General features: G+C 62.2%; 52 protein-coding genes, 1 tRNA gene and 1 pseudogene (2 of these 54 running past the window's edge). 24 read left to right on the forward strand and 30 right to left on the reverse strand.

The features are described from left to right. On the reverse strand, positions 1–448 hold the 5' portion of the coding sequence (locus tag AC5P9N_RS05260) for a hypothetical protein (RefSeq protein WP_062605565.1). The gene continues 194 nt to the left of window position 1, outside the view; the window shows 448 of its 642 coding nt (coding positions 1–448); the start codon lies at positions 446–448; its stop codon lies beyond the left edge, outside the window. Positions 449–1,167: 719 nt separating this feature from the next. On the opposite strand from AC5P9N_RS05260, the gene AC5P9N_RS05265 reads away from it, so the two are divergent. Then, positions 1,168–1,971 (forward strand): type I restriction enzyme HsdR N-terminal domain-containing protein, encoded by an 804-nt coding sequence (locus AC5P9N_RS05265; protein ID WP_208180440.1) that lies wholly within the window; start codon positions 1,168–1,170, stop codon positions 1,969–1,971. Positions 1,972–2,107: 136 nt separating this feature from the next. Here the strand turns inward: AC5P9N_RS05265 and AC5P9N_RS05270 are convergent, their stop codons facing one another. The 5 genes from AC5P9N_RS05270 to AC5P9N_RS05290 form a co-directional block, all read right to left on the reverse strand. Further along, complete coding sequence (locus tag AC5P9N_RS05270) at positions 2,108–2,365, reverse strand: hypothetical protein (RefSeq protein ID WP_208180475.1); 258 nt, start codon at positions 2,363–2,365, stop codon at positions 2,108–2,110. Continuing rightward, complete coding sequence (locus AC5P9N_RS05275) at positions 2,362–2,490, reverse strand: hypothetical protein (protein ID WP_279591994.1); 129 nt, start codon at positions 2,488–2,490, stop codon at positions 2,362–2,364. Before AC5P9N_RS05275 ends, AC5P9N_RS05270 begins: the two co-directional genes overlap by 4 nt. 310 nt (positions 2,491–2,800) lie before the next feature. After that, complete coding sequence (locus AC5P9N_RS05280; protein ID WP_208180441.1) at positions 2,801–3,547, reverse strand: abortive infection family protein; 747 nt, start codon at positions 3,545–3,547, stop codon at positions 2,801–2,803. Positions 3,548–4,035: 488 nt separating this feature from the next. Further along, the gene (locus tag AC5P9N_RS05285) at positions 4,036–5,523 is read right to left on the reverse strand and encodes a hypothetical protein (protein ID WP_208180442.1); all 1,488 of its coding nucleotides are present in this window, start codon (positions 5,521–5,523) and stop codon (positions 4,036–4,038) included. Then, positions 5,520–5,807 carry a hypothetical protein gene (locus tag AC5P9N_RS05290; RefSeq protein WP_369479369.1) on the reverse strand — a complete coding sequence of 96 codons (288 nt, stop codon included), beginning with the start codon at positions 5,805–5,807 and terminating at the stop codon, positions 5,520–5,522. The genes AC5P9N_RS05285 and AC5P9N_RS05290 overlap by 4 nt, the downstream gene beginning before the upstream one ends. A gap of 1,538 nt (positions 5,808–7,345) precedes the next feature. Between AC5P9N_RS05290 and AC5P9N_RS05295 the strand changes: the two genes are divergently transcribed. Beyond that, positions 7,346–8,116, forward strand: coding sequence for a hypothetical protein (locus AC5P9N_RS05295; RefSeq protein ID WP_487247776.1), 771 nt, complete (start codon positions 7,346–7,348; stop codon positions 8,114–8,116). A gap of 231 nt (positions 8,117–8,347) precedes the next feature. On the opposite strand, the gene AC5P9N_RS05300 is transcribed toward AC5P9N_RS05295, so the two are convergent. From AC5P9N_RS05300 to AC5P9N_RS05330, 7 genes are all read right to left on the reverse strand, one after another. After that, positions 8,348–8,860: a hypothetical protein gene (locus AC5P9N_RS05300; protein ID WP_208180445.1), complete on the reverse strand. Its 513-nt coding sequence runs from the start codon at positions 8,858–8,860 to the stop codon at positions 8,348–8,350. Positions 8,861–8,956: 96 nt separating this feature from the next. Next, the gene (locus tag AC5P9N_RS05305) at positions 8,957–9,496 is read right to left on the reverse strand and encodes an SH3 domain-containing protein (protein ID WP_369479370.1); all 540 of its coding nucleotides are present in this window, start codon (positions 9,494–9,496) and stop codon (positions 8,957–8,959) included. A 149-nt stretch (positions 9,497–9,645) separates the two neighbouring features. Next, a complete protein-coding gene (locus tag AC5P9N_RS05310; RefSeq protein ID WP_208180447.1) occupies positions 9,646–10,974 on the reverse strand; it encodes a Fic family protein in 1,329 nt (442 codons plus the stop codon). A gap of 793 nt (positions 10,975–11,767) precedes the next feature. Then, complete coding sequence (locus AC5P9N_RS05315; RefSeq protein WP_208180448.1) at positions 11,768–12,649, reverse strand: AbiTii domain-containing protein; 882 nt, start codon at positions 12,647–12,649, stop codon at positions 11,768–11,770. 106 nt (positions 12,650–12,755) lie between these two features. Continuing rightward, a complete protein-coding gene (locus AC5P9N_RS05320) occupies positions 12,756–14,399 on the reverse strand; it encodes a protein kinase family protein (RefSeq protein WP_243897955.1) in 1,644 nt (547 codons plus the stop codon). A 13-nt stretch (positions 14,400–14,412) separates the two neighbouring features. Then, positions 14,413–15,135, reverse strand: coding sequence for a hypothetical protein (locus AC5P9N_RS05325; protein ID WP_208180449.1), 723 nt, complete (start codon positions 15,133–15,135; stop codon positions 14,413–14,415). A gap of 2 nt (positions 15,136–15,137) precedes the next feature. Next, positions 15,138–15,971, reverse strand: a complete 834-nt coding sequence (locus AC5P9N_RS05330; RefSeq protein WP_208180450.1) for a vWA domain-containing protein — start codon at positions 15,969–15,971, stop codon at positions 15,138–15,140. A gap of 384 nt (positions 15,972–16,355) precedes the next feature. Between AC5P9N_RS05330 and AC5P9N_RS05335 the strand changes: the two genes are divergently transcribed. Beyond that, positions 16,356–16,745, forward strand: a complete 390-nt coding sequence (locus tag AC5P9N_RS05335; protein WP_208180451.1) for a GNAT family N-acetyltransferase — start codon at positions 16,356–16,358, stop codon at positions 16,743–16,745. A 160-nt stretch (positions 16,746–16,905) separates the two neighbouring features. Here AC5P9N_RS05335 and AC5P9N_RS05340 read toward each other — a convergent pair whose 3' ends face one another. Then, positions 16,906–17,436 (reverse strand): H-NS family nucleoid-associated regulatory protein, encoded by a 531-nt coding sequence (locus tag AC5P9N_RS05340; RefSeq protein WP_208180452.1) that lies wholly within the window; start codon positions 17,434–17,436, stop codon positions 16,906–16,908. 2,108 nt (positions 17,437–19,544) lie between these two features. Next, positions 19,545–19,892, reverse strand: coding sequence for a hypothetical protein (locus tag AC5P9N_RS05345; RefSeq protein WP_208180453.1), 348 nt, complete (start codon positions 19,890–19,892; stop codon positions 19,545–19,547). 244 nt (positions 19,893–20,136) lie between these two features. On the opposite strand from AC5P9N_RS05345, the gene AC5P9N_RS05350 reads away from it, so the two are divergent. Next, complete coding sequence (locus AC5P9N_RS05350) at positions 20,137–20,529, forward strand: helix-turn-helix domain-containing protein (RefSeq protein ID WP_208180454.1); 393 nt, start codon at positions 20,137–20,139, stop codon at positions 20,527–20,529. 89 nt (positions 20,530–20,618) lie between these two features. Here AC5P9N_RS05350 and AC5P9N_RS05355 read toward each other — a convergent pair whose 3' ends face one another. Continuing rightward, positions 20,619–21,128, reverse strand: coding sequence for a JAB domain-containing protein (locus AC5P9N_RS05355; RefSeq protein ID WP_208180455.1), 510 nt, complete (start codon positions 21,126–21,128; stop codon positions 20,619–20,621). A gap of 808 nt (positions 21,129–21,936) precedes the next feature. Between AC5P9N_RS05355 and AC5P9N_RS05360 the strand changes: the two genes are divergently transcribed. Continuing rightward, positions 21,937–22,572, forward strand: coding sequence for a DUF1353 domain-containing protein (locus AC5P9N_RS05360; RefSeq protein ID WP_208180456.1), 636 nt, complete (start codon positions 21,937–21,939; stop codon positions 22,570–22,572). A 302-nt stretch (positions 22,573–22,874) separates the two neighbouring features. On the opposite strand, the gene AC5P9N_RS05365 is transcribed toward AC5P9N_RS05360, so the two are convergent. Next, positions 22,875–23,339, reverse strand: coding sequence for a DUF805 domain-containing protein (locus AC5P9N_RS05365; protein WP_243897956.1), 465 nt, complete (start codon positions 23,337–23,339; stop codon positions 22,875–22,877). A gap of 368 nt (positions 23,340–23,707) precedes the next feature. Between AC5P9N_RS05365 and AC5P9N_RS05370 the strand changes: the two genes are divergently transcribed. The 5 genes and pseudogenes from AC5P9N_RS05370 to AC5P9N_RS05390 all read left to right on the forward strand — a co-directional run bounded on the left by AC5P9N_RS05370 (position 23,708) and on the right by AC5P9N_RS05390 (position 29,910). Continuing rightward, positions 23,708–24,523, forward strand: a complete 816-nt coding sequence (locus tag AC5P9N_RS05370; RefSeq protein WP_208180457.1) for a hypothetical protein — start codon at positions 23,708–23,710, stop codon at positions 24,521–24,523. A gap of 311 nt (positions 24,524–24,834) precedes the next feature. Beyond that, a pseudogene (locus AC5P9N_RS05375) lies at positions 24,835–26,613 on the forward strand (autotransporter outer membrane beta-barrel domain-containing protein). Between the two features lie 115 nt (positions 26,614–26,728). Further along, complete coding sequence (locus tag AC5P9N_RS05380; protein WP_049450331.1) at positions 26,729–27,133, forward strand: hypothetical protein; 405 nt, start codon at positions 26,729–26,731, stop codon at positions 27,131–27,133. 201 nt (positions 27,134–27,334) lie between these two features. Further along, complete coding sequence (locus AC5P9N_RS05385) at positions 27,335–29,074, forward strand: ATP-binding protein (RefSeq protein WP_208180458.1); 1,740 nt, start codon at positions 27,335–27,337, stop codon at positions 29,072–29,074. Continuing rightward, positions 29,068–29,910: a hypothetical protein gene (locus AC5P9N_RS05390; RefSeq protein ID WP_208180459.1), complete on the forward strand. Its 843-nt coding sequence runs from the start codon at positions 29,068–29,070 to the stop codon at positions 29,908–29,910. Before AC5P9N_RS05385 ends, AC5P9N_RS05390 begins: the two co-directional genes overlap by 7 nt. A 208-nt stretch (positions 29,911–30,118) precedes the next feature. Here AC5P9N_RS05390 and AC5P9N_RS05395 read toward each other — a convergent pair whose 3' ends face one another. Then, complete coding sequence (locus AC5P9N_RS05395) at positions 30,119–31,192, reverse strand: YagK/YfjJ domain-containing protein (protein WP_208180460.1); 1,074 nt, start codon at positions 31,190–31,192, stop codon at positions 30,119–30,121. A gap of 225 nt (positions 31,193–31,417) precedes the next feature. Further along, the gene (locus tag AC5P9N_RS05400) at positions 31,418–31,648 is read right to left on the reverse strand and encodes a helix-turn-helix transcriptional regulator (RefSeq protein WP_049450325.1); all 231 of its coding nucleotides are present in this window, start codon (positions 31,646–31,648) and stop codon (positions 31,418–31,420) included. 370 nt (positions 31,649–32,018) lie between these two features. Between AC5P9N_RS05400 and AC5P9N_RS05405 the strand changes: the two genes are divergently transcribed. Together AC5P9N_RS05405 and AC5P9N_RS05410 are read left to right on the forward strand one after the other, a co-directional pair. Then, positions 32,019–32,306, forward strand: coding sequence for a hypothetical protein (locus AC5P9N_RS05405; protein WP_208180461.1), 288 nt, complete (start codon positions 32,019–32,021; stop codon positions 32,304–32,306). Between the two features lie 74 nt (positions 32,307–32,380). Further along, positions 32,381–32,785, forward strand: a complete 405-nt coding sequence (locus tag AC5P9N_RS05410) for a hypothetical protein (protein WP_208180462.1) — start codon at positions 32,381–32,383, stop codon at positions 32,783–32,785. A 68-nt stretch (positions 32,786–32,853) separates the two neighbouring features. On the opposite strand, the gene AC5P9N_RS05415 is transcribed toward AC5P9N_RS05410, so the two are convergent. From AC5P9N_RS05415 to dtd, 5 genes are all read right to left on the reverse strand, one after another. After that, the gene (locus tag AC5P9N_RS05415; RefSeq protein WP_208180474.1) at positions 32,854–33,432 is read right to left on the reverse strand and encodes an autotransporter outer membrane beta-barrel domain-containing protein; all 579 of its coding nucleotides are present in this window, start codon (positions 33,430–33,432) and stop codon (positions 32,854–32,856) included. Between the two features lie 100 nt (positions 33,433–33,532). Next, positions 33,533–34,756, reverse strand: coding sequence for a tyrosine-type recombinase/integrase (locus AC5P9N_RS05420; protein ID WP_208180463.1), 1,224 nt, complete (start codon positions 34,754–34,756; stop codon positions 33,533–33,535). A gap of 175 nt (positions 34,757–34,931) precedes the next feature. Then, a tRNA-Ile gene (locus tag AC5P9N_RS05425) sits at positions 34,932–35,007 on the reverse strand. 448 nt (positions 35,008–35,455) lie between these two features. After that, entirely contained in the window at positions 35,456–37,309 is a 1,854-nt protein-coding gene (gene rpoD, locus AC5P9N_RS05430) for an RNA polymerase sigma factor RpoD (protein WP_005411179.1), read from the reverse strand. 89 nt (positions 37,310–37,398) lie between these two features. Next, positions 37,399–37,839 carry a D-aminoacyl-tRNA deacylase gene (gene dtd / locus AC5P9N_RS05435; protein ID WP_208180465.1) on the reverse strand — a complete coding sequence of 147 codons (441 nt, stop codon included), beginning with the start codon at positions 37,837–37,839 and terminating at the stop codon, positions 37,399–37,401. A gap of 61 nt (positions 37,840–37,900) precedes the next feature. Here dtd and AC5P9N_RS05440 point away from each other — a divergent pair, with 61 nt between their 5' ends. The 4 genes from AC5P9N_RS05440 to AC5P9N_RS05455 all read left to right on the forward strand — a co-directional run bounded on the left by AC5P9N_RS05440 (position 37,901) and on the right by AC5P9N_RS05455 (position 42,134). Further along, positions 37,901–38,821, forward strand: a complete 921-nt coding sequence (locus AC5P9N_RS05440) for a lauroyl acyltransferase (protein ID WP_059035534.1) — start codon at positions 37,901–37,903, stop codon at positions 38,819–38,821. Between the two features lie 65 nt (positions 38,822–38,886). Beyond that, positions 38,887–40,023 (forward strand): GTP cyclohydrolase II RibA, encoded by a 1,137-nt coding sequence (gene ribA / locus AC5P9N_RS05445; RefSeq protein WP_099484463.1) that lies wholly within the window; start codon positions 38,887–38,889, stop codon positions 40,021–40,023. A gap of 75 nt (positions 40,024–40,098) precedes the next feature. Then, the gene (locus AC5P9N_RS05450; RefSeq protein ID WP_005411183.1) at positions 40,099–40,599 is read left to right on the forward strand and encodes a PH domain-containing protein; all 501 of its coding nucleotides are present in this window, start codon (positions 40,099–40,101) and stop codon (positions 40,597–40,599) included. Continuing rightward, on the forward strand, positions 40,596–42,134 hold the full coding sequence (locus AC5P9N_RS05455; RefSeq protein WP_495223817.1) for a PH domain-containing protein: 1,539 nt from the start codon (positions 40,596–40,598) through the stop codon (positions 42,132–42,134). Before AC5P9N_RS05450 ends, AC5P9N_RS05455 begins: the two co-directional genes overlap by 4 nt. A 114-nt stretch (positions 42,135–42,248) precedes the next feature. Here AC5P9N_RS05455 and AC5P9N_RS05460 read toward each other — a convergent pair whose 3' ends face one another. Then, positions 42,249–43,307, reverse strand: coding sequence for a CDP-glycerol glycerophosphotransferase family protein (locus AC5P9N_RS05460; protein ID WP_012481363.1), 1,059 nt, complete (start codon positions 43,305–43,307; stop codon positions 42,249–42,251). On the opposite strand from AC5P9N_RS05460, the gene AC5P9N_RS05465 reads away from it, so the two are divergent. Next, complete coding sequence (locus AC5P9N_RS05465; RefSeq protein WP_099484465.1) at positions 43,306–44,124, forward strand: glycosyltransferase family 2 protein; 819 nt, start codon at positions 43,306–43,308, stop codon at positions 44,122–44,124. The two genes, AC5P9N_RS05460 and AC5P9N_RS05465, sit on opposite strands and share 2 nt — an antisense overlap. A 43-nt stretch (positions 44,125–44,167) precedes the next feature. After that, positions 44,168–45,289: a glycosyltransferase family 4 protein gene (locus tag AC5P9N_RS05470; RefSeq protein WP_099484466.1), complete on the forward strand. Its 1,122-nt coding sequence runs from the start codon at positions 44,168–44,170 to the stop codon at positions 45,287–45,289. On the opposite strand, the gene AC5P9N_RS05475 is transcribed toward AC5P9N_RS05470, so the two are convergent. The 5 genes from AC5P9N_RS05475 to def all read right to left on the reverse strand — a co-directional run bounded on the left by AC5P9N_RS05475 (position 45,262) and on the right by def (position 51,305). Next, complete coding sequence (locus AC5P9N_RS05475; protein ID WP_099484467.1) at positions 45,262–46,551, reverse strand: O-antigen ligase family protein; 1,290 nt, start codon at positions 46,549–46,551, stop codon at positions 45,262–45,264. The genes AC5P9N_RS05470 and AC5P9N_RS05475 overlap by 28 nt on opposite strands. A gap of 117 nt (positions 46,552–46,668) precedes the next feature. Continuing rightward, complete coding sequence (locus tag AC5P9N_RS05480) at positions 46,669–48,390, reverse strand: ArnT family glycosyltransferase (protein ID WP_049419099.1); 1,722 nt, start codon at positions 48,388–48,390, stop codon at positions 46,669–46,671. Positions 48,391–48,413: 23 nt separating this feature from the next. After that, on the reverse strand, positions 48,414–49,745 hold the full coding sequence (rsmB, locus tag AC5P9N_RS05485; protein ID WP_495223818.1) for a 16S rRNA (cytosine(967)-C(5))-methyltransferase RsmB: 1,332 nt from the start codon (positions 49,743–49,745) through the stop codon (positions 48,414–48,416). A 3-nt stretch (positions 49,746–49,748) separates the two neighbouring features. Next, on the reverse strand, positions 49,749–50,672 hold the full coding sequence (fmt, locus tag AC5P9N_RS05490; protein ID WP_012481367.1) for a methionyl-tRNA formyltransferase: 924 nt from the start codon (positions 50,670–50,672) through the stop codon (positions 49,749–49,751). A gap of 120 nt (positions 50,673–50,792) precedes the next feature. Next, positions 50,793–51,305, reverse strand: a complete 513-nt coding sequence (gene def, locus AC5P9N_RS05495) for a peptide deformylase (protein WP_005411192.1) — start codon at positions 51,303–51,305, stop codon at positions 50,793–50,795. A 126-nt stretch (positions 51,306–51,431) separates the two neighbouring features. On the opposite strand from def, the gene AC5P9N_RS05500 reads away from it, so the two are divergent. From AC5P9N_RS05500 to AC5P9N_RS05525, 6 genes are all read left to right on the forward strand, one after another. Continuing rightward, positions 51,432–52,565 carry a LysM peptidoglycan-binding domain-containing protein gene (locus AC5P9N_RS05500; protein WP_005414604.1) on the forward strand — a complete coding sequence of 378 codons (1,134 nt, stop codon included), beginning with the start codon at positions 51,432–51,434 and terminating at the stop codon, positions 52,563–52,565. A gap of 166 nt (positions 52,566–52,731) precedes the next feature. Then, entirely contained in the window at positions 52,732–53,859 is a 1,128-nt protein-coding gene (gene dprA / locus AC5P9N_RS05505; RefSeq protein ID WP_012481368.1) for a DNA-processing protein DprA, read from the forward strand. A gap of 43 nt (positions 53,860–53,902) precedes the next feature. Further along, on the forward strand, positions 53,903–54,376 hold the full coding sequence (locus AC5P9N_RS05510; RefSeq protein ID WP_005411195.1) for a DUF494 family protein: 474 nt from the start codon (positions 53,903–53,905) through the stop codon (positions 54,374–54,376). A 39-nt stretch (positions 54,377–54,415) separates the two neighbouring features. Further along, positions 54,416–55,174 (forward strand): pilin, encoded by a 759-nt coding sequence (locus AC5P9N_RS05515; RefSeq protein WP_005414606.1) that lies wholly within the window; start codon positions 54,416–54,418, stop codon positions 55,172–55,174. Between the two features lie 49 nt (positions 55,175–55,223). Then, on the forward strand, positions 55,224–56,156 hold the full coding sequence (locus tag AC5P9N_RS05520) for an RDD family protein (RefSeq protein ID WP_005411197.1): 933 nt from the start codon (positions 55,224–55,226) through the stop codon (positions 56,154–56,156). A 193-nt stretch (positions 56,157–56,349) separates the two neighbouring features. Next, on the forward strand, positions 56,350–57,122 hold the 5' portion of the coding sequence (locus AC5P9N_RS05525; RefSeq protein ID WP_005411198.1) for a DNA topoisomerase I. It continues 1,720 nt past the right edge of the window; 773 of the gene's 2,493 nt are visible here — the first part of the coding sequence; it begins with the start codon at positions 56,350–56,352; its stop codon lies beyond the right edge, outside the window.

Here is a 57,122-nt window from a genome sequence, read left to right on the forward strand (position 1 = left end):
ACGCGTAGTGGCCGAGCGCCTCCTGGCGCGCTTCATCCGGCGAACGACCCGTCTGATGGACCAGCGTCCATGCACGCATGTGGCGCGCATGCGCGAGCGCGCCAAGGTACTCGTCCTCATCCAGCAGTGGGACCCGCTCACTGCGGGCCAGGCACAGTGCGTCCGATTCGGCTTCGTAGTCCAGCGATGGCTGCGCCAGTTCCGGGCGCCGGTGCCAATAACCTTCCCCCGCCACCTGCAGCATCGCCCAATGCCAGGGCTCGTCGTGGAAGATCAGCGCGTGTTCGTAATCGCGGCCGGGGCTCTGGTCGGGATAGCGTTGGCGTGCCTGTTCAAGTGCCAGCGCCTCGGGCACCTGTCCATAGTGGACCAGGCACCAGGCAAACAGGTGCCGGCTGTCTTCGATTTCGTTGGTGAAGTCTTCCACCGGGGTATCGGTGCTGGCCATGGTCGATCCCTGTGTGCGGATCAGATGGTACCGACGCTGCAGGTCGCGTTGGGGAGCGATGAGACCTGCGACCGGTCAGGCGAGGTCGGTTGGGGCCCACCAGCACTCACATTGACAGTGTACACAATTGATTTATAAAGACATCAAGGATCATTCCCTTGAGATTTGACTCACATTTTGACTCACTTTAGTTGGGCCTGTGAGTTGCCTTCGAACCCAGAAACCAACGGACTAATTGACTGCTTTTCTACACGTCCGTCCAGGGCCCCAGCGGTCCCGCAATGGCCACAGCCGTATCGTCCGTCATCAGCCAGGTGCATGCCATATGCGTTAGCATCCTGATGCGCCACTGGGGAGCATCACGCTTGCGGACGAGGAGATCGAGTTCAACCCGAACTGGCTCATGCACATGTGGCCCTCTCAATGATCGGTTCCCATTGCGGGCGCACCTTTAACGCGAATGTCCGGCCCGAAAACCGGATCTACCCTCCCCGCCCAGACAAGCCTCAAGTGGGCGGGCGTGAGATCTCGTCCACTTTTGGCGCGCCCTTGAGGCAGTGGCCAGCACTTCTCCCAGATCCCGCTCTTCAGGACACTACCGAATCAACGCAGGATCAGCCTGGACGGTAACAGACGGCGGGGATGCCCCTTCCCCCTTGCACTCCATTGCGCAGGACTGGTCAAAGCATCAGTATTCGCAGACGACAACGGGAAGGAGCATGGATGTGCTGAAGATTCCAAAGAAGGTCTCGGACAGATGGCCGACAACGGTAAGGTCGCTGGTATCGGTCGCCGTTTCCCATAAGACCAAAGATGTGTCTGAAGCCGATACCGTGACCCTGGTCAAGGACATGCTTGCCGACATCTTCGGTTACGACAAGTACAACGAACTGACTAGCGAGCAGCAGATCAGGGGAACGTTCTGCGACCTAGCGGTAAAGATCGATGGCAAGATCAGAGTTCTGATCGAAGTGAAAGCAGCAGCAATCTCGCTAAACGAGACACATCTGCGCCAGGCCATCAACTATGGCGCCCACGAGGGCATCGAGTGGATCGTGCTCACCAATGCGCTGGAGTGGCGCCTCTATAGAATCAAGTTCGGCCAACCCATTGAGTACGAGCTCGTCTCATCGTTCTGCATAGCGGATGTCAACCTAAAGAACGAAGAAGACCAGCGTAAATTGTTCCTGCTCTGCAGAGAAGGGATCACCTCTGACGCGATGGGCCTGTATCACCAGCACATCTCGGTGCTCAATAAGTTCACGGTAGCGCAGGTTGTTCTCGGAGAGCCGGTCGTTTCTGTCATCCGCCGAGAGCTTCGCCGTCTGTTCCCGGAACTGAAGATCGAGTCGGAGGCAGTTGTTGAGCTTCTCAACAATGAGATTCTGAAGCGTGAGGTCCTGGACGGAGAGAAGGTGAAGGATGCCCAGCAGCGCATACGCCGGGCAGTCTCCAAGAATGCTAAAGCGCAGGCGAAGAAGGCTCCCTCACTCGACGCTGCGCAGGAGCCCGCAGTGAGCTAGATCCCGGAGTCGCGATCGGGCACCCACCCTCGCGCCGAAGAGCTGACAAGGAGGGGCGACCGCTCACGGGAGGCCGCCCACCTAGCCGACGCTCGGGAGCTGAGTGCCTGCAACGGCCTCTCTCGACCGGCCCCACTCAGATCGGCCCCAGATCCTTCACGACCGCTTGGCCGTGCTGCAGAAATCCGATCAGCATGTGACCACCCGCTACCGTGCGGCCCATTTTCCCATTGAGGTAGGCTGCCTGAGGCCGGCCGGCAGCCATCAGTTCTGCCTTCGCCATGCTTCCCGGCACTCCGTGCAACGGCTCGCCGGGAGATGCCAGTTGTCCACTGATCGGTTGCACCACAGTAGGGCGCTGACTGTCGCTCTTGGCATAGGCGGTAGCCATCATGCGGCTATTTTTGCCCCCCCCAAGATGAGTTCTGTACCAAGATGCTCGATCGGCAAGCCCGCCTCGGCCGCTGCCCTCTCGTAATTTGGCCAGAGTTGATCAATGACCAGGCCCAGCTCAGCCATGAGCTGCTCCATAGTGAAGTCAGCTCGAAAACTGGCCTGCAAGAGCGAGCTCGTAGATCCGAAGGAAGAACTGCGTGGATCCACGCGCGGTGAGCACCAGGTTGTGCTGGGGGATCAGCAGCAGCTTCGCACCTCTATTCAAACAGCTGTCCATCAAGGTCCGCTAAGACCCGGACCGACTTGGACTTTTTTGCTGCGCATCGAGATATGCGAGAAGGGAATATTAGCAGCACGCTGCTGGTTTGATCCGGCACCAGTGGCTATGCCGCAATGCGCAGTGGCATTTCGACGTGAAATGCGCGATCCCAGCCTATTTGATGGAATCCTGGCAGCGGGCCTCCCAAGTAGCGAGAAGGAAGGTAGCCAGCGCTCCCGATAGGTTCACGGCAAGCTCTGCGTGACGCGGCGCTGGTCTGGAACCTATCTTGCCTTTCCCGTGCGCATCGCTAAGGCGATTACGAAGCGCCCCCAGCCCCTCGACAACCGATGTGCAACCTCCAAGCACCTGCTTGAAAACCGGCTCAGTGTGTTGGGATGGGGCCAGGTTTAGCACTTCGGCAGTGGCCCTATACAACTTCGGAAGATCTGCGCCATCGTCGTAATCAGTGCCAGACTTATCTAGGATGTGTTTGCATACCGACTCGATCAATGTCCGAGCAGATGTAATTGCACCTTCTGGATCGGTCGCGCGGCGTTCCAACGCTTTTGTCCATGCCGATTGAACATGCAAAGCGTCCACGGCACTCAGCCTGTCTGCAAAGATGTGGTCGGCCGGTGAGATGGAAGCGCGCTCAAGCGTCTCCAGAATAGGACGGAACGTGTCCCATATGAGCTGCCTGCGTTCCGCGTAGGTTGGAAGCTCGAACTTGATGAACTGCCAGAACTGATCGAGGTTGCGACAGGTCCGCACAAAGCGCGGGGTCAGTGCCTCCACCAACGCATTATTCATCAACGAGTTGCGTAGGCTTGCATACTCTTGATTGCTCTCGCTGCCTCCGGTGGCATGCGAGATCAAAAGGTTCTGTAACGCTTCGGCCTGGTCAAACGATTCGTTCATGCTACTCACCGGTATTTACATCGGACAAACACAGCCACCTGTGCCAATTTCGCGCCTTGGCGCTCGCTGCGAACACATCTAGAGAGGCAGATACTGAGGCCACCACGACACATTGACAAGTTGGAATAACGAAGTGGCTAGATGGAAACCTAGCCATCGCTAGGCGCTTGCTCAGTCCTGTTTCCGCTTTCGGCCAGAAGCGGACATTGGCCTGCTAGTTCTCGGATGGCGGTTTAGCCGCCCCGTCAGGCTCTCGGAGCCCGGCTCGGATTTCCTTCGCGACCCGCTTGGCCGATTCTGGCCAACCAAGCTCCATGGCCCCCACGCAGCCCCAGCAATCTCCGCCGCAGTCGGCAGAGAGCAGATCGGCAGAGACGTCAAGCTTTCGACCGCAAATGTTGCACCGGTTGCTGATCATCGACGTGTTCCTCATCAGAGAACCGAGCTGCTAGGGAGACTGACGTCAGCTTCCGGCCAAAAGCGGTCTTTCAACAACTTGGTGGCAGGTACAGAGGCAGGGGCACGGCGGCTAGCTCTTGCCGATTTACCGTGTCCTTGGTGGTAAGCCCGAGCCACTGTGCCGGAAGAGCGCTACGATCCGGCCCGAATCGCACGATCACGATCTCGGCATGCAATGTCATGCCATTCGAAAAAGTCAGCGTCTGCATGGCACTGCTATTCTTCGCGGAAGTGAGCGTCACGTTCCGGGTTACCTCCAGAAAAGGGGATACGCCCGCACCGGCTTCCTTCTTCGTGCATTGCTCGAGCAGGTGCACCAGGAAGCGGTTGAGCGCATAAGCCTTGGAAAAGCACGCATCCTTGATGCAGAGGTGCACGCTGCTCACGTCCTCGCGCAAGCTGGAAAGCACAGCCAGCTTGACGTACTGATCTCCCGCGAGCGATGTGGCCAGTTTTTGATAGGCGGCGTCGAGGATGGGTAGCTCCTGGTTACGGAAAGGATCCGTCGCCGTCCAGATGGCGTTGAGCCCATGCTGCGCCTCCATGGCTTGGATATCAGCCAGCGCCTCGGGCAATACCTTGTTCGTGTCCTTGGCCAAGAGCCGATCCCAAGTGGCGAGAGGATGGTCGTCAATCGTCGCCGCTCGAAGCGCATCTTGCAGGCCACCATCGCCACCGCCGATCACTACCACTCGCGGCGGTGAGGACAGGCCACAATAACGTTTGCGAATGTCGTCATTCGCCCAGAAGGCGTTTCCCTGCAGCAAGACGCTACCGCTGCTGTCAGTGACGATGTTGTTCTCCTCCCCCATGCCCGCAGCCAGTAGCACGAAACGTGGTATCAGCGGGGTGTATGGCTTCTGGCTTCCACCCCAAGGAGTGCCGCCATAAATGGTGACCGCACGCGTTCGCTTGCGTGGATGTCGCTTTTCCGCGATATACCGTTCGGCATGGAGCCAACGCTTGACGTCTCGATTGGTTGCGAGGCTGTTGATCCCTACCTGTAGCCTAAGTCGGCCGCCCGAATTGGCGATGGCCTGCTTGAGGATCGGCTCCCAATCCTTGACGAGATCATCTGGCTTGGCCGGAAAGCTGGTGCTGAATGGCAACGCCGTCGGTTTTCCAGCAGCCCAAGGAAACAGCGCCTCATTCACTGGCGGAGGCATTTCTTGGCAGCCATGTACCGCCAGTGGCCATTCGTACATGTACGGACCCACGTATCGCGTGGCGACACCGCGCTGCAACCGGAAAGGCGCATCTACCGAAGCGTCGACGATTTGGACCTCCACACGGTGGCGCGCAAGCACCATGCCCGCCACGACGCCAGCAACCCCGGCACCGACGATCAGCGCCTGTTGGCCGGGCTGCAATTGGTTGCCCGCCACAAGTGATTCCGCAAGCGCCACGGCGCGATGGATCTGATCGCGCATGCTGACGTGATGCAAATTGCTCGACAGGTCAAAGAGGTTCGGTCCGACCTTGTAGGCCAACAGCGGTAGCGCTGAGACACTGATCATCCGTGAGCTCCTTCTTCCGGAAGTCCGGCGCTGAATGCAGCGTCAAGTAAGGTATCCTGCGCGTCATCGGATAGGCAGAACAGTACGCCGTGCCCAAGAATCTCGGACAATCCCGCCCCGCCGCCGTCACCGGACTGCGGTCCGGTGGGTCCTCCAGGTGTACCACCTTCATCACCACCACCGTCAAAGCTTGGCGAAAGAAAATCGTTGTCAGGCAAGATGCGACCGTCGCTCCCAATTGACAGCACGCCGATTTCCGCGAGGCCGGCGAGCACTTCTTCCATTTGCTCAAGTCTCTCTGGGCCTGCTAAGTTCTTCCCTTCCTTCGACCGCATGTTCTCGCGCTCCACCGCGAGCAGTCGGAGTAGGTCGCGAGCCGTTCGGGCCTGTCCGTTCCTGAGGAATTTCAGGACGTGGTAGACGTAGCTGTGTCGAAGAGCCAATGCGTTCCCCTGGGTCGTAGGATGCCCCCCCTGACGGGGGCCGTAAATCAAATACTAGTCGGAAAGCCGCCATAGCGCTTTCAATGGCCGATGCATGCTTCGTCCCGCCCAATTCTAATTTGGCACCTATGAGCTAGCCATGATCCGTGGGGGGTGCATGGCAAATATGCAAGCGGGGTAACATAAGCGAAGCCCATCGAGCGTGTCTCATCTCGAATGGCTGTTACGGGTCGGGAGCTGCCATGCCCTACCCCCGATAAACAATCCTAATCCCCCGCCCCGCCAATGTCTGCTACCGGCCGGGAGCGGGCATTCACCCTATCCGCGATACATTTTCCTGGTCCATGGGAGGTCTTGTCCCAGGTCGGCTCAGTCTTTTTAGGATCAGATGCTGAATTTTGAGTTCTGCCTCGACGCACTCGGATCCTGCGAATCAATGCCCGTCGATCCTTAAATACAGCTTAATTCTTCTGCGGCAGTCAAAGAGCGACCGAGCTCACGTCAGCTTCCGTCCCACTCTCCCGTCACGGTGCCAGCCTGCAGCAGCGCACATGCGATGAGAACCGTCTGATCGATTTTGTTCTCCACTGCATGAAGTCGTCTGCCTGGTGACGCATGTTGCCCCAGTCCGTAAGACCAGCTCGGAGGTGGCTGTCACCAATGGCTGCGGGTGGCAACTATTCGTCTGTTCTCGGGCGACGAGTCAAACACCAGTTCGGTCCCGCGGTCATCGTTGGGCAATCTCGCCTTCTGTTGGTTCGGTCATATGGGCAGTGCACTACCAACGCTGGACAAGACCTCCGCGCATGTCAGGCCCTGCAAACCCTCACTTGGCAGGCGAGTACAGTGACGTACTGCGCATCAGCAGAGACGATATCGGGACTCCAGGCCGTGATAGGACGACGGCGCATAGAACTTGGGAGAGCTATCCCTTAGCCAGTCAGACCGAAGGGCGAACTCTTCAGCGCTACTTCGACCTATTTCCGGTGAATTGGGGAGGTCCGGGAGGAAGAACCCTATATCACCCATTTGGAGACGCCTGCTAGCTGATAAGCGGCGGCGATTATTTTGGTGTACTACTTCCGAGCAGGGCGCCTCGAACGCAATGCCCGACTCCATCAGGGATCCACCCATTTCCCACGCAACTGCTACTCTGAATGTGTTCAATCACTGGCTATAAGCAGGCTATGGCAACATCGATTCTGACGTCCCCGAATACCATCTGTGGCGCCATCAAGCGAGCAATTGCCCTGTCACCAGCTCGCATCGCCGTTCCCTTCTGGGGCTGGGGGGCGCTTAAGGCACTTGGGCTGGAGAGAAGCCAAACGGCTGGAGTGCGAATCCTCTGCAACCTGTCTGTAGGCGGCTGCAATCCTGACGTGATCCGTGATCTGATCAAACGTGGCTTTCAGGTGCGTGCACTTGCGTCCCTGCATGCCAAGGTCTACCTGGGTCCCACCTCGGCCGTACTTGGCTCGGCCAACGCGTCAGCCGATGGACTGGGTCTCAACAAGGACGGATCTGGCTGGAACGAGGCCTGTACGTTGATCGACGGCCCTGATGAGATCAGTCAGCTGACTGCCTGGTTTGACTCGCTCTGGAAGATAGCAGCAGACCTCTCTATCCCAGAGATTGCTCAGATCCTGCTCGAGCAAGCTGACCGGGCACCGCCTACGCTTCGTGTGGACCCACTCGACCTGCTCAGCGCGGTGAAGGAGAACCCCAAAGCATTCGCGATGAAGAGCCTGTTCATCAGTCTCGACTATGAACCCTACAGCAGAAAGGTTGAAAGGAAGGTAGCGCAGCTCCAAGAAGAACTAGGGAGCGGCATCGATGCCTGGGAGAACTGGACGAAGATGCCCCCGGCCGCAGAGATACTCTCGTTCTACTATGACCTTCCCTCAGACAAGATCTCTTTCGAAGGGATCTATCAGAGCCCGAAGGATCCGGCGGGATCGATGGACCCCAAGACGAACGGCATCTTCGTAACTCAGGCTAGACGGGCCCTCGGGACATACGGAATTGGTGACGAAAGGGCTTGGTGCAGGGCCGTCAAGCGTTGGCAGAGAGCCGTTTTCGTCAATGGGAAAGCAAAGGACGATGACCTCCTTCTGTCTCTCTCTGAGTTCACCACGAAGTATCTGCCATGAAGAAGAAGCGATAGTGGGCATCCAGTGCCTTCCACGCAGTAGTGGCCAGCATCAACGCACGGGAACTCCAGCCAGTCGCCTCATCCGCCTGGTGCCAACGCAGTGCGCATCAACTACCTCCCACGAAAGATGGATGCAGGGAAGCCTTACACGAGCAGCCCTGTGGGCCGTTATAGCGAAGAATGACGAGATGTCTAGCTTGTGAACCACACTCTTGATCAAGTGACTGAGCTAACTCACCCTCCCAACTCTTATCAGCTCATCGAAGGCATGCTCCAGTGCAGCATCCGCGGCAACAACCTTCTCACCGACTGTGCGAATGTGAGCATAGACATCTTCCTCTGTTGCCGAAGCAGCTAACTCGGAGGTCATCTTAACGATGGACCGCAGCTCGTTTACCGCCGAGAGCGCTACGGCCAGAGTCCGGGTGGTTGAGGTATCAAAGATGTCTGCTTTGTCGTAGAACTGAGGTGGCAGATCAACGTTCAAAGACTTAACCTGATCCCAGAAATCGACGCGCGCATCGCGAGAGCTCGCCAAATCCTGAAGCTGTTCGGCACCATTCTCGGCAAGCCGGAAACGTATCTTTACAACATCGAGGCGCGCGTTTCCTATTGGAGACGTCATAATCTGCGCCAATAGTCTTCTGGTAGCGGACCTCTCACGTGATCGCTGGAATTTATCGGCAACCCAGATGAAAAGAGCTATTCCTGCAGCGATCGCTGTCCAGTCAATCTCCACCAATCTACTCTCCCTGTGCGTGCAAACGGCCGTTCGCCCCCGGGTGCCACCTGTGATCGGCGGGCACCCTGCCTTTTTCAGCGGCAGCAGCTGACTTCATCAAACGCCGTATCGCTTGTTCCCACCAGATGTGATGCAGTAGCGTCCACCGCGCGGGCCAATACACACTCGAGACCCCGAACATGGGCACCCTCCATCCAGATAGTTGCTGCGAGCTCGACGAGAGCTTTCAGGTGATCGCGAAGAGGGCTTGCTAGCAGACCTGTAGCACCCGCTTCCGCTGCAAAGAAGGTTGGAGCTGACCCATCTGGCGGAAGAACCCTCGGGCGACACCCGTGCCCAGCTCCCTTGACGTTCGTACACCACAACGGAGTCGCCACCGGCCAGCTTTCCGACGACCTTGCCGTTGGGCGAGGAACGCTGGTTGAGAGCGGTCGCTGAGACAAACTGTGCCTCTGCATTCTCTACGGGACGGGGTTCCGGCTCAATTGGCGTGGGGAGCAGCTCCCTATCTGACGACAAGGACTGAGGGCCTTGCCGCCCGCCTCCGTTGCACATGGCAATGACCACTACCAGGAGTCCGACGATGACCATTCCAGCTGTCCCAGACGATCTTCCTGCCACGTCGCTCATCTCCATGTGCCTGTGCGTCCCATTCCCTGGACTCTATCAGATGGTCGAATCAGCGCAGCTTAGATCCCAACGAGCTTTGCTATCGCAGCTGCGGGCGCACTTCTGATCAAGATCCAAGGCTGTGATGGGGTCCGCCAGCTGCCGAGCACGGACCATCAGAGGGCCAACTTCTTTCCAAGACCCGGAACAACCAGGAACTCGTTGGCCTTCCCGATCCTCTGCTTGAGCAAGAGGCCCGCGCCGACCAAGACGTTGAGGTCGTTCAATGCTGTTGGATAGGTGATCGTATGCGCAGCCTGATGGCTCGCAACTGTGTACACGCGATCGGGGTCTTTGAGCGCATTGACCAACAACGCCCGTTGGCGATGGTTAAGGACCACCTCTCCCACTTTCGCGCTACGCAGTACGCGCCGTGCCGCTCTGTCTTCCTGATTTTTCTTGGCAATGTAGGCGTGAAGCGCCTGGATGGATTCTTCCAGTGCTTCAAGCTGCTGAGCGACAAAGTAACTGACATCCTGCCCATCACTCTCGGTGTAGAGATAGGCGCGCATGTACTTGGCCGGAGACTTCTTCAGGACACTGGAGATGGACAGGTACTCTGTCAGCCAGTACCCAGCATTCATCATCGCCCAGTAGAAGAGTGCTCTGGCGGTTCTTCCATTGCCATCAACGAACGGATGGTCATACCCGATCTGGAAGTGCAGCACGATCGCTCGAACAACCGGGTGGATGAAAGGTTCGCCGGCTCCGTCATTCACGAAGGCGCACAGCTTGGCCAGACGGTCTGGGACTTGGGATGCGGGGGGCGGTATGTGGAGCAACGTCGGGGGACTTCCTCGATCGTAGATCACTACATTGTCTTCTGCAGTCCGGAATCGGCCACAGTCAGAGGCGGCCTCCAAGGTGCCGTCGGTCAGAATGCTGTGGAGCTCCAACACCTCCTCAGGAGTGATTGGCCTGACACCACGTTCCCGAATCATGTTCATGGCTACGTAGTTGTTGTAGATCATCCGCTCGGACTGATCCCGCGGAGGCCGCCCCGTGGAGAGCATCTCCTTCGCAACCGCTCTAGTTGTCGCTGCTCCCTCCAGCTGAGACGATGTCATCGCCTCCTCAATGAGCGAACGAATCAGGAAGCGGCCCTGGCTGCCAGAGGCGTCCATTCCCTTGATCGCGCCGGCCGCCTCCCGATCAATGAAGTGAAGGCGACGCTGCATTGAGTCAGTCAAGGAAAGCACGAAGTGCTTCTGCGCACTGTCGACCAATGGCAGTCGCTTGGCCATGCCTGACCTGCGAAACCTGATGGCCAGCCACCACTCCTCAGGCGTCAGACCGGCCGGCGGAGTCCGGTGCCTGAGCTTGTCCCAGTGCTCATACACCCCATTGACCTCTGGACCCAGATTGGCCGAAAGGATCTTGGATAGCTGATCGTGATGATTCATCAGCATTTCGCTCACCTGAGGAGCTGGGACGGGCAGCTTCATGTCAATTTTCTATAAAAAACATATCGCTTTTTATAGCAAACTCAGACCACGGACGCCAGCGCTGTCGAGAGAAGACCTGAACGAATCAATCTTTATTTTTCAATAACTTACATTGCATCAGTCCCGGATCCTCGCTTCTGACCCGTTCTCAACCAGCCCTGCAAGACACCCGCAGCCCTCCTTTCCGACCAACTACCGGGTCCGAGCTGAACGGATCGAGAGAGGTCCAAAGGCATGGACCCAACCAGCTCGGCTCACTCTGACCACCGCCCCGTCACCGGCCAACCTCCGCGCCGCCCGGAGGGTCGCGCTACCCAGTACCCGCAGCACCCGATCCGCCGGCCTCCCCATCTATGCCCCCGACAGATGACCCGACTGCCGGAACAGAGCTGCCGTCCCGGATAAGTCAGCTCCTGCTGCCCGTACCAACCTCTCCTCAAACGGAAGAAGTGCGGACTCGATATGGGCAGAGATCAAGCGAACTGCCATCAAGTTGATCTGCAGGAAGCCCCTGTCTCTCAGGAGCTTGCCGGCGCGCCTCACCGTGGGCAGCGACCTACACGACCACAGTACAGACCTTCCAGTTCCGGAGCTTGTCCACGAGCGCTTCTTGGTCAACCCGAAGCCAGGGCGTGTGACTCGCATCGAGAGTTCTCTAGCCACCCAGGTCCCAATCCTCGATTGGCGATAGCCGAACCGTCGTTCGAGTGGTGGCAATTGGTTGATACCCCTGACAATCGCGGTGGGGCGCTCATTGGAACGTCGCGCGTGCCGCCAGATGACCTGAGCAACTTCATCCCATCCCGATCGCGGCCATCAAAGCGATGAGCTTTGGTACATAGGCTGTCAATGCTCCGCCAGCGGCACCCTCAAGCACAGTCCGCAACGACCTGAGTGATTCCTCGACGATTCCGCGCTTTGGCTCTGCTGACTGGAGTTGCACCAACACGGTGTCAACGTCAACCAGAACCTGCCCTGCTCCGCCCTTCGACTCAGCCGCCCTTCTGATTTCCTTCAGAAGGGCTGAGAGCTCCTCACGGCTTTCCGCGATCTGGTACGACTGCTGGCCAGAAGAAAGCTGCTGAAGCTGGGAGTTGTGCATCGACCCAATGTTGTTGGTGATAGTGGTCACGTGCTGCGCAGCCTTCACGTCTGTTGGACTGAAGCTCATGCCGTCACCAACGACGCCCGCACCTTCCAGATCGAGAGCCCACTGCAGAACGCGGTTGCGTACCGTGTCCAGCACTCCATGGAAGACGCTGGGGGAAATGGCCAATGAAGGCTGCATCTTCACTTCCATATGCTTCAAGAAGTGAGCTGTGACCGGCGCGGGAAAGGTGAAGCGGAGCAGCCCCTCGTTCTGCTGAAGGAGCGACTCAACCTCAGCCACGCTAAATCCCATCGGAAGCCTGCAGAACTCCAGCTCCATCTCCGGCGGCATCTGAAGGGGCATGTAGCCGTGCCGAGGGTTATGAACTTGAGGGATACCGCGCAGTTCCCTGTACTTTGGCAATTCGACATCACCCCCATAGCCCGATAGCTCTGACTTGATCCACGCAGTATCAACGGTGATCTTGAGCTTGGTTGAAACAACCAGCGCCTTACGCAATAAGTCGCTCACACCCACCGCTGGGTCGAGCGCATCTCGCTGAATCTCCTGAACCAAACTGGACATGACCATCCCCTGTAGATTGATAGAACATGCGCCGCGAAGCCAACCATACAAGTGATGGGCTACGCATCGGCAGATTGAGTTGCTCCGAACGTACGAGCTGTTCGCCCTATCCAGCGCATGCCCGTAGCGCCAGCAGGAAGAATCCGCCGATAAGCAGCACCGGCCAACACCCCTTGTTGGATGACGTGGATCCCAGCTGTGGCGTACTCGGAGTGGCCGGTCGATGGGATGGTGCGGGAGCCTGATTCGTCGTCTGTCGCTGCATCGTGCCCAGAATGGACTGATTGCGACTCTGTGGAGGCGCGGGTGGAATCGATGCAGCTACCGGGGCCACCGGCCTTGTCGCTCCCCCTCCCATGCCTTTCAAGATGTCCGCATTGCGACTGGTCGCGGTCGGCGCAGCAACGCCCGCCGCCTTTCCCGCGACCTGCAGGCGGAACTTTGCATCCTTCTCCGCCAGCGACTGAATCTGTCCAGGTGAGCTGATGGTGATCGACAGGTGCGTGTAGCCTCCAGAGCGGGACCTCTTGCTGAAGGGCGGATCGATCAGGCCCGAGACCGATAGCCAGCGTCCAACCCATGACTTGTCGGGCAGGTTGGGCTTGATGGCATCGATGCCCTCCGACCAGATGGATAGCTTGACCGCCAGACCCCGCCAATCGGCGAAGTTTACGAAGATGTAAGGCTTACCACTACTGGTCTTTTGATGCGTCACACCATAAACGCGTCCTACAAGTTCTACGCGACTTCCCACCATCTGGAGAACCTGGCCGTAATCGGCGGCGTCGGCGACCACGTAAGGGCCTTGGTACACCAGTACTTGGGCAGCAGCTCGAATAGCGATGGGGCCCGCAGGAACTCCCTTGCCCTGCAGGAATTCAACGAGGGATGGGACAGCCGAGAAGGCTCCCGCAGCAACTTTAGCCAGATTCTCCACATGAGCCTTGACGCCGGGCAAGGCAACCGCGTCCTGAAATGCGGTCGACTGCGCGGGGTCGAGGAAGTCATTTCGCCGGAATACAACGGCGCTCGGCTCGGAGCGCGAGGATGCCCACATCCTGGGAGCGGCAATCAGGACCTGTAGGGCGACATCCAGCGTCAGGAACGAGAAGCGATCAAGCGTGGGACCAAAGTCATTCGCGGACCGCTGGGGATGCTGAAAGTTGAGCTGCCCCAACTCGGTCGCCCTCGACCCTTTGAGCGACTCAACATAGAGACCATCGTAGTCAATCAACTGGACTTGGGCGCCATCGGCGCTGACCATCAGATTCTCGGGCTGGATGTCTCCGTGGGCGAGGTTGTTCTGCTCCAGGTAACTGGCCAAGGACGTCAGGGCCGTGCGGAGATTCTGAAGAGCCCCCTTGTTGGCGTGCTCGGCTTCAAGGAACTCAGCCAATGTGCTGCCGCTGGCCCAGGCCATCTTGACGGTGGGGTACGTGCTGCCCTGAATCCGGATCCCGGCAGGGTTGAATTCAAATGGCAGGAAGTACGGGCTCTTGAGCTGATCCAGCCGTGTCGAAATTGCCTGGTAGCGCCGCTCCAGCTCCCGGGACTCCTTGTGGAAACAGCGCAATGCGAACTTCTTCGGCCCAACCGTTACCGCGTAGGTCAAGGCAAAGCCGCCGCATAGCGCCAGAGGCAATCCCAGCCCGGTAGTTCTCAGGGTGCCGCGCTTAAGCTCCGCGTCCAGCAGCGCCAGTTGTGGTGACTGCAGCGCCTCGTTGTACTGCTCCAAAGATGGGTAGGCCATCGTCCGGTACGCCTCAAGACTGGGTTGCAGACGCAATGATCAGCGTGGAGTCGTCTCGACGCATGCGCCCCGCAGCTCGCTCATTCTCAACCAGCTCGGTGAGCTCTTGAACGTCGCGTATGCCACACAGCAGCTCCAGTGCCGAGCCATCTCCCCGCTCCTGGTGGGCGAGAAGCCAGGCACCAAGCGCATCGGTCATGCAGAGCAGGAACCGATGTCCTTGGGGTTCATACGTCCACTCTCGGACGCTCCAGAGACGATCACCCGGCTCATTCAACTCCAAACGGGTGGCCAGCAATGAAGGCTTCTCCTGGAACTGATCCGAGCACTCATACGGGGCTGAGGTCACCCACTGGTCACCGTCGACCCACACGGCCAAGCTGTCACCCACCGAGGTGATTTGAACGGCATTGGCATCGGGCAGATCCTGCGCAACCAGCAGCGTGGCGAAGCTCCCTCGCTCATAGGCCGCAGCCTTTGACCAGGAAAGAGTCTCCGGATCATGCATTGCCTCGTACGAGCGCGCGCACATGGCGACCGCATCCATAGACAGATCTTCATCCAGGATCCGCTCAACGAGCAGACGCGCCCAGTTACGGGCGTCGAAAGACTCCGACGCACCGTCAGACAGCACCACCCGCCCCCTCTCAAGGGCCAGGCGGTGGGCGTCCTCATTGTCATCCGGTGACTCAACGTGCTTGGCCACCGTTCCTTCGAAGAGAACGGTCAAAGCCATGGTCAGCGCAGCTGCGCAGCCCTCGTACCAATATCGAAGAAGTCCACGATCTCGGCGATCTCACCGTTGAATACGAAGCCCTTGGACTCCATCGTTGCCTTGATGCCCTTTTCCTCTGCGACCTTCTGCAGGTGGGGAGGCAGCGCACTGGACATGCGGAACAGCAGCTTGGCATAAGCGTCGCTCAAGCCCGCATCAGAGCTCGGGAACTTGACCGGATCACTACCGCTGGTGCTCACGTGCAGGTTGAACAGCAGCACGTTGCCGTCGTTGGTGCTGATCTGCTGCAGCTGCTGGGCAAGGGATTCCGGATCGCCGTCGGTGGACTCGCCGTCGGTGACGTGAAGCACAGTAGGCGGGTAGCTGTCCGGATGCGCATCGCACCAGGCGACTAACTCTCCGGCCGCTGCGGTGATCGCATGGCACATCGGGGTTCCGCCTGATGCGTTGGCTTCAAACCATACGGGGAACTTGATTGACTGATCCACCAGACCGCCGGCTCCATCATCGACCCTCTTGGTTCGGCTCTCCACACGTAGAGGATTGGCCTCGATCTGAGAGATCGGATGGAGGACCGTCGATGCCAATCCGCCACTCAGGCCATTTCCCGCTGAAGACCCGGAGTAGCCGAGGACGCCGACCTCAAAGTAGTCGCGCGTGCCTTCCGACTTGGTGCATCGCGTAATCAAGGTGGCAAGGGTACGGTTGAGCACGTCTGCGACGAACTGCGCCTTGGACTTGCCGTTTTCCATCGTGTCCTGCATCGAGCCGGACTGATCGACGAGGAAAAGGAACGCGGTCGGACTGGTTCTGCTGATCTCAGCGGTGTAAGCCATGGATATCCCCTGCATGCCAAAAATGAGGGGATAGGCTGCCAAGCCTAAATTGGCGAGTCTGATTCCCCTGCGTCCATAATGCCGTGCAGCTGCAGAAACCTCCACCCTCCAAGCGGCATCGAAGGGGTAGGATTTTTCCGACAGCCCTCTCACCGGCTTGCGCAACGCTAGCCTCCAACCATCTCGGGATGACAAGCGGCTTCGCATTCGGACACGGAACTGTTTGGGCTGCAGGCACGTGCCGACACCGCATCTACAGGCGAACGGAGCGGCCCAACAGAATCGTCTCTGGACATGTACATGCTTGATTCGGATACTCGCCTGGGCGAGCAGAGATCAAATCAGCCTCGCCCCCTTTCCAATAATGCCGCTGGAGATGAGCACATGAGCGTGTCAATTGAGCCCCTAAAGGAAGAACATTTCGATACCGACACGCTGCGGCTCCTGCTGCGCGGCATTCCGTCCGAGTACATTCTGCCGCTTGAGCAAAATGGCGGAATGGCTCAGGCAGTTAACTTCAAGGGGACACTGGTTGGAGTTATAACCGTCATGCAGAACGGAGAGGCAATGATCGGCATCGACCCGTCCCATCATCGGCAGGGTATCGCATCTGCCGCCTTGATGCTCGCAAAGCCAGTTGCGATATCGCGATCGATCCGCTCCATCACTGCAAAGACACGTATCGGAAGCGCCAGCAATCGTTTGCTGACGAAATTTGGCGCGCGTGAGCTAAAAAGAAGCGATTCCGAAATCTGGTATCGGGTCGATCTTTAGCGTTAGCGGACAGGCGAGCTGATTGAATTCTACTTTGGGGCGTCTCACGCGAGACGCCCCACTGGCCAGTCACTTTCTTTATCGCAAGCGAAACAGCAAGTGATCCGCAAGCTCCAAATCCAGAGACATCACGATCAGGCAGATCATGAATTCCCGATACTCAGCTTGCTTTAGGCTTCCTGGAAGCCTTACGGACAACCTTTTTTGCTGCCTTCTTGACCGGTGCCTTCACAGCCTTCTTCTTGCCGACGCTGGCCCCGCCTGCAGACTTCTTCACAGGCCTAGTCGTCGCCTTCTTCCCGCCGGCAGCGGGGAATCCCTCGCCAGGATTAGCTGCGCTCCAATCCTTGCCCTCAGCCGATTTCAACCAAGCCGCAAACACCTTGGGCGTAAGGCCCCTGCCCGTCCAGGTCGCACCATTGGGCAGCCTGTACTTGGGCGCCACCTTGCCAAGCTTACGGGCCTTCGACGGCACCTTCGCAGCTTTGGCAGCACCGGAAGCCTCAACTTCGACACCCTGCCCGATCAGCTTTGCCACCTGTCGGCGCTGAGCAGGCGTGAGTACCTTTGCGTATTTCTGGAGCACGGCCAGAGCCTTGGGCACCTCGCCATCACGCTTCTCGACCAGCTTCTTCTGAGCTTCCAGCTGTCTGATTTCCGCGTCCAGCGATTTGAGGGTAGTCAGGGCCACAGGTTCACTCCAAATACAAGAGTGCCAAGGGTATAGCCCAGCGGCCTCGCGCGCCATCACAGCCGGACCGGGCAGTCCCAGCCGGTGCGACTCATCGAGCAAAGGTCTCGCGGATCTTTCGCGCAAGCAGGTGCTGTCCCCGCCACAAGACAGCTGGGACAGATGCCAGGTGCTTAGAAGTGGTAATTCAGCTTCAGCGTGACGCTGCTGTGGTTGGTGTTGAAATTGCGACGTCCTATAGCCGGGTAGTTCGGGTCCTGCAGAGTCACCGGGCTGGAGCCCAGGTTGGTAAGCGGTACTCCACACCACCGAAGAAGACCCGTTATTGACGCGATCAAGTCAACGGTATTCAGTGACGCAACGCGGTGCACCTGGAGGCGCTCTGACACAGTTTGTGCGTGACCGACATCGGATTCACCACGGCGCCGAGCCATGTCATTCATCACGTCCTGATAGATTGTATCCGGAACATCGGGGGGGGGCAATAGAACGCAGACCTGACTGAAAGCAACCTCCCCTGAGTCACGGGAACAACACCGGTGAAGAGACAGCAATCAGCAAAGTCGCTTCTTTCGAGGGTCTTACGATCCAGGTAGGTATGCATTTGCTCTCTCTCTCCTTGCAGGGCTTGGGATGGGTAGTGTGCCTATCCCCACGGGAACCGCTCTACGGCGTAACCAAAACAAGCAGGGGAAGACCGATGGGGCAGCAACCTGGATGGCCGGCTCCCCAAATACGAGGCAGCTCGCCTGCCGACTGTCCTGCGCGTACAGCGCTCGAAGAGCACGAAGACCTTGGCGCCATTGACGTCCTTTAGCTCTTGGCCCTTGGAGCCCTACGTTGGCGTCAACTAGAGCTCCAGCGCAAGACTCCGTCGCGTTGTCGCCGGAGTCTCTGTAGCGGACTTTAGTTCCAGCATCCAAGGCCACGCTGACAGCGGGACCCCGCCCTAGTCGCAGCTGCTCGCGCGGCTTGCGACCGCGGAGGATCGCGCGGGCATGATCTCACCGTTCGTGGCAGGGATGCTGATCGCCCTCCTGCTTGTAACGCATGGAAGACAAGACCCTCCGTGCGATCACCACCGGGGCCAGGGCGATGACCAGGCAGAGCACGTAGCCCGTATGCGGGGCCCTCCCTTCCCACAAACAGTGCCAACAGCGAGCCGGACAATTCCAGTGCGGCGGCCACCAACTGAGCTTCGCTCAGCTGCAGGGCTGAGCTCTTCGCCCTCTGCTCCCACTGAGGTGACAGCGCCAACGTCAACACCGGCAGGCTGGCGTAACCATTGCTGAATTGGGCCCGCCACGATCGTGAATCGAGATTGCGATGCACTCCGCTCTATCGAGCAAATCAGAGCGTTTCCACAGAGTAGAGTCAAAAGAAAATTGATATTGCGGGAGACGCCGCAGCCCATCCCATCGGATGAGCTGCAGCTTTGGTACCCCCTTCCTTGCCGAGTCTCGCAATGCAATGAAGACTCATGGCTAGGTTCCGGCGAGTATGGGGACGGTCGTCAGTCGAAAGATCTGCCGGCAAGAATGGCCCCCAAGCCACTCTCTCCCTCCAGACTTGTGCCCATCTTTGGCCATCTGCGGGCCAGCGTCCTGGCATGCAGGTCTAGCTGCGTCTATGAAGACGTCGTGCGCCACCAATCGGTTGATCCGGCGGAATTCTGTCGGTGTTTCACCAGCTGCTCAGCGTGCTCGCGTCAACTCGCCGGGGAGCGCCGTAACGTCGCACTATGCCCATCACCACTCGGGAGAGCCCTAGAAGGGCAGCTCTACCTCCAAGAAGTCTGGCCCCTCCAGCTTCTTAGCCATCCGCTCGAAGTAGCCAGCTTCTCGGATCAGCCGATCAGCCGCGCGCCGCCGCCGGGCACGGGCCTGCCAGTCACCACCAACCGCGGCCTCTAGCTCGTTGACATGCGCCCACAGCTCTGCTGCTCTAGCTCTTGCCCAGACCGCCTTCTGCTCGGCTACCGTTTTTTTTCATAGATCCTCTCGCGATTGATGTTGCCTGCACTCCCTAGAGCATGGAGAGCCACGCGCCTCGCAATGGGAGCGTGGGCATCTCGTCTGCCGAGGCACGCTGGATATGCCCCCTTCCCTTCAACCCTGGTTGTTGTCTGCAGCCCCAGCCTTCTCGGGAATGACACCGATCTGCTTCTCCTTGATCTGACCGGAGAGCATTGCACTGACGACCATGTAGACGACGGCAGTCGCCGCGCCAAGCCATGCGTCGATTGAGAGGTTCCACATCACCCAGGCGATGTGGAAGACCCAGAAGATGATCGGGGAGAGGATTCCGATCGCCTTCTGCAGCTTGATGCGGTTAACGACGATGTTGTTCTGGAAGTGAGGCAAGGGCAGACGGCCATTCTTCAGGCTTAGATAGGCCCGAATGGTCAGCGGGATGAGGAAGAAAGCCATAACCAGGTTGTAGATGACAGTTCCCATGTGGTGTTGCTCCTTTCTAGGTGTGGATTACTGAGAGAGGGGAGAAGAAGCACTCGGCCCAACGGCTACGGTTCCTAGCTCGCTCTCTCGAGCAGCCAGAGCCGACCCACCGCCATCCGGAGGGCGACGTCGTACATCAACAAGCAACCTGCTTGCGCTGACACTTACGTGTCACGTAGAGTCTACCCGGGACGTAGGGGACGCGTCATCCTGTTGGCATGCGCCAAGCGCCCTCCAGGTCTCGATGAGCACCGCCCCCTCCCATCCCCGTGGCGTGGTGGCTGCGCGCTTGCGCCAAGCCCGTCAGCTACGCGGACTCAGCCAACGGGAGGTCGGAGTGCGTATGGGGCTGGACAAGGACACGGCATCTGCTCGAATCAGTCGGTATGAGAGTGAATCCATGGCCGTCAGCCTGGACTCGCTGTTTGTCCTCGCAGATGCGCTTGGTGTTCCGCCTGCGTATCTGCTCGCAAGCACACCTGCGATGGCCGACGCGGTTCTGACCCTGGGCTCGATGAGCGAGTCCCAGCAGGTCCAAGTGGCCACCGCCGTAGCCGCTTTGGCAGAGCTATCCGCCGGGCAATGTGCGGCACTGATCGCGCAGATTGTGAGCAAAGACTCGGACCACGGCACCTGATTCGGTAAGCTGAGGGCCATCGCTCGTCGCAGTTGCAGTGCCCGGCCTCACGGCCGGGCACTATGCCGCTACCGTACGCCGGCAGATCGCTACAGCAACCCTCGACCAGCCATCGAAAGCGCCTGATCACCTGTAACCACAAAGTGGTCCAGCAGCCTTACGTCCACCAACTGCAGGACTCTCTTCAGCTGTGACGTAATCGCCTCGTCTGCAGCCGAGGGCTCAGGACTGCCGCTGGGATGGTTGTGAGCCAGGATGATCGCTGCCGCATTCATGGCCAGAGCCCGCTGGACCACGATCCGCGGCGACACGTGCGCCCCATCGATCGTTCCGGAGAACAGTCGCTCCACCGCCAGTAGCCGATGCTGGGCATCGAGGAATGCCACCTCGAAGTGCTCCCTGCCCTCATTCCCCAGGCGGAGCCGGAAGAACGCACCGCATGTGGATACGTCCCCCATCGCCTGGCCCGGCTTGCAGGCGCGCCGTGCCAGAATGCGTAGCGCGCGTGCAATAGCCCGATCATCCCGCAGCACGGCTGCAGCCTCTATGGCGGCACATTGACTGCGATCCAGCGGATCGACAGGCAACTGCGGGCGCATCACACCTCCCCCTCCCCGGCCTCACCACCAGCCCGTCGTAGATTCGGCCGACCCGAGTCTCCAACGCTGCCGAAGTGCGGCACCTCGCGATCGCGCGAGCGACTAATCGCCACCGCAACGCAGCTGTCTACGCCAATCCTCCCTTCCTCTGTCCCTGCCTGCGGGGCGCACACGGCACCATCGTCCGGCCCGGGACCGCACTCCTGCCCAGGCTTCTTCTTACCCAGACCCTTCCACAGCTTGCGGCCAGCACGGGCCAACACTTCGATCAAATGCATCATCATTTCCTTTGTAAGCAGAAGGCAGAACGCACAAGGCCCGGACGAGCCGGGCCTTGTGCTGGATGCCATGGAGTTGGTGGTTATGAATCGAGGAAGTCACCGCAGTTGATACAGGTGGTGGCGGAGGTGCATTTGACTATCCCAGCCAGCACAGCCGTTGCCACCACCATGACGCAGTAGATCAACTCGATCTTGCTCTTCATCATCAGTTGCACCCATAGAGGGCATCACACAGCGTGATGCCGCACACGAAGCCAATGACCACCGGCTTCATAGGTGTACTACGTATCTGAAATGTTCTTGGATCGAGGCAGAGCGCGCGCAATGGGCATCCGAGGGGGCCAGATGCCATAAATGCCCGTCATTTTCTGGTTGAAAACCACAAAAATGGACCTGATTGGAGCACCCACACCCCCGCTTCCACATCGAGCCCCCCTCCTCTGTCGCTTCTGACCATCAAGCAATCCGGCCACGCTTGAAGGTAGGATCCGCTCAGGCCGGCGAGGACCGGCCCCACAGGGGGACTCATGAACCGCACGATCGCGTTGATGTGCCGACTTGCCTTGCTGCCCACAGTCCTTGGATTGAGCGCCTGCTCACACTGGATTGGGATGCCCACCGTGGCGCCGCCCGCTGCCACAACCACCGAGTTCGCAGATGGACGGTTCTGGCTGCAGGAAAAGGATATGAACTACCGGATCGGCGACACCCAGGAGGTGATCACGGTACCGTCCGGCTTCGTGCATGACGGAGCGTCCATCCCGAGAATCCTTCACATCGCCATCCCCAAGACAGGTTGGTATGGCCGGGCCGCCATCATTCACGACTACCTGTACTGGTCCCAGCTATGCACCCGGGAGCAGGCTGACAATCTGATGCTGATCGCGATGAAGGAGAGCACGGTCTCCACAATCGATCGCATCGCAATCCACATGGCGGTGAGGAAGGGAGGAGAAGGCGCCTGGGAGGAGAATGCCCGATTGAAGGCGACGGGCATGCCCCGGCTGATCCCCAGCGCTTACCGGGACCTTCCTCTGAACATCACTTGGCCTGTCTATCAGCAGCGCCTGTATGAGCTGGGCGTCCGTGATCCTGCCGCGGCGCCTGCAGCAACTCCGGCCTATTGCGCGATCGGAAGCTCAACTCACGTGCCGGGCGGTTGATCGCTCCATGCAGGAGGGGGGTCCATCAAGGCTGCGAGGAGCTCCGATGCGCCTCAGTTTTCTTCACGGGCATCCAGCACAAGGCCCGGTTCGTCCGGGCCTTGTGCTGGATGCCGTGGATTTGATAATCGGGGTCAAGCACATCACCGCAGCTGACACAGGCACAGCGGAAGTGCATTTGACTATTGCCGGCCAATGTAGCCGTTGCCACCACCGGGATGCGGTAGATCAACTCGATTGACCCAGGTCGAACACCGATCTGGACAGTCGCTTTTTTGACCATCACCCTCAGGCCAAGGCGCTCAGCCGCCATGCTTGAGAGGGCGAAACTCCTCCCAGGCCAGTGGGACCAGCCCACCGGCGCGCCAGCAATCATCTCCGGCGTCCCACTTACGGATGCGGAACCGGAGCGCCGTAGCGGCTACTGGTCGAGCCCCCCCCCCCGGAAGCAGGGTGAACACGAGCGGGATCAGGCCGACGATCGGCACGAACATCGCCAGCAACCACCAACCAGACCGACCGGTGTCATGAAGACGACGCATGGTAGCCGCGAGGGCGGGCACCAGGATTGCCAGCGAGAACAGCGCACTTACAGCAGTGCCGATCAGCGCAATCGCGGACCATCCATTCGAAGCAGCCACGATCTGAAGAACATTCAGCGGCACAAGCACCAGGCAGCAGAAGAGCTGGAACCACCAAAACTCTGCCCGGCTGGCGCGGCCGCTGAACTGCGTATAGCGCCTGAGCGGCATCATCATTTTATTCATTGCGACAATCCAAATAAGGAAGCCGACAACCACCTCAGCACTGAGGAAGAATTCACATAGAATAAGTTCTAAACGGAAATTTCCTCAGGGAAGTGCATGACGCAAGACATCGTCTTTGCCGCCACTATCCATTGCGCTTCAAGCATCTTCTGATGTCGGCCCCGCCACAATCTGCAGCGCTCCAGGCCGGCTTAACACTGCATGCCACCAGTCGATCTAGCTGCTCCCAGTCCATTTGCGACTTCGCGCCGTTCGCTACGCCGTAAGGTTTCGTAGCGGCAATCAGCACCGAACTGATTCAGCCGATGCACTTGGCAAATGGGATCATTTCGAACAAGACTTCGTCAGACCCACCACCAAGGAAGATCATGTTCGAACAAGGGATATACCGCTCCGACGATGAAACGCCTGAGCTGGACGAATGCCTGCAGCGCGCTCGCGCAGACATCGAGATCGCCTACAACATCCGAGCCAAGCGAGCCAACCCGCTGTGCTCATTCGTCGATGAATGGAACCTTCTCTGCGATGACATCATTAAAGGCAACGACACTGCCAGCAGGCTTGATCGCATCGCCGATGACATGCGGCTTCACGGGGTACTTCCTGAGGTCCACATTCTGATACGGGTCCCGATCGTCCTGTGGCTTGAAGCAAAGCACGCCTTTGACTGCGGGGACAAAGAGAGATCGTGGGCTGCACTGGCTCGCTGCAACTACTACATCGGCATGTGCTATTCCCACGAGACGCACAACGAACGCTCATCCCGAGGTGGAAAGAACTCTTCACGGTATTCACCTTATCTGCGCAGCATGGTTCTAGAGCGCTTGAGAGAGATGGAAGACAAATCCCGCGCTACGAAGCAGGACATCTGGGAAGAGATTGTTCCCCATATGGCCTCTTTCCGAGCCCCCATTTCCGAGGAGCTCAACACCGCCTCGGCTACAGCCAAGAAGAACGCTGAGCCTGTCGACAATGCGTCCAATAGTAATGGCTCGGCGGGCAAGAGCGTCTATGGAAGAAGTCAGAATCCGAGGCAACAGCTCAGCCGCTGGACCAATGGCGACAAGGAAATCCGCGCCGAGTTCGTACGCGTGGCCGTTGCAGATCTCAACACGCGAGCCAAGCGATCACCCAAGTCAAAGGCGCCTACTGGCGGCGAACCTCAAAGCAAGCTCAAGGCCTAGAACCGGCAGAGAGCCTCGGAGCATCGCCAGGGCACGATAGGAGAACGGTCTCTTGTACCCAGGTTGAGCTTCTTCTGCTTCCTGTAACCGAAAAGCGCCAGCGCTCCGAACTGTCCTTTGGCCTGCCCTATGATGAGACTTCTTTGAAGTGTCCGCGTTAGCAGGGCCGAGCCCCTTCCATAGCCTTGGCGCATAGATCGATTTTTTCTATATGACGTCACTGGGATAGACCCTAGGGTGAGGCGAGGCGGCTTGTGCCGCCTCGCCTCACCCTAGGAGTTCTCAATGCCGTTGAGTGTGAACCGCAAGCGTTGCCTGTTGATAGCCTTCTCGGCGCAACGGCGGCCCCCGCCCTGGCGCAGTACCCCTACAGCAGCACGATCTTCATCGGAGACAGCCTCAGCGACGCGGGCTACTTCGGGCCGCTCCAGCCTGAGTTCGTCCGCCCCGTCACCGGCCAGTTCACCACCAATCCTGGCTGGGTCTGGCCGCAACAGATCTCCAACTACTACGGCACCAATGCCGGCGCCAACGGCAACGGCCAGACCGGCGACAACTACGCCGCTGGCAGTGCGCGCGTGGGAATTGATCTGGTCAACGAGCTGGGCTTTGTGCCACCGCCAAGACTCAGACTACCACCTACCTGGCAGCCAATGGCGGCCACGCCGATGCCAAGGCTCTGCACTCAGTCTGGGGCGGCGCCAACGACGTGTTTGCCATCACCTCGCCTGCGCAGGGCCCGGCAGTGATTGGAGCGGCCGTGGCCGATCAGGTCGGGATCCTGGCGACGCTGAAGGGCGCCGGCGCCGAGTACGTTGTCGTGCCCAACCTGCCCGATTTGGGATTGACCCCCATGTTCCGCAGCCAGGGGGATGTAGGCATTGCCACCGGTACCACGCTGGCCCAGGCATACAACGAGGCGTTGTATAGCGGTCTCAAGGCAACGGGCCTTCAGGTCATTCCAGTGGACACCTTCCATCTTCTGCAGGAAGTGGTGGCAAGCCCAGGGACATACGGGTTCACCAACGTTATCGACAAGGCATGTCCTGTCGGATCCTCGCTGCCCTGCAATCCGACGCAGTATGTGACTTCTGACGCCGCTACCAGCTACATGTTCGCAGACAGCGTCCCTCCCTCCGCCGTTGTCCACGAGATGCTCGGCCAGTACGCCCTGTCGATCCTGGAGGCCCCTCGTCTGCAGCAGGTGCTGACCCACTCGGCCCAGGCAGTGGGCCGCTCACGGGCAGACCAGGTCAGCTGGCATCTCGATGGCCGCCCCGCCGGCGGTCTGAGCTGGTGGAGCAACCTGCGTGGTGACATGCAGCGCTATGCGCATTCCGATCTGTATGACGGCATGGCACCGGCCGGCCTGTTCGGCGTGGACTGGGCACGCGATGGCATGGTGGTCGGTGGTTTTGCCGGCTACGGCCGCATGGACGCGGACTTCGGCAACAGCCAAGGTGACGTCACCCAGTCCGATACCAGCGCTGTTCGCTGGCTGGTATGGGCAGCGCGCCTGGGTCAATGGCCACGCCAGCTACAGCTGGCTGGACTACGACGTAACCCGCAAGGTCCACCTGGGTCCGGCCACCAGTGAGCACACCGGTTCCCCAGAGGGCAGCAATCTGACCCCAGCACTGAACGCTGGCTATGAGTTCGGCACGGAGGGGGCCTTCCGCCACGGTCCAGTGGCTGCGGTGATCTGGCAGAAGGTGAAGCTGGACGGCTATACCGAGAGCAACACCAGCGCCACGGCGTTGGGCTACGAAGAGCAGAACATGGACTCCACGGTGGGTCGCATCGGCTGGCAGGCACGCTTCGACGGCGGCAGCGTCAAGCCGTATGTACAGGTCACCTATGACCACGAGTTCGACGACAGCAAGCAGGCGGGTGCTTGGCTACGGACCGTGCCCGAGGCTGGCACATACAAAGTCCCGGGCCTGCAGTTCGACAGAGACTATGTCACCGCAGTCCTGGGCGCACGCCTGAACCTGTGGGGCCTGCAGAGCAACGTCGGCATCAGCTCCACTACCCTGCAGAAGCGAGCTCGCTACACTACGTTGTTCGCCAGTTTCAGCGGCAGCCTCTAAAGTTTCACACTCTTCCGCCGATATGGCGTCCGCACTCCGAACAAAGAGTGACTTGGCTATTTGCTGATGCTATTTTCGGACGGACGTGTCTCTTATAACAAATCAAGGAAGAAGTATGCAGAACGAACTGCGGGACTACATCAAAAGCCAGCCCAATGAACTTCGCGAACTGCTGGACGCTGCACGCGATTCCGGAATGAAGGTCTTCGTTGAGGTCAACGAGAACTTTCCGCCAAGCTTCATCGACACGGTTCCACTTCTTGCCGCGATCTGCAAAAAGTTCTCAGTGGCCACTACAGATCTTGATCTGCTTTGCAGTGAATTCTGTCAGGCCGACCGAACTGTTCTTCGCAAGCTGAACACCTTTAGCCCGTCAAGCCAGCCCCATGAAGTCACAGCCAGTTTTCTGCTCATGGTCGCTATCGCCAGACGGAATCGCCAAGATCTGGGGGTCATGGACCTCCAGGGTTATGGATGGCATGTCGACGCAGCCAAGGTTGTGTTGAGTCACGACAGCTGACAGACGCGTCAAGAAGCGCTCCTTGCATTCGCCGGCGGTGCACTGCCGGCGAATGCAGCCAATAGCAGTGCTGCCTCTCCGTGACCCCATGCTGGGCTGCTCAACGATAATCGGATGCTCAGGATCGCAAGCATCCCGTCGTCAATGAAGGCGAGGCGCCACCTGGAAGAGGCTCGCAATAACGCAGCGGGATAATGGAACATGAAAGTTGTCTATACGGGACTCGATAGCAAGAAGCGCAAAGCCCTGGTTGCATCGCATGAGGACGTCATTCTTCTGCTCTGGGACAACTGGGATGACTACACTTACAAGACAACCTTCCCGATCGAATGCAGGATCGGCGGAGAGATTGTGCAGGTCGGAGGAATTCAGCTCCTCGTTGAGGAGCAGAAGACAACCTATTCATACCTGGACAAGCTTGTTGCGGAGGGCTGGAACGGCGTCTTCCCTATCCCCAACGGGAAATATATCTCGGTACCGGCAGGTCTCACCTTCTATGAGCAGATTGAAGGCCACCTTGGCTTAGACACTGCAATTGAGGTCGCCCAGCTACTGCGAGATGCAAGCTACCTCACCAAAATTCTTAAGGACGAGGACGCCCTGCGACTAACGCAATCGGGCGGCTTCCTGAACTCCCTTCAGCGCGAGCGTGGCGCGATTAAAGCTTTCATTGATGGCTGGAAGCTATTCGACCAGCAAAGCATCACAATTGGAAACCAGGCATTCAATTTTCTCAGCCCATCTAGAGAGATTGCCTCAATCGAACTTCGGTTCCACTCGCAAAGCCCCCTTCCTCACGACATCAACGTGTTGATTGGTGCCAATGGAGTTGGCAAGTCACAACTTCTACGGCAGATAGTTGATGATTGGCTGAGGCTGACGCCCGGATCCCAGAACCAGACTGGCTTCTCAGAGCGCCCTAACCTTAACCAGGTCGTGGTCGTCTCATACAGCCCCTTTGAACTCTTCCCCGTTGACACGAGCGATGACACCGAGCGAAAGGATCACGAAGTTTATCGTTACTTCGGATTTCGAGGGCGAAAGAAGACCCTGACCGAGAGCAAGCGCGGATCACCTCAGATCACCCTATCGCGAGAGTTCCCCAAGGCTAACGCAGCTCACTCTCTACTAGCCTGTCTGGCGGACGACCAGAAGTATGGAGCAATTAAAGAGCGATCTAGCAAGCTTGAGACAATGGAGCGCGTGCTCAGGTCTGCCTTCGAGTTCGACCACGCCGCAGTCGCGGTGGACAGTTCGGCCGATGCCGATGAATTTTTCACAAATCAAATGTGGTTGACGCAGCCTTATCTCGAACTAAAAATCGATGATGAAGACGGAAGCTCATCGACCGAGCGTTATCTCCCCATTGCCTCGGATCGAGTTGGCGCACTCAAAGTACAGCCATTGAGAAAGCACCTGCATGATCGCATGGGCGTGATCTTCCTGAAGAACGGAAAAGTCATGCACCTAAGCTCCGGGCAGAGACTGTTCTCCTACATCATCATCAACATTCTCGGCACCATAAGACGTAACAGTCTTCTGCTTATTGACGAGCCTGAGCTGTTCCTTCATCCGACACTGGAGATTGCGTTCATTCGCATGTTGAAGTCAATCCTTGCGAGCTACAGCTCCAAGGCACTGGTGGCCACACACTCCATTGTCACTGTTCGTGAAATCCCACGTGACTGCGTCCACGTCTTCGAGCAGACCGTGAACGGGCTGGCAATCAAGACTCCACCATTTGAGACATTTGGTGGTGACGTTCAGCGCATCTCTTCCTATGTTTTTGGCGACAAGGTCCTATCCAAGCCATATGAGGAGTGGGTCGAGGCACAGCTGAAGAAGTACGGGACTGCAGAGCAGCTGATCCATGCCCTCGGCGACAACATCAACGAAGAGCTGATCATTCAGATCCATGCAATGGAGCGCGGACAATGGTGATGCGGCTTGATCGACCCAATGCGGACCAGAATACCTTCATCGATAAAGTTGTTCTCGAGCGCCAAGCCGGCTGTAACGCAAAGTTCTTCAGCGGGATCAAAAACGATTGGAAAGCGCGTGTACAGAATTACATCGCTGCGAATGGCGACCCCTCGGTTATTCAGCCTTGGGCCGCTGTACAGCCACACGCGACGAAATTCCACACTCTCTATCTAAGCCCCGCCGTTGATTCGGTTCAGAAGCCTGTATTGGATACGCTTCGATCACGAGAGTTGCAGCTCTGCCCGTTCTGCGGTGAGGAAGGAACGCCCAATACGCTGGACCATCACCTGCCGAAGCAGACTTACCCTGAACTATCCATCACAGCATGCAATCTTGTCCCAATGTGTGACATATGCCAGGGAAATAAGCTCACGTCAACGGTAAACACGGCAAACGAGCGTCTTTTCTTGCACCCGTACTTCGACGAATTCGTCGATCAGCAGGTGTATTTTCTAGACATTGGGACCCCCTACAGCTCCCCAACGACCATGACACTAGGCCCGCACCCTGCTCTGGAGCCCGAGCAAGCTTCCCTTGTTTCTAGACACCTGGGGGAACTCGGAATCGTGGAGCGTTACACTCGCTTTTTCAAGGACGAGTACATGCGCTTACTCAGGCTTTCGGGAAGGATCCGTGCAAAAGGCCTCGATTTGGACGAGCAGATCGAGATGTTTCGTGAGAACGCATTGGACAAGTCAGTGAATTCGTGGCACCACGTTTTCTACTCTGGTGCCATGGCCAATGCGGCTCTTATGCACTATCTGAGGCATGGCCAACTCCCTATGTACCGCTAGTCCCTAGCTGTTCCAGACTGGGCAATGTCGCCGTACGTGCCTGAAGCCCGAAATCCATCACCTGAGCAGTGTGAAGAACGCGCTCCATCACCTTAACGCAAGGCCAAGGTGGTGGAGGGGCAGGCACGGTCCAGCCGGGGGTAGTACCTGGTTTCACTCTGCCCCACTTCAGAGCTCCAAGCTTTGAGTTTGGGCTTTCGCTTAACTGCTATGCCGCAGACTGCCGCGGTCGCCCAAGCTTCGCTTCACCGACCGGGCTCAACTGCCCTTTGCCGAAGATCCTTCCCAATGCCGGTTCGTTGAGTTTGACGTAGTAGTCCGCCTTGGCCAGGTACAACGCCGCGTACTCAAGGCGACTACGCTTCTCAGCGTCATCATAGGCCACCATCCCGATGCCAACCCCTCTGCTACGCTCGTAGAAGGACTTCTGCGCATTGCAGTTCCAGTAACCGCCGTCCCCATCGGTCACTTCATCCTGCCAGAGCTCACCCAGCGCCTTGCCGATGGCCACGTCCTGCCAGACCTTATGACCGTTGAAGAAGGCCATGAAATGGATGTGGTACGACTTCTGTTGGCCGTACTCAAGCTTCCAGGCATAGCCAACAAGAGCGGGATACTTCTTGCGCAGAAGACGCACCATCGCTGCCAGATCCTTCTTCACCCTGGCCGGGTGAAGTTCGCCTGGAACAAGACTCTGGCGGTAGTGGATGTTGTACGCGAAGTCCACACGCACCACGCAGAGCCGCGCATGACGTTCAAGGAGCTCGTTGATGTAGTCAACCATTGAGCAGGAATTCTTGCGGGCACTGCGCTCCTGGGCACTGAGCAGCCTGGCGAAGTCGCTTGCCTTGGCTCTCTCACGGATGCTGTCTACCCAACCATTTGCCGCATCGACATCCCCGCGGGGGCCGATGATTGGATTGATTCGAGAGCTCTCGTACTCCGACGCCAGCAGCTCGAAGTACGGACTCAGCTTGTGCTTGCTGTAGAACTTCTGGATATCCCTATAGTCGACCTTGGCACACTGCTGCACCGCCTGGGCGATGGGATCGGCCACCAGAAAGTTCCTACCCGGCCCCGCCTTCAGGGTGAACAGCTTGTGCTTGGACTTGACCAGGGCACGCATGGCCATATCCACCCGAACGATCTGCCGGGGGTAGTCCACACACGAATCGACAACTACCATCCCGTCCTGATGATCCACCAGTCGATCGCCCCACTGGTCAAGCAGGTTTTCGTGCTTCTTGTACATAGAATCTCCCATGCAGCCGATGCGCTGCATCGATGTGATCGTTCGGGTCTAGGCTTGGGCTAACATGACTAGCGTCGGGAACACCCAACCAATGGGATAAGCCGAAGCGATAATCCGAAGATAATCCGAAAAGATATAAAGTCCGGAAAGCGATACCCTGCTCGGCCCTTGCGGCGAAAGGTCTGGGCGGCATTGAAGCGGGCAAACTTAGTGTCCATCTTCTGCCGCGGTTCTTTTCACGCCGGACGGACGTGGCTACGCCCGCTGGGCTTGGCGCTCGGCCATACGCGTCCTGATCCAATCGTCCACTTCGCTCTCTACCCAGGCAACGGCGCCGGCGCTCAGCCTGACTGGTCTGGGAAAGCTCGGATCGAAGCGTTTGTTGCCTGGCTTCAGTGCTGCGTAGATCGTGGATCGCCGGAAGCCCGTTCGGTGCTCAAGCTCCTGACGGCGGATGAGTCGCGGGGTGCTGGTGTCGATTTCCATGGTGTCGCATCTCGTGGAAGGGACCTCCAAGGTATGCACCAGATCGGCGATCGTCACGTACCTTAAGCGCTTGAAGTACGTTAGCAGGGGTAGCTGACCAGGCTTCGGGCCAGATCTCGGCACTTGAGTTGGTTCCAGGGAACCTACGAATTGGTTCCGTCAACAGTTCGGACTGCACTGGACTCCACCAAGATGGGCTTCAGACGCGGCTTGCCGGCGAGAAGCGGCGTGAGCGGGAGACTGGCCCAACCCTCAAACAGGGATGAGAAGTCCCGCAGCGCCCGTGACCTGATTGCCAGTGGCCGGCTCAGCGAGCACGCGTCAGGTCACTACGCGGCAGTCATCCATGGCGCTCTACAAGGAACCACGCATGGCCCAGATCGGCCCTGAACTGGGACGTCATATCAACCAGTCTCTGAATGCGACGGCCTGCATGCTGTTTGGGCTGCTCCTGCTGGCAGCCGCTCTGCTGCTGATGTGCGTGATAGGGGGTGCGCCGGCTGATAGCAGGGCCTTCGTCGCCACTGTGGGCCTGGCTGCCGGGGCGACTGGTGGCCTGCTGGTAGCTTTGGGACTGTGGTTCCGACGTCGGCGCTGGATCCAGGGTGAGCATGGGATCGAACGTCTTCCCGATGGCAATCGATGGCTGTACGAATAGATCGCCGAAACCCGCCAGGTCCATCGTCATGGCATCTCCGTTGGCCTTGCCTGGCGCAATGTGGATTGCACCCAATGGCATGCGGTTGGAGCCGGGACCGCGAACATCAACGCTACAGCCTCACCGAGGGACAGGCCGGACGAGACGCCGTCGCCCTGGTCACCGAGGTGAGCTGGAAAGAACGCAGGCTCCACAAGAGCAACTTTGCTCTGAGCGTCGAGTTCGAAACCGACAAGGGCGAGCTCCGCCACGAGAAGATCGAAGTCTCCAATGCTCTCGGAGAGCAGATGCGCGAGATCGAAGAAGTCGGGGAAATCGACATCCGCTACAACGTCGACAATCCGGCGATCGCGGTGGTCAAGGGCGAGAAGAACACCGAGAAGCTTCAGCTCTGGCTGGCGATCGCTTCGGCAGCCGCTGCTCTGATTCTCCTGCTCTTCCGCATCAAGGGGCAGCGGACCGCTGCCAAGCAGGCATAGACAGGGGCGATTGAGCCCGGCTGCTCCCTGCCCCATTCAAACTCGGCACACTCCCCTATCGGGGCACATCAAGGGTACCGGCACCAGGCCGGTACCCTTTTCTTTGGCAAGCTGCAGCTCCTGCTGCTGCACCTGAAGCGCGCGCCCAGATTACGGTAGCCACCGCTGCCGTTCTGTACGCCCATCTCGCCCCAGGCAGACCAGCGCTCACCCAGCTGCAACTGGGCGCCAGCCTTGATCTCGACCCGACACGAAGGCACACCGCCCTGCAGTCGTTCACCGTCAAATTCCAGTGCGTTGTCGCCATTGGCATGCAGCCAGTTGGCTTCAAGGAAAAGCTGCACACGAGTGCGACCGACATCGGCCTGCCCATACAGGCGCATGCCAGCCCTTGTGGCGAGCCCGCCGGCGCGCTCGCCATCGATCACCGTACCGTTGCGCTCGGTAATCCGGTCGCTGTGGTAGCCGGTGTAGTTCACCTGGGCCTGCGGCTCCAGGTACAGCGATGACTCACCAGTCTGACGCAGCGTAAAGGCATAGCCGGCCTCGACCGAAGCAGAGGCAGTACGGGAGCTGTAACGCTCCTTCTGCGCGGCCGTACACCGGTCTACTGGCGCAATCAGTTGCCACGAAACCGCCGCGATGATCCGCCTTGGCGTAGATCACGCAGCGGATCTCCATAACCACGCAGTCATGATGGGCCTTCTACCAGGCAGGTGAGCGGCCACTGATGAATGGCCGCTACAGTCAGCCGGTTTTTCGCTTCCGAGCACTCATTGCCGCAATCTGGGACTCACCTAGTCGGAGGCTATCCAAGTAGTCAGCCCAGGCCTGCATCATCTTCCTGCGCTCGGGCAGGTGGGTGGCGCGATTGTAGGCACGGCCCAGCGGGTCTCTGACTGCGTGCGCAAGCTGGTGCTCGATGTAGTCCGGCCGGAAGCCCAGCACCTCATCCAGTACGGTCCGCGCCATAGCGCGGAATCCGTGACCCACCATAGTGTCCGAGTCGAAGCCCAGGTATCTGAGAGCGGCGTTGAGCGTGTTCTCGCTCATTGGCTTCAGCGCACTTCGAATGCCGGGAAACACGAACTCGCTTTTCGAGGCATGCGGATACAAGCCACGCAGAACATCCACTGCCTGCTTGGACAATGGAACGATGTGCGGCGTCTTCGTCTTGCTCGTAACGTATCGCCACTCTGCAGCGCTCAGATCTATGTCCGCCCACTTCGCCTTCCGTAGTTCTCCAGGACGCACGAAGGTCATCGGAGCAAGCTTCAAAGCCGCCTGGGTGACGCGGGAGCCCTGATAGCCCCACAACGCGCGCAGCAAATCAGCGATCGCTGAGGGATCGGTCATGCTAGCGAAGTGCTTTGTCCGGGGCTGCTCCAAAGCCCCCGCCAGATCCTGGGCAGGATTGCGCTCAGCACGGCCAGAGGCTATTGCGTATCTGAAGACTCGCCCAGCGTGGGCTCTTGCTCGATGCGCCGTCTCAATCACGCCCCTCTGCTCAAGCTTCCGCAGTGCAGCCAGCAGTATCGGAGCGGTGATGTCCGACACAGGCATGTTGGCGAGCATCGCCAGGTCCTTCTCGATCAGTCGGCGCTCTCGCACAACCGATCCCGGAGATAGCCCTTCTTTTGTCCGTTTAGCCAGGAACTCCAGGGCAACTGCAGCGAAGGTGGCGCCCGCCTTCTCACTGTGTGTTGCCTTCTCAGTCCGGGCCACTTGGGCAGGATTGGCGCCACCACGGAGCATTGCTCTGAGCCTATCGCGCTCAGCACGTGCCGCCTGCAGCCCCATAGCGGGGTACTCATCCAAGGTGACGATGCTTGCCTTCCCGAGGAAGCGATAGCGATAGCGCCAAGCCTTGCTGCCGGCGGGTCGAACTTCGATCACCAAGCCGTTCGTATCGGCGACCCGATACGCTGCGCCCCTTGGTTTTAGTGCACGAATCTTGGTGTCAGTCAGCATGTGAGTCAGATGTTTGTGAGTCAGGCGGAACTGGATCGCCTAGTGACTCACACACTGACTCACTTTTTTCGTGGATGCAAGCGGAAGGGGAGAGACCCCAGCGGCATCGATATCCTTATATTTCAGCGCTTTCTGGGATTTTCTGGACTGATCTGGACGTCCTCAGACGTCTAATTGGTGGGCCCACCAGGATTCGAACCTGGAACCAAGGGATTATGAGTCCCCTGCTCTAACCGTTGAGCTATAGGCCCGGCGCAGCGTCACAGTGTAGTGGAGGCCGCGCTCGATCGGCTACCCGGCAGCAGCAAGAGCCTCAGCCACATGCCCCAACCGCTTCTCCGCCACGTCCGCAAACCAGACCTGCCGCCGCAGGTGCGCGTGGAACAGCGCCACAGTCCTCCTGGTCTCTTCCAGCCCCTTCTGGTTGTCCGCCGCCGAAGCCAGCAAATAATCCAGCACCAGACTGCGTCAGCAATGCCAGCGTCGCTCTTCGGGCAAATCCCAGTGAATCCTCGCGCTCGTCGCGCATCACATCTTCCCAATGCAGTAGCGGCGCAAACGCGCAGCCGTTGAGAAGACCTGCTGGATACGTCATCGCAAACAGCAGCTGGCTCGACTCTACAGAAAGCACACACCCCCCAAAAAGAAAAACCCCGCACCAGGCGGGGTTTCTCTCAACGCTTCAACAGCCGCTGGAAATCAATCGATATCCAGGAAGCTGCGCAGCTGCTCCGAGCGGCTCGGGTGACGCAGCTTGCGCAGGGCCTTCGCTTCGATCTGGCGGATGCGCTCGCGGGTCACGTCGAACTGCTTGCCGACCTCTTCCAGCGTGTGGTCGGTGTTCATGTCGATGCCGAAGCGCATGCGCAGCACCTTGGCTTCCCTCGGGGTGAGGCCGGCCAGCACGTCGCGCACGGTTTCAGACAGATTGATGTTGGTGGTGTTCTCGATCGGGGACTCCACGTTGGTGTCCTCGATGAAGTCGCCCAGATGGGAATCCTCGTCGTCGCCGATCGGGGTTTCCATCGAGATCGGCTCTTTGGCGATCTTCATCACCTTGCGGATCTTGTCTTCCGGCATGTCCATTTCCTTGGCCAGCTCCTCCGGCGTGGCCTCGCGGCCGTACTGCTGGAGCATCTGGCGGGAAATGCGGTTCAACTTGTTGATCGTCTCGATCATGTGCACCGGAATACGGATGGTGCGTGCCTGGTCGGCGATCGAGCGGGTGATCGCCTGGCGGATCCACCAGGTGGCATAGGTCGAGAACTTGTAACCGCGGCGGTATTCGAACTTGTCCACGGCCTTCATCAGGCCGATGTTGCCTTCCTGGATCAGGTCGAGGAACTGCAGGCCACGGTTGGTGTACTTCTTGGCGATCGAGATCACCAGGCGCAGGTTGGCCTCGACCATTTCCTTCTTGGCCTTGCGCGCCTTGGCTTCACCGTAGGCCATGGCACGGCTGATTTCCTTCAGCTCTTCCAGGTCCAGCTGGGTCAGCGTCTCGATGTCGATCGTCGCCTGCTGTTCGGCAATGATCTGGTCCTTCACTTCGCGCAGCGCCGAGGACCACTTCTGCTTGCGCTTCAGTGCGTCTTCCACCCACTCCAGGTTGGTCTGGTTACCTTCCCAGGAACGGATGAAGTCCTTGCGCGGCATGCGGGCGGTAACGGTCGCCAGGTTCAGCACGCGGCGCTCATGGGCCTTGATCGACGCCATGGTGTCGCGCAGCTGCTTGGTCAGCACATCGGTCAGCGGCAGCGGCAGCTTCAGGGTGACGAACACCGCCGACATTTCTTCGCGCAGGCGCGGCAGGTTCTTCTTGTCGCCCTTGGTCGCGGCCTTCTTGAAGGCGTTGAAGGCATCGCTCAGCGCCTGCATGCGCGCGGCGACTTCCTCCGGATCCGGACCGGTCGGTGCGGCTTCTTCATCGCCACCGTCAACATCGTCGTCCTCGTCCTCGTCGCCTTCGGCGTCCGCATCGGCGCTGTCATCGGCAGCGACCGCCGGCGGCGCCGGCTCTTCGTCGACCAGGTCGTTGAAGCCGACGATCACTTCGGCCAGGCGCTTCTTGCCTTCCTTGTGGGCTTCGTAGTCGTTCAGCAGCGACTCGACCGAAACCGGGAACTGGCCCAGGGCCGCCTGGACCTGCGAAAGGCCTTCCTCGATGCGCTTGGCGATGGCGATCTCGCCTTCGCGGGTCAGCAGCTCGACGGTGCCCATTTCGCGCATGTACATGCGCACCGGGTCGGTGGTACGGCCACCTTCGGTGTCGAGCGCGCTCAGCGCGGCGGCAGCTTCTTCAGCCGCGGTGTCATCGACTTCGCGGTTGCCGGTGTTGCCATCGTTGAGAAGCAGGGTTTCCACATCCGGCGCAACTTCATGGACATCGATGCCCATGCCGTTGATCATGCCGATGATGTCTTCGATCTGTTCCGGGTCGACCATGTCGTCCGGCAGATGGTCATTGACTTCGGCGTAGGTCAGGTAGCCCTGTTCCAGGCCCTTGCTGATCAGTTGCTTGATTTCGGATTGGGCAGGACGTTCGTTGGCCATGTAGTGCTCGCGCCACCGGCAGGGAGAAATAGGGAACGTAGCATTATACCAGCCCGGGGCCCTGCCTGCCGGGCGGTGGTCCCGCAGGCTCAGGGCCGGAGAAGGAAGGTCACGGGACCATCATTGACCAGGCTGACGACCATATGGGCACCAAATCGGCCCGTTTCCACCCCTGGCGCGTGATTTTCACGACAGATCTCGACAAATCGATTGAACCCGCGTTCAGCCTCTTCCGGCGGCGCGGCCGTGGTGAAGCTCGGCCGCATGCCCGAACGGGTGTCGGCGGCCAGGGTGAACTGGCTGACCAGCAGCAGGCCGCCACCCGTATCGCGCAGCGAGCGGTTCATCTTCCCGGCCTCGTCGGCGAATACCCGGTAGCCCAGCAGGCGCTCGGCCATCCGCCGCAACTGGGCCTCGGTATCGCCCGGCTCCATGCCGACCAGGGCCAACAGGCCAGGGCCGATCTGCCCCACGGCCTCATCGTCGACATGGACGGCGGCCTGGCTGATACGCTGGATCAGGGCGAGCATCGTGGGCTTCCAATGAACAGGGCCGGCCACGATAGCAGCGCCCTTGGCTAAACTGGCGCCGATGAATCCGCAACGCAAAGCCCGGCTGGTCTACCGCGCCACCACCCTGTTCGCCCGCCTGCCCTGGCCGCTGCTGCGGGCGTTCGCGCGCGCCCTGGCGTGGGCATGGATCGCCCTCAATGCCCGTGAGAGCCGCGTCACCCGGCGCAACCTGGAACTGGCCTACCCGGAGCTGGATGGCGCCGCGCGCGACCGCCTGCACCGTGATCTGCTGCGCTCCACCGCGCTGCAGGCCATCGAAACCCTGCGGCTGTGGAGCCAGGCGCCGGCCGACAACCTGCGCCGGCACCTGAAGCAGCGCCATGGCGAGGCCCTGTACGACGCCGCCCTGGCCAGCGGCAAGGGCGTGATCGTGGCCGCGCCGCACTTCGGCAACTGGGAGCTGCTGAACCAGTGGCTGGCCTCGCGCGGGCAAATCGCCATCGTCTACAAGCCGCCGGAGGACGAGGCCAGCGATGCCTTCCTGCAGCTGGTGCGCGGCGGCCAGAACGTACAGCAGGTGCGCGCCGAAGGCCCGGCCGTGCGCCAGCTGTTCAAGGTGCTCAAGGACGGCGGCGCCACCGGCATCCTGCCCGACCAGCAGCCCAAGGCCGGCGATGGCGTGTTCGTGCCGTTCTTCGGCGTGCAGGCGCTGACCATGACCCTGGTCAACCGGCTGGCCGAACGCACGGGTGCCACCGTGCTCTATGGCTGGTGCGAACGCATCGGGCCGGACATGGAGTTCGCGCTGCACATCGAGCCGACCGACCCGGCCGTGGCCGATCCGGACCCGCTGGTGGCGGCCACCGCCCTCAACGCCGGCATCGAACGCATCGCCCGCCGCGACCCGGCGCAGTACCAGTGGACCTACAAGCGCTATACGCTGCGGCCACCGGGCAGTAGCGAGGAAGACCCGTACGCAACTGAGGAACACCCCCACTGACGGCCGCCTGCGACCACTGGCCGCACCACGTTGAATACGACGCCGGCGCCCCCATAGAGACTGCGATGTCCGCCTCCCCCGGTCCTGCCATGCCTGCTGCTTCTTCCCTGTTCGGCGATCCGGCCGCGATCCGCTGCGAACGCGCGGTGGCCGAACTGCGCGCCGGTCGCCCGGTGCTGCTCCACGATGGCCAGGGCCAGCGCCTGGCGGTGATCGCGCTGGACAGCGCCACGACCAGCAGCTTCGCCGCCTTCGCCGCTGCCGCCCGCGAGCGCCATTACCTGTTCCTGACCGCCACCCGCGCCCGCGTGCTCGGCGTGGAGGCACCACAGGGCGCGCGCCTGCCGCTGAGCGGCGTGGCCTTCGAGGCCCTGCCCTCGCTGGGCTACCTGCGCGAACCCGGGCCGATGCCCGAAAGCTGGAGCGCCGGCGACGCCTTCGATGCCGGCGCGGTGGAGCTTGCCCGCCTGGGTCTGCTGCTGCCAGCGATGGTCGCGGTGCGCCTGGACGTCGATGACCACACTTTCGACGGTGCGGCCGAGGTGGCCCTGTGCGACCTGGCCGAAGGCGCAGCACATGCGGCCCACGACTACGAACTGGTGGCGCGTTCGCCGGTTCCGCTGCGCGACGTCGGCATGACCACCTTTGCAGTCTTCCGCGGCGGCGTGGCGCAGCGCGACCAGGTCGCGATCATCGTCGGCGAGCCGGACCTGTCGGCAGTGGTGCCGGTACGCGTGCATTCTTCGTGCCTGACCGGCGATCTGTTCGGTTCACTCAAGTGCGACTGCGGCGACCAGCTGCGGCGTGGCCTGCGCAAGCTGAAGGACCTGGGTGGTGGCGTGCTGCTGTACCTGGACCAGGAAGGCCGCGGCACCGGCATCGCCGCCAAGATGCGCGCCTATGGCTACCAGCACGACGGCCTGGACACCATCGATGCCGATGCACAGCTGGGCTTCGGTGCCGACGAGCGCCGCTACGGCAGTGCAGTGGCGATGCTGCATGGCCTGGGCATTTCGCGCGTGGCCCTGCTCAGCAACAACCCGACCAAGGCACAGCGCCTGCGCAATGCCGGCATCGAAGTGCTGGACTGCATTCCGGTCACCGGCGAGATCACTGCCGAGAACGAGAACTACCTGCGCACCAAGGCCGACCGTGCCGGCCACCTGCTGGATGTCGATGCGCTGATCCAGGCTGCCCAGTAACGCAGCCGACCTGCTACCGTCTGCGCGGTGCGGCCACGGCCGCTACCGCCCGCCCTGCTGCCTGACGGAGCCCGCGTGACCGACGCCACGATTCCTGCACCACCCGCCACCGACTGGCAGTCACTGCCGCAACGCGCAGCCCGCCTGGCCGCACTGGAAGGTGCCTTTGGCGGCCTGTTCGTCCCGGGCCTGCCACTGGCGGCGGCGGCGTGGTTCTTCGATCTGCCCGGTGGCCTGTGGACCGCTGCAGCCGGGCTGCTGATGGGTGTGGCTTTTGGTGCGTGGCTGGGCCGTCGACGCCTGGTCCGCACCCGTTGGCGGCTGGACGCACAGGGCCTGGGCCTGCGCCGCGACCTCATGTGGCAGCTGGAAACGCGCATCCCGCTTTCGCGAGTGCAGCATCTCGATCTGCGCCGGGGCCCGCTGGAGCGCCGTGCCGGCCTGGCCACGCTGATCGTGCACACCGCAGGCACCCGCATGAGCGCGGTGACCGTGAGCGGCCTGGACGAGGCGGATGCCGAGCGCCTGCGCGACACCCTGTCCCACCAGCTCGACCAGGACGCCGACGCCCTGTGAGCCTGCCGCCGCCCCTGCCTGCACCGCTGCCCGCCGGTACCGAGGACCACCGCCTGCACCCGTGGTCGTGGCTGTTCGTGCTGCTGATGCAGCTGCGCCACTACTTCCTGCCACTGGTCGCGCTGCTGGTGTTCGGCCAGCGCGGCGACCGCGATCCGATGTGGGCGCAGCTGATTCCGCTGACGGCAATTGCCGCCCTGGTCCTGGTGTCGGTGCTGCAGTACCTCAGCTACCGCTACCGCATCGGCAGCGATGCGATCACCGTGCGCAGTGGCCTGTTGGCGCGCAACCGCCGCGAGATCCCGTTCGCCCGCATCCACAACGTGGAAGTGCGGCAGAACCCGCTGCACCGCCTGTTCGGCGTGGCCGAGCTGCGCCTGGAATCGGCCGGCGGTGTGCGCCCTGAAGCGGAGATGCGGGTGCTGAAGCTGGACCAGGCACTGGCGCTGGAACGGCTGGTCCGCCAGCGCGGGCAGGCGCCGCAGGCCAACGACGCCGTCGATGCGCCGCCCATTGCCGACGTCGACAGCGAACGCGTACTGCTGCGACTGTCCAGCTGGGACGTGGTGCGCATGGGACTGCTCTCCAACCGCGGCTGGGCACTGGCAGTGGCCGCGTTCGGCGTCCTGTTCCAGACAGTGCCGCGGCCGGTGATGGACGATGCCATCCAGCGCGGCGGCCGCGAGGCCTTCGGCTATGCCAGCCACCTGCATCCCGGCGTGACCGGCGCGTTGCTGCTGGCGGCGGCGGCCCTGCTGCTGGGCTGGCTGGCGCTGCGCGTGCTGTCAGTGGTGCTGACCCTGTTGCGTTACCACGGCTTCACCCTCGTCGAGCAGGACCGCCGCCTGACGGTGTCGGCCGGGATGCTCAGCCGCACCCGCAGCAGCGTGGCACGTCGCAGCATCCAGGCCTGGACGCTGCGCGAAGGCACCCTGCAGCGCTGGTTCGGGCTGCGCCAGCTGCGCATCGACAGTGCCGCCGGTGGCCCTTCGCGTGATGAGGACCGCGCCCTGCGCGAACTGGCGCCGCTGGCAACCCGCGAGCATTGCACGCAACTGGTGCAGCACCTGCTCCCCCAGCTGCACTGGCCACCGGCGCAATGGCAGTCCATCCCGCAGCGTGGCTGGTGGCGGCTGTGCCTGGGCGCGCTGCTGCTGGTGCCGCTGCTGGCCGCCGCCGCGTACTGGCGCTGGGGCCCATGGGGCCTGGTCGTGCTGGCCTGGCTGCCGGTCGCGTTGTTGGTCGCACACCGGCAGATGGCACGCATGGGCTGGTATCTGGACGAGCACTATGTGGCCGTGCGCGGCGGCTGGTGGAAACGCTGGTGGCGCTGGGCCGAGCTGGACAAGGTGCAGGGCCTGCGCCTGCAGCGTTCACCGCTGGACAAGGTGCTGGGCACCAGCAGCCTGCAACTGGACACCGCCGGTGCGCATGGCGACGTGGCACTCACCCTGCACCATCTGCCGCAGGCACAGGCACAGCAGGCGATGGATCAACTGGCGGCCACGCTGGCGCGGCGCAAACTGCGCTGGTGATGCGGGGTCGGATCCCGGCCTGAATCGGGTCGTGCCGGCCGCTGGCCGGCAACTGCACATCCCCCGGTTTGCCGGCCAGCGGCCGGCACGACCGCGAGCAGGGTCAGCGAGGCATCATCGCTGCGAGGGGCCCCAATAGCCCAGGTCCCTTCGGATCTGCAGATCGCGCACCCAGCTGCCGAGAGGCTTGCGGCGCAGCGCACCCATTTCACCGGACAGGAAATCCTCGGTGGCCGCGATTACCCGCTCGCTGGACAGGCCGTCGCGGTACGGATGGATGGCATCGGCGTAACGCACGATTTCCGCCTGCAGCGCGGCATCCGGATGCAGCGCGCGCTGCAGCATCGCCGGCAGCTGTGCCGGGTCGTCGAAATCAATCATGTGCGGCTTCGGCACGCGGTTGCGGAAGGTCACCACCGGCTTGTGCTGGACGATGAACTCCGAAACGATCGACGAGGTGTCCGACACCAGCACATCGGCGGCGCGCTGCGCGGCCATCACCTGCTCCGGCTCGATGAAGCGGGCATTGGCACCGGCCAGCGCGCGGTAGCGCTCGAACAGTTCCGGCGGACATTTGGGATGCAGGGTCAGCAGCCAGTAGCGCCCACCGGCAGCGATATCGGCGGCGATCTGCGCATGCAGGTGCGGTGCCGCACTCAGCCGCTCGGTGAAGGTGGAACCAAACAGGATCACCGGGCGATCGCCGGCCGGCGCGCGCAGTGCGGCGCTCTCGCCACCGTCATCGCGGAACAGCGGGTCCAGCTTCGGCCAGCCGGTCTCGGCCACCGCGAAATGGCCCTGCTGGGCCGCGATCTCGCGGAACGGTGTGGTGGTGGCCGGCCCCTGCGTGCAGTACAGGTCGAACATGCCGCGCACCCGGAAGTGGCCGCGCGCGCTGTCGCGCTTTTCCACATTGAAGCCATGGAACAGCTGCACCTTGGCCCCCGAAAGGAAGGTCGGCACCCAGTTCGCCGCGCTGAACACCGCCCGCGGGCGCATTGCCAGGGCCTGCTTCAGGCCGACGTTGGCCACCCCCGGCAGGCTGCTGCCGGCCGCGCCGCCTTCGAACCAGGCCGCAACCTCCTGCCCGGACGCGTGCAACGCCTGCGCCAACGGGGCGAGAATAGGCAGCGCATAGCGCTCCGTCGCAAACAACAGGTACCCGGCCATCATGTCCTCCACGACCGCTCCCATCGAACGGCCTCGCATCACGGCGTGCATTATCGCGTTCAACGAGGCCGGGCGCATCGGCGACTGCCTGGCCTCGCTGGCCTTCTGCGATGAGATCGTGGTGGTGGACTCGCAGTCCACCGATGCGACCGTGGCCATCGCCGAGGCTGCCGGTGCCCGCGTGCTGCAGCGTCGGTTCGAGGGCTTCCGCAGCCAGAAGGCGTTCTGCGTCGAGCAGGCCAGCCACGACTGGGTACTGTGTTTGGATGCAGACGAGCGCATCAGCCCCGAGCTGCGTGCGGCCATCGAACAGGCCCGTGACGGCGGCTTCGCCGGCCACGCCGGCTACCGCTTCGCCCGCCTGTCCGAATACTTTGGCAGGTTCCTGCGCCACGGCAATGCCTACCCGGACCGGGTGATGCGCCTGTTCGACCGCCGCCAGGGCGGCTGGCGCGGCAAGCGCGAGATCCACGAGGCGGCCAGCGTCGATGGCAGCGTCGGCACCCTGCGCGGCGATCTCATCCACTATCCCTATCGATCGTTGCAGCAGCAGCTGGCCAAGACCGAGAAGTATGCGCGGATGATGGCCGAGCACGAGTTCGCGCGTGGCAAGCGCGCCACGCTGGGCAAGCTGGTGCTGGCGCCGGCCTGGCGGTTCTGGCGTGGCTTCCTGTTCCGCGGCGGCTTCCGCGACGGCTGGCACGGCCTGGTCTATGCCTATGTGCGTGCCAACTACGTACGGCAGAAGACCATCATGCTGTGGATGCTGGGCAACGGCCAGGCGGTGGCCGATCCTCCAGCCCCTGCGGAACGGCCCTGAGCCGGCTGTGTCACACTTGCCGCGCGTTGCCTGAAGATCCCCCATGAAAATCCTGTACACCAACTTCCACTATGGCGACGGTGGCGGCCACACCACGTACATCGTGTCCCTGGCGCGCGCCCTGCATGGCCAGCACACGGTCCATGTCGCAGCCCCCGCCGACAGCCGCCTGCTGCGCACGGTGGCCGAGGAAGGAATCGCCACCCCGCTGCCGATGGCCTTTGGCAGCGGCCTGCCGACCTTGCCACGACAACTGGCCGAACAGCATGCGCTGCGCCGGCTGGTGCGGGACGAGGGCATCGACCTGGTCCACGTCAACGGTGCTCGTGATCACCGCTTCGTGATGCAGGGACTGCTCGGCATGCGCCGCCCGCCGATCATCCTGACCAAGCACAACAGCAAGCCCACCCGTACGCTTGGCAATGCCTTCAGGGCCCGCTGGGCCACCGACCGCGTGATTGCGGTTTCGGCACACACCGAGCGCCTGCTGGAGCAGGGCCCGTACCGGCGCTGCCCGATCGATGTGGTCCGCAACGGCGTCGACCTGGACCGCTTCGCGCCGCTGCCGGTCGACGCCGGCCAGGCAATGCGGCAGCAATGGACGCAGGATCCGGATGCGCTGCTGCTGGTCAGCAACGCCGGCACCGATGACTACAAGGGCTGGATCGACCTTGCGCAGGCCATTGCCCTGCTCCCCGACGCGATCCGGCCGCACGTACACATGGCGGTCGCAGGTCACCTGCCCAACGCGCAGCAACGCGCGCAGGTGCAGGCCCTCGGCGATGTCGCCGCGCAGGTCCACTTCACCGGACTGCTGGCCGATACGCGCCCACTGATCGCCGCCGGCGATGTCGGCTTCGTGCTGTCCAACGACATCGAGACAATTTCCTTCGCCTGCCGCGAAATGATGGCCAGCGCCAGGCCGATGCTGGTCAGCGACTACGCGGGGCTGCCGGAAAACATCGAGCAGGGAGTCGACGGCTGGGTCGTGCCCACCCGCAACGTGGCCGCCATCGCCGCACAGGTGCAGGCGATGTATGAACAACGCCAGGCGCTGACGGCGATGGGCATGGCCGCCCGCCGCCATGCAGAGCGTGAGTTCGGCCTGCAGACCTTCGCCGGGGCGACCCTGGCCAGCTACGAAGCGGTGCTGGCCTCAGCCTGATCTGACCGGCGCGGCTCGGACAGGGCCAGCAGCAGGGCAACCCAGGCGGCATAGAACGAGGCGGTCCGCATGTCACGCAGCATCATTTCGGTAACCCCGAAGACGGCGAATGCCACGCAGATGCTCAACCCTGCCGCGGCATGCAACCGCGACCGTTCGTCGCCACGCCACAGGCGTGGCACGAACACCAGCGCCGGGGCCACGTACACCAGCACCAGGCCAAGTCCCCCCAGCACGCCGTAGGTGGCCAGGAAATACAGCAGGTCGTTGTGGGTCTCGCCGAAATCACGCGCGACCATCGCCGACACCTTTCCCTGTCCGGCAAGTCGTTCCAGTTCCTGGCGGAAGCGGTCGCCACCACCGACACCGAACACCGGCTGCTCGCGGATCATGTAGCCAGCCGCGGTCCACAACTGAAGGCGGATGCAGACCGAGGTATCTGCCAGGTGGTCGGCACTGCAATCGCCATACTCGCTCACGCCCGCATCGATGCGATCGCGCAACGCACCATCATGGGTGGCGACGATGCCGACGCCGGCCGCGAGTACCAGGCCCAGCAGGATCTTCATCCGGCCAAGCCGGCGCCCCATCACCAGCAGGCCGATCAGCAGGAAGCAGGGAATCGCCAGCAGGCCACCGCGGGTCTGCGTCCACAGGAATGCGACCAGGCCAAGGATGCCGGTCAGCAGCTTCAGCGTGGCTTCGATGCGGGTGAAACGGGTTACCGGCAGGCCCAGCGACATCAGGCTCAGCACACCGAACAACAGGGTCAGGTCGCCGTAGGTCACCGCATTGAACTGCTGGGTGGCAGGCCGCACGCCGGTCTCCAGCGCCAACCAGCCAATGATGGCTGCTGCCGACCACACCGCAGGCAGGGTGCCCAGCATCGCCCGCGCAAGGATCCTGCGCGGCACCCGCAGCGCGGCGAACAGGATCAGCAGCATCGACAACAGGCGTGCGGCCTTTTCGACCTCCGATCCCTTCCAGATGCCATGCACGCCCAGGCTGATCAGCACGCCGACCAGCATCACGCCCATGCCGATGCCCATCCATGCATAGCGCCGGGCGGAACCGGGCAGCAGGCGCGGAGCGGCCGAGGGCAACAGCAGCAGGACGATCGACAGCAGGATCGCCAGGTAGAACCCCGCGCTGCCGCCCTCCATGGTGATCATCAGCAGCGTCGGCAACGCCCCCAGCACCACGGCGTAGGCGCCGGCCAGGAAGCCCGTCGTGCGGGAAGTAGGCAAGGAAAGCGGAGTCACGTGGTGCGGTCGGCAGGTCGATGGCGATAGACCGGCACGGTGCCGGGAGCGGCCCTCATTCTAGGACAGAGCAGGCCGCTGGTTGACGCAGACTGGCCATGTCCGTCGCTCATTCGTTCAGTCCGCATCCGGTGGCCCCTGCAGCCGGTACTCGCGCTCGAGCTCCTTCAGGTCAGGCACGCAGGCCCCGGACACCGCCCTGGCGGGAACCAGCCACCAGCGACGGCGGTTGGATATGCCGGCCATCTGCGCCTGCGAACGATCAATGCACTCCTGCATGGCATCGTCATTCACCAGCAACCAGCGATGCCGGGGGGACAAGCGCTGCCAGCGCACGGCCGCCTGCAGCTGTTCATGCCAGCGGTTCTCGAATCCAAAGGTCGCCGCGCGGCGGTCCGCCATCAGCAGATTCTGTTCCTTCCAGGCCACCAGTCCCAGTTCCGCGCCTGGCCCGAGACGCGCGCCGACGTCACGCATCAGACCACGCGCAGAGCTTGAATCATTCAGCAACGGGTAGCCGAACAGGCCGTAAAGCACCCAGGCCACGGCCAGGGTCGATAGCAGCGCCAGATGGCTTCGACGCCAGCCGGTCACCACCAGGCTCAAGCCACCCCAGAGCCCCATCGCCAGGATCGTCCACGCCAGTGCATCGGTCGCGCCCGGCGGCAATCCGCGTCCATGGGCAAGGTTCACCTCGAAGCGCGGATCACCCAGCAACGCGAGCGCCCCGACCAGGCTCAATCCCAGTGCCAGCAACGCGGCAAACCCTCCCAGCACGCGCTGCACATCGCGCCGCTTCAGCAGCCCGGGCAGCAGCGGCGCCAGCGCCAGGCAGAACATCGGCAGCGCCGGCAGGATGTAGACATCGCGCTTGCCCTGGGGAATCGAGAAGAACAGCACGACCAGCAACCACCAGGCCAGCGGCAGCAGGTAGCGAGGGTCACGTCGGCGCAGGCGCCTGCGCCATGCGGGAATCGCCCATGGCAGCACCAGGAACGCCGGGATCCACATCGACGGCATCACGCCGAAAAAGTACCACCACGGCTGGTGATGGTCCCAGGACTGCGTGTAGCGGCGGGCCGTCTGCCGCACCAGGATGTCGTTGATGTAGGCGCGGTACTCGTCCGACCCGGTGCCCAGCGCGGCCAGCAGCATCGGCGCCAGCCACAGCGATACCGCCAGCAGGAAGGCCAGCGGTGCCAGCCAGAAGCGGCCATCGCGCGCGTGCAGGGAAACACGGGGCCACTGCAGGGCTGCAGCGATGGCCGCCGGCACGATCATCAGCAGCGCCAGCATGCCTACGCCCTTGGTGATCACCCCGATACCGGCGAAGAACCAGCCCAGCCACCACCAGCGCCAGGCCGGGCCCAGCAGCAGGTGGCGCAGCAGGCCATAGTTGGCCAGGGTGATGAACAGCACCAGCAGCGGATCGATCTGCGCCTTCTTCGCCTGGAAGGTGAACTGCAGCGCGAACAGCAGTGCCCACCCCGCGCAGAGCCCGACCTGCCGCGTCCACAGCCGGCGCCCCAGATCGACCACGCACCACAGCGTGCCCAATGCGGCCAGCAGCGAGGGCAGCAGGAAGGCCACGCGCCAGTGGCCAACCAGGCCATACAGCGAGGCCTGCCACCACATCAGCATCGGCGGCTTGTCCGAATACAGCTCGGTACCGCGATGCGGGAACAACCAGTAACCGCTGTCGACCATCTGCCTGGCCACCAGCGCGAAGCGTGGTTCGTCAGAGGGCCACGGATCGCGGAGACCGAGCCCGGCCCCCAGCACCAGCAGGGCCACCACCACGAACAACCACGTCTGGCGCGACGCGTGGGTCTTCAGCATGGGACTCGAAACGGCAGCGGGGGTCAGGCTGCTTTTATCAGACGCGCGTAGAAGAAACCGTCAGCATCGTTGTCACCAGGCAGTCGCTGGCGTGCCACGCCTTCGCAATCCACGCCGAACGCATCGCCCAGCGGCTGCGCCACCGCGTCCGGATGCCACTTCAGGAACGCACGCACCTGATCGATGTTCTCGGCGCGCAGGATCGAGCAGGTGGCGTACAGCAGCACGCCGCCCGGGCGCAGCATCGACCAGCAGGCTTCCAGCAGGCGCGCCTGCACGCCCACCAGTGCATCGACGTCCTCGGCGCGACGGTGGAACATCACATCCGGCTGGCGGCGGATCACGCCCGTGGCCGAACATGGCGCATCCAGCAGGATCGCGTCGAACGGCACGCCGTCCCACCACGAACCGGGATCGCTGGCATCGGCGACCAGGGTCTGCGCATGCTCGCCCACACCGGTGCGGGTGTAAGTGTCACGTGCCCGGGCCAGACGGCGCGCGTCGATATCCAGCGCCAGCAGGCGCAGGCTCGGGTCACACTCCAGCAGATGCGCCGATTTGCCGCCGGGTGCCGCGCAGGCATCCAGCACGCGGGCACCGGTCGCGGGTGCCAGCGCATCGGCCGCGCATTGCGCCGACAGGTCCTGCACCGACAGTGCACCATCGCCGAAGCCCGGCAGCTGGTTCACGGCAACGGGGGTCGCCAGGCGCAACGCATCGGCGCACAGTGCAGTGGCTTCAGCGGCAATGCCGGCCTCGGCCAGCGTCGCCAGGGCCTTGTCGCGACCGCCATGCTGGCGGTTGGCACGCAGCCACAAGGGCGCGGGTTGCAGGCTGGCGCTGAAGATCGCTTCGGCCTGCGCCGGCCAGTCGCGCTCGATCGCATCAGCCAACCATTCCGGGAAGGCGTCGCGCGCAGGCTGTTCGGGGAACCCCTCGCGCTGGGCGCGGCGCAGGATCGCGTTGACCAGGCCTGCCTGGCGCTCACGGCCCAGCGCGCGCGCCGCATCGACCGTAGCCGAAAGCGCTGCGTGCGCAGGCAGTTCGAGCACGTCCAGCTGGGCGAAACCGACCATCAGCAGCGTGCGCAGGTCGGCATCGCGCGCCGACAGCGGCTTCTGCATCCAGGCCTGCAAGGCCGCGTCATAGGTGCTGCGACGGCGCAGCACAGCGAAACACAGGGCTTCCAGCAGCGCGCGGTCGCGGCTGTCGGCCAGCTTCGGCAGCGCCCAGGCCAGTTCGGCCTTCAGCGAACGGCCACGGGTGAACACCTGTGCCAGCACGCGTGCGGCCAGCATGCGCGTGGCCGCGCCCGGTGCCGCCTTGGCGACGGAGAAATCGTTCTGCTTGGACACCGCTTATGCCCCCACGCGCAGGTCGCGGCGAGCGTTGAGGTAATCGGCAGCGGTGATCGCCTTGCCGCCTTCACGCTGCAGCACGCGCAGGCGCAGCGCGCCCTGGCCACAGGCAATGTCGATGCCGTCGCGGCCGGCGGCCAGCACGGTGCCCGGCGCCTGGCCGTGGTCTGCCTCCAGTGCCACCGCACCATGGATGCGCACGCGTTCGCCAGCCAGCGTTGCCTCGGCGATCGGCCACGGATTGAACGCGCGCACGGTACGCGCCAGCGCGTCGGCGTCCTGCGCCCAGTCCAGCCTGGCTTCGGCCTTGTCCAGCTTGTGCGCGTACGTCACGCCCTGTTCCGGCTGCGGTCGCGCGATCGGCTTGATGCCCGCGCGCAGCAGGCCCAGGCCATCGGACAACACCTGGGCACCAAGCTCGGCCAGCTTGTCGTGCAGCTGGCCACCGGTATCGGTGGAGGCGATCGGCAGCTCCTGGTGCAGCAGCACCGGGCCGGTATCCAGGCCAGCCTCCATCTGCATCAGGCACACCCCGGTCTTCGCGTCACCAGCCTGGATCGCACGCTGGATCGGCGCAGCGCCGCGCCAGCGCGGCAGCAGCGAGGCATGCACGTTCCAGCAACCATGGGTCGGGATGGCCAGTACTGCCTTGGGCAGGATCAGGCCATAGGCCACCACCACCATCAGGTCCGGCTGCAGGTCGCGCAACTGCTGCTGGGCGGCCGCGTCCTTCAGCGACTCCGGCTGGTAGACCGGAATGCCACGGGCCACGGCTTCGAGCTTGACCGGCGAAGGCGCCAGGCCACGGCCTCGGCCGGCCGGGCGATCAGGCTGGGTATAGACGGCCACGACCTCATGGTGGCGCGCAGCCGCGCGCAGCGACGACACCGCGAATTCCGGCGTACCGGCAAAGACAATCCTCATGGCTACCCCACTTGCAGGATGGATTCGTGCAGGAAAGAAAACGGCGCCGTCGGCCGGCGCCGTAGAGCCCGCGCGAGCCGCGCAGGCACGGGCCACCCGAAGGGTGGCCCGGATTGGCGATCACGCCACGTGCTTGCGCTGCTTGGCCAGCTTCTTGCGCACCATCTCGCGCTTGAGCGGCGACAGATAGTCGATGAACAGCTTGCCGTCCAGGTGATCCATCTCGTGCTGGATGCAGGTGGCCAGCACGTCACCAGCCTCCATCTGCTGTTCCTGGCCGTTGCGGTCCAGGTACTTCACGGTGATGGTGTCGGCACGGGTCACGTCGGCGAAGATGCCCGGAACCGACAGGCAGCCCTCCTGGTACACCCGGCCCCCATCCTTGGCGACGATTTCCGGATTGATGAACACATGCGGTTCATTCTTTTCTTCGCTGACGTCGATGACCATGAAGCGCTTGTGCACGTCCACCTGGGTGGCGGCCAAGCCGATGCCCGGGGCGTCGTACATGGTCAGGAACATGTTGTCGATCAGCTCCTGGAAGGCCGGCGTGGTGACTTCGGCAGCTTCGATCAACGCGGCCTTGGTACGCAGGCGCGGATCGGGGAACTCGAGAATGGGGAGAAGGGCCATGGCTGTTTCCGGATAGGGGGCCGGCACGCCGGCATACGTCGCAGATTCTAGCTCCAACGCTTGCCTTGCGCCCCGGTTTCTGGACTATAGTGCGCGGACCTGTTGGGGAATCAGGGCTTCACACCTATGTTGCTTCGTTTTCGTACGGTCGTCGCCGCGGCGATGCTGACCGTGGCTGCCTATGCTACCGCCGTGGAAGTGAATGGCGGGCACCCGGACACCTATGTGGTCCGAAAAGGGGATACGTTGTGGGATATCGCCGCACGTTTCCTGCAGAAGCCGTGGCTGTGGCCGGAGATCTGGCAGGCCAATCCGCAGATCGCCAATCCGCACCTGATCTATCCCGGTGACGTCCTGAGCCTGGCCTACCTGGACCGGGTGACCGTGGCGGCCCGGCCCGGCCCACGCCAGGAGGCCCCGATCGACGCCATTCCGCTGGCCCAGGTCGAGCCGTTCCTGAAGCAGCTGAGCGTGGTCGACAGCATCGAGCAGCTGCCCTACGTGGCCGGCCTGGAAGAGGAACGCCTGCGCGCCACCAGCGGCCACGCCGTCTATGTGCGCCTGGCTGACGCCCAGGTAGGCCAGCGCTGGGCGGTTGTCCGCCCGACCGTGCGCTACGCCCAGCCCAAGCCGACCGAGGACCTGACCGCCAACGGCGACGTCACCCCGGGCAGCGGCAACCTGTGGCGCGCCTACAGCGCACCCAACCACCGCCGCGGCGTGCTCGGCTATGAGCTGGCCCAGGTCGCCACCGGCACCATCACCCATGTCGCCGGAGGCAAGGTCGAGGCGTCCACCCTGGTGCTGGACAAGAACGAAGGCGGCCGTGAGGTGCGTGCCGGCGACCGCCTGGTGCCGATCGAGGCCAGGCCGTACGACCTGCAGTTCGTGCCCCATGTCCCCGCCGCAGGCGTCGAGGGCGTCGACGTACGCGTGCTGGCCGTCACCGACATGTTCACTGCCGGCGGCCCCCGCGACGTGATCGCGATCTCGGCTGGTCGCACGCAGGGCGTGGACAATGGAACCGTGTTCTCGCTGTGGCGCCCGGGCCGCCATGTGGCGCACCGCATGAAGTACCCGAACTCGTCGCGCACGGACGATTCGCTCAGCACCGGCGCCGGCCGGGTCTCGCTGCCGGACGAGTACGCGGCGCATGCCATGGTGTTCCGCACCTTCGACAATGTCAGCTACGCGCTGGTGATGCAGGGCGTGAAGCCGGTGCGCGTGGGGTACAACGCGCTGCACCCGGACGCGCGGTAGAGTTGACTGTTGGTCGACTGCTCTTCACCGCCCCCCGAAAGCGCCCGCGCTGCGCGCGGTAGTCGACTGACAGTCGACTCTACAGGGGCGGTCTCCGGCAAAACCTGACAGCCACATGCGAAGGCGCCCTAGGGCGCCTTTGTTGCATGCGCTCGATAGTGGGGGAATGACCAAGCAAGCTGATGAGGCGCTGCTGCGCCTGGTGATGGCAGGCGGCGCGCTGGCGCCACGGCGGTCCCTGCTGCAGGCCGCGGGCAGCGCGCAGACCGCGATCGCGCAGGGCGCCGCGAACTGGCGCGCGCACGGTTGCACGCCAGAGCAGTGCGCTGCACTGGAACACCCCGACGCCCGCGCCTGGACCGTGGCGCGGCACTGGCTGGAAGACGACGACCACCATCTGCTGTCCTTCGCCGATGCGGCCTTTCCGCCGCCCCTGCTGGACGTCCCGAACCCGCCACTGGCGCTGTTCGTGGCGGGCGATCCGAGCCTGGCCTGGCGCCCCTCGGTGGCGCTGGTCGGCAGCCGCTCGCCCACCCCGGGAGGACGCGCGCTGGCCGCGCGCTTTGCCGGCTGCTTCGTCGAGGCCGGACTGGCCGTAACCAGTGGCCTGGCGGCCGGCATCGACGCGGCCGCCCACCTGGCCACACTGGAGGCAGGCGGCTGCACCGTGGCGGTGATCGGAACCGGCCCTGATCGGGCCTATCCGGACAGCCACCAACGGTTGCAGGGGCGGATCGCCGCCGAGGGCGCGGTGCTCAGCGAGTACCTGCCCGGCACACCGGCACGCCCGGGCCACTTCCCCGCGCGCAACCGCCTGGTGGCCGGGCTGGCGCTGGCGACGGTGGTGGTCGAGGCCGCGCAACGCTCCGGCGCCCTGATCACCGCACGGCTGGCTGCCGAGGCGGGCCGTGAAGTCTGTGCCCTGCCCGGCTCGGTACTCAACCCACGCGCAGCGGGCTGCCACCGGCTGATCCGTGAAGGGGCCGCACTGGTCGAGCGCCCCGAGGAAGTGCTGGAACTGCTGGCCCCTGCCCTTCGCCAGCAGCTGCCGGGCTTGCAATCACGGCTGGGCACCCCCACTGAACAGGCACCGCCGGCGCTCCTGCCGGCGCGCTGGGCCGACGACCCTGACTACCAGTGCTTGTGGCGGGCCCTGGACCACGACCCAAGCAGTATGGATTCACTGATCACACGCTGTGGATTGACGGCGCCCCAGGTGTCCTCCATGCTGCTGGCCATGGAACTGGCGGGAATCGTGGTGTGCGTACACGGCCGCTACTGTCGAACTCCCTAGTTTCTTCACCTCCACAGCGTCGCGCGACGCAGGCCGAGGGGCAATGAAAGAGAGCATCCTGGACGTACTGCTGTACCTGTTTGAACACTATTTCAGCGAAGACGCGGACCTGATCCGTGACCGCGATTCGCTCCAGAACGGCCTGATCCAGGCCGGTTTCAGCCCAACCGAGATCAACAAGGCGTTCGACTGGCTCGACGCCCTGGCCGCGCAGCGGCCGAGCGTGGCCCAGGCACGGGTCGACGGCCCCGTGCGCGTCTACCACGGCCCCGAGCTGGACAAGCTGGACGTGGAATGCCGCGGCTTCCTGCTGTACCTGGAACAGCACGGCATCCTCGACGCCGACCAGCGCGAACTGGTGCTGGACCGGGCGATGGCCTTGGACCAGGACGAACTGGACCTGGACGACCTGAAATGGGTCGTACTGATGGTGCTGTTCAACCAGCCTGGCTCCGAAGCGGCCTATGCCTGGATGGAGACGCAGATGTTCATGGACGAGCCAGAACCCCTGCACTGACCGTACACTTGGGGGCATAGCGCATTCAGGAGCGTCCCCGTGAGCGAGTGGTTCCATGCAGAAGGCAACCGGCAGCAAGGTCCGCTGCCGGCGGAACAATTGGTCGAGCTGTTCCGCAACAACCAGATCACCCTGGACACCCTGGTGTGGCGCGACGGACTGCCGCAATGGCAGCCGTTGCGCACCGTCGTGGACGAACTCGGCCTGATCGTGCCGGCGCTGGACGCCGCCGTACCGCCGGTCGAACCCGAACCGGAACCGGAACCCGTCGCACCGCCTCCGCCGCAGCCGCCGGTACTGCCGGCGTCCACGCCCTACGCCGCCAGTGCATCGGCCACCGTCCTGCCGGCACCGAAAAAGAAGCTGTCCGGCTGTGCGCTGACCGCCATCATCGGTGGTGCCCTGTTGCTGGTACTGGTCCCGATCGTGGCCATCCTGGCCGCCATCGCGCTGCCGGCCTACAACGACTACACCGTGCGCAGCAAAGTCGCCGGCGCCGTGGCCGCGCTGCAGCCGCTGAAGGACCAGGTGCAGCATTTCGCCGATGACGAAGGCCGCTGCCCGGGTGCCAATGACGCCGGCTTCCCGGCCCCGGGCGACTTCGCCAACGCGGGCCTGTCGGCGGTGAACATCGGCCGCTTCAACAACGGTCACTGCGGCATCGAAGCAACGCTGGCGGTACCAGGCAAGGGCATCGACGGCGACCTGCTGTGGCTGGAATACGATCGCGACAGCGGCCGCTGGGAATGCAGTGGCGAAAGCAACGACAAGTACCTGCCGCCGACGTGCCGCGGCTGAGCCACGCGCACGCCAGCACCTCCAAGGATGATTCAACAGGGAACATGCAATGACTGAGTGGTACTACGCCGAAGGACAGCAACGCCAGGGCCCGCTGCCGGTCCAGGAGATCCGCCAGCGCTTCCAGCGCGGCCAGTTGAACCTGGACACCCTGGTCTGGCGCGAGGGCATGGCCCAGTGGGCTGCACTGCGCCAGGTGGTCGACGAGCTCGGCCTGCAGACGCTGGCCGATGCCAGTACGGCCACCAGCAGCGGCGGGTTCGACCTGCGCAGCGACTATGCCGCCATCGACAGCGGCACCGCACCGCTGCCCGGCACCGGCGCGCTCAGCAGCTCGCCATACAGCGCTCCAGCCGCCGTCGGCAGCGGTGGCCACGCACAGCCTGTGGTTGGCGGTGAAGTGGTCTACGCAGGCTTCTGGAAGCGCGTGGCGGCCTACATGATCGACTACTTCGTGCTGGTCATCCCCGGCAGCATCATCGGGGCCATCCTCGGTGCGATCCTGGGCGCCAGCATGGGCGCGGTGGGCAGTGGCGAATCGGCCATCGAGATCGTGGCCCAGCTGGCCAGTGCCCTGATCAACCTCTGCATCGGCATGGCGTACTACACCTGGTTCCATGCATCGAAGGGCGGCGCCACGCTGGGCAAGATGGCGGTCGGCATCAAGGTCGTCCGCGGCAACGGCGAGCGCCTGACCAAGGCCCGCGCGTTCGGTCGTTACTGGGCCATGCTGCTGAGCAGCTTCACCCTCGGCATCGGCTTCCTGATGGCGGCCTTCACCGAACGCAAGCAGGGCCTGCACGACATGATCTGCGACACTCTGGTGGTCGACCGCTGGGCCTACACCGACCAGCCCCACCTGCAGCGCCGCGAGCTGGGCACCGTCACCGTGCTGGTACTGGTGTTGACGGCGGTACTGTCGCTGGTGGGCCTGGCGCTGCTGGTGTTCGCGGTCGGCTTCATCGCCAAGATGGCCTCCTGAACGGCCATCCTCACGGCTGGCTGCTTGACACGGGCTGGCCGGGCGTGATTCCTCTAATAAGGTGAAACCTGAACGCCCGGCACATTACCGGGCGTTCAGTTTATGGATTTGCGCGTGGCCGCTTCACTAATGCGGCCATTTGCTCCACCCTAGCGGCCCCTTCCCCACGGTTCGCCCCACAGACCCTGCTGCCATGCCCAAGCACCTGCTCATCGTCGAATCGCCGGCCAAGGCCAAGACGATCAACAAATACCTCGGCAAGGACTACACCGTCCTGGCCTCGTATGGGCATGTGCGTGACCTGATTCCGAAGGAAGGCGCGGTCGACCCGGACAACGGGTTCGCCATGCACTATGACGTGATCGACAAGAACGAGAAGCACGTCGACGCGATCGCCAAGGCCGCCAAGGGCGCCGACGACATCCTGCTGGCGACCGACCCGGATCGCGAGGGTGAAGCGATCAGCTGGCATATCGCCGAGATCCTGAAGGAACGCGGGCTGGTCAAGGACAAGCCGATGCAGCGCGTGGTGTTCACCGAGATCACCCCGCGCGCCATCAAGGAAGCCATCAGCCAGCCGCGCGCGATCGCCAGCGACCTGGTCGATGCCCAGCAGGCGCGCCGCGCGCTGGATTACCTGGTCGGTTTCAACCTGTCGCCGGTGCTGTGGCGCAAGGTCCAGCGCGGCCTGTCCGCCGGCCGCGTGCAGAGCCCGGCGCTGCGCATGATCGTCGAGCGCGAGGAAGAGATCGAAGCCTTCATCGCCCGCGAGTACTGGTCGATCGCCGCCGAGTGCGCGCACCCGTCGCAGCACTTCAACGCCAAGCTGATCAAGCTGGACGGGCAGAAGTTCGAGCAGTTCACCATCACCGATGGCGACACCGCTGAAGCGGCGCGGATGCGCATCCAGCAGGCCGCGCAGGGCTCGCTGCACGTCACCGACGTGGCCAGCAAGGAGCGCAAGCG

Source organism: Stenotrophomonas sp. YJH_SMC_6 (genome assembly GCF_059371335.1).

Bases quoted from the DNA above. Each gene is read 5' to 3' on its own strand.
- AC5P9N_RS05370 (WP_208180457.1), top strand. From the start codon at position 23,708: ATGTTCGAACAAGGGATATACCGCTCCGACGATGAAACGCCTGAGCTG.
- AC5P9N_RS05460 (WP_012481363.1), bottom strand. From the start codon at position 43,307: ATGATGGCCGGGTACCTGTTGTTTGCGACGGAGCGCTATGCGCTGCCT.
- ribA (WP_099484463.1), top strand. From the start codon at position 38,887: ATGTCCGCCTCCCCCGGTCCTGCCATGCCTGCTGCTTCTTCCCTGTTC.
- def (WP_005411192.1), bottom strand. From the start codon at position 51,305: ATGGCCCTTCTCCCCATTCTCGAGTTCCCCGATCCGCGCCTGCGTACC.
- AC5P9N_RS05335 (WP_208180451.1), top strand. From the start codon at position 16,356: ATGAGCGTGTCAATTGAGCCCCTAAAGGAAGAACATTTCGATACCGAC.
- AC5P9N_RS05350 (WP_208180454.1), top strand. From the start codon at position 20,137: ATGAGCACCGCCCCCTCCCATCCCCGTGGCGTGGTGGCTGCGCGCTTG.
- AC5P9N_RS05380 (WP_049450331.1), top strand. From the start codon at position 26,729: ATGCAGAACGAACTGCGGGACTACATCAAAAGCCAGCCCAATGAACTT.
- AC5P9N_RS05305 (WP_369479370.1), bottom strand. From the start codon at position 9,496: ATGGAGATGAGCGACGTGGCAGGAAGATCGTCTGGGACAGCTGGAATG.
- AC5P9N_RS05330 (WP_208180450.1), bottom strand. From the start codon at position 15,971: ATGGCTTACACCGCTGAGATCAGCAGAACCAGTCCGACCGCGTTCCTT.
- rpoD (WP_005411179.1), bottom strand. From the start codon at position 37,309: ATGGCCAACGAACGTCCTGCCCAATCCGAAATCAAGCAACTGATCAGC.
- AC5P9N_RS05395 (WP_208180460.1), bottom strand. From the start codon at position 31,192: ATGCAGCGCATCGGCTGCATGGGAGATTCTATGTACAAGAAGCACGAA.
- AC5P9N_RS05270 (WP_208180475.1), bottom strand. From the start codon at position 2,365: ATGATGGCTACCGCCTATGCCAAGAGCGACAGTCAGCGCCCTACTGTG.
- AC5P9N_RS05470 (WP_099484466.1), top strand. From the start codon at position 44,168: ATGAAAATCCTGTACACCAACTTCCACTATGGCGACGGTGGCGGCCAC.
- AC5P9N_RS05510 (WP_005411195.1), top strand. From the start codon at position 53,903: ATGAAAGAGAGCATCCTGGACGTACTGCTGTACCTGTTTGAACACTAT.
- AC5P9N_RS05285 (WP_208180442.1), bottom strand. From the start codon at position 5,523: ATGATCAGTGTCTCAGCGCTACCGCTGTTGGCCTACAAGGTCGGACCG.
- AC5P9N_RS05400 (WP_049450325.1), bottom strand. From the start codon at position 31,648: ATGGAAATCGACACCAGCACCCCGCGACTCATCCGCCGTCAGGAGCTT.
- AC5P9N_RS05275 (WP_279591994.1), bottom strand. From the start codon at position 2,490: ATGGCTGAGCTGGGCCTGGTCATTGATCAACTCTGGCCAAATTACGAG.
- dprA (WP_012481368.1), top strand. From the start codon at position 52,732: ATGACCAAGCAAGCTGATGAGGCGCTGCTGCGCCTGGTGATGGCAGGC.
- AC5P9N_RS05360 (WP_208180456.1), top strand. From the start codon at position 21,937: ATGAACCGCACGATCGCGTTGATGTGCCGACTTGCCTTGCTGCCCACA.
- AC5P9N_RS05310 (WP_208180447.1), bottom strand. From the start codon at position 10,974: ATGAAGCTGCCCGTCCCAGCTCCTCAGGTGAGCGAAATGCTGATGAAT.
- AC5P9N_RS05320 (WP_243897955.1), bottom strand. From the start codon at position 14,399: ATGGCCTACCCATCTTTGGAGCAGTACAACGAGGCGCTGCAGTCACCA.
- AC5P9N_RS05345 (WP_208180453.1), bottom strand. From the start codon at position 19,892: ATGGGAACTGTCATCTACAACCTGGTTATGGCTTTCTTCCTCATCCCG.
- AC5P9N_RS05325 (WP_208180449.1), bottom strand. From the start codon at position 15,135: ATGGCTTTGACCGTTCTCTTCGAAGGAACGGTGGCCAAGCACGTTGAG.
- AC5P9N_RS05410 (WP_208180462.1), top strand. From the start codon at position 32,381: ATGGCATGCGGTTGGAGCCGGGACCGCGAACATCAACGCTACAGCCTC.
- fmt (WP_012481367.1), bottom strand. From the start codon at position 50,672: ATGAGGATTGTCTTTGCCGGTACGCCGGAATTCGCGGTGTCGTCGCTG.
- AC5P9N_RS05290 (WP_369479369.1), bottom strand. From the start codon at position 5,807: ATGGAAGAAGTGCTCGCCGGCCTCGCGGAAATCGGCGTGCTGTCAATT.
- AC5P9N_RS05265 (WP_208180440.1), top strand. From the start codon at position 1,168: ATGGATGTGCTGAAGATTCCAAAGAAGGTCTCGGACAGATGGCCGACA.
- AC5P9N_RS05420 (WP_208180463.1), bottom strand. From the start codon at position 34,756: ATGCTGACTGACACCAAGATTCGTGCACTAAAACCAAGGGGCGCAGCG.
- AC5P9N_RS05405 (WP_208180461.1), top strand. From the start codon at position 32,019: ATGGCCCAGATCGGCCCTGAACTGGGACGTCATATCAACCAGTCTCTG.
- AC5P9N_RS05385 (WP_208180458.1), top strand. From the start codon at position 27,335: ATGAAAGTTGTCTATACGGGACTCGATAGCAAGAAGCGCAAAGCCCTG.
- AC5P9N_RS05465 (WP_099484465.1), top strand. From the start codon at position 43,306: ATGTCCTCCACGACCGCTCCCATCGAACGGCCTCGCATCACGGCGTGC.
- AC5P9N_RS05480 (WP_049419099.1), bottom strand. From the start codon at position 48,390: ATGCTGAAGACCCACGCGTCGCGCCAGACGTGGTTGTTCGTGGTGGTG.
- AC5P9N_RS05365 (WP_243897956.1), bottom strand. From the start codon at position 23,339: ATGAATAAAATGATGATGCCGCTCAGGCGCTATACGCAGTTCAGCGGC.
- AC5P9N_RS05440 (WP_059035534.1), top strand. From the start codon at position 37,901: ATGAATCCGCAACGCAAAGCCCGGCTGGTCTACCGCGCCACCACCCTG.
- AC5P9N_RS05280 (WP_208180441.1), bottom strand. From the start codon at position 3,547: ATGAACGAATCGTTTGACCAGGCCGAAGCGTTACAGAACCTTTTGATC.
- AC5P9N_RS05315 (WP_208180448.1), bottom strand. From the start codon at position 12,649: ATGTCCAGTTTGGTTCAGGAGATTCAGCGAGATGCGCTCGACCCAGCG.
- AC5P9N_RS05390 (WP_208180459.1), top strand. From the start codon at position 29,068: ATGGTGATGCGGCTTGATCGACCCAATGCGGACCAGAATACCTTCATC.
- AC5P9N_RS05500 (WP_005414604.1), top strand. From the start codon at position 51,432: ATGTTGCTTCGTTTTCGTACGGTCGTCGCCGCGGCGATGCTGACCGTG.
- AC5P9N_RS05355 (WP_208180455.1), bottom strand. From the start codon at position 21,128: ATGCGCCCGCAGTTGCCTGTCGATCCGCTGGATCGCAGTCAATGTGCC.
- dtd (WP_208180465.1), bottom strand. From the start codon at position 37,839: ATGCTCGCCCTGATCCAGCGTATCAGCCAGGCCGCCGTCCATGTCGAC.
- AC5P9N_RS05520 (WP_005411197.1), top strand. From the start codon at position 55,224: ATGACTGAGTGGTACTACGCCGAAGGACAGCAACGCCAGGGCCCGCTG.